52 protein-coding genes (2 of these 52 running past the window's edge) are annotated in these 55,085 nt (G+C 72.9%); 24 read left to right on the forward strand and 28 right to left on the reverse strand.

Features of this window, described 5'->3' with window-relative positions:
* Window positions 1-40, reverse strand: partial view of an LLM class flavin-dependent oxidoreductase gene (locus tag ACFYVL_RS26655; protein WP_389249016.1) — the start only. 995 nt of this gene lie to the left of the window's left edge; 40 of the gene's 1,035 nt are visible here — the first part of the coding sequence; its start codon is at window positions 38-40; its stop codon lies beyond the left edge, outside the window.
* Window positions 41-258: 218 nt separating this feature from the next.
* Between ACFYVL_RS26655 and ACFYVL_RS26660 the strand changes: the two genes are divergently transcribed.
* The gene (locus ACFYVL_RS26660; RefSeq protein WP_389249018.1) at window positions 259-591 is read left to right on the forward strand and encodes an ATP/GTP-binding protein; all 333 of its coding nucleotides are present in this window, start codon (window positions 259-261) and stop codon (window positions 589-591) included.
* Between the two features lie 41 nt (window positions 592-632).
* Here ACFYVL_RS26660 and ACFYVL_RS26665 read toward each other — a convergent pair whose 3' ends face one another.
* The 7 genes from ACFYVL_RS26665 to mce form a co-directional block, all read right to left on the reverse strand.
* Window positions 633-1,499 carry an ABC transporter permease subunit gene (locus ACFYVL_RS26665; RefSeq protein WP_389249020.1) on the reverse strand — a complete coding sequence of 289 codons (867 nt, stop codon included), beginning with the start codon at window positions 1,497-1,499 and terminating at the stop codon, window positions 633-635.
* A complete protein-coding gene (locus ACFYVL_RS26670) occupies window positions 1,496-2,716 on the reverse strand; it encodes an ABC transporter ATP-binding protein (protein ID WP_389249022.1) in 1,221 nt (406 codons plus the stop codon). Before ACFYVL_RS26670 ends, ACFYVL_RS26665 begins: the two co-directional genes overlap by 4 nt.
* 182 nt (window positions 2,717-2,898) lie before the next feature.
* The gene (locus tag ACFYVL_RS26675) at window positions 2,899-3,669 is read right to left on the reverse strand and encodes an ABC transporter permease (RefSeq protein ID WP_389249024.1); all 771 of its coding nucleotides are present in this window, start codon (window positions 3,667-3,669) and stop codon (window positions 2,899-2,901) included.
* 1 nt (window position 3,670) lies between these two features.
* Complete coding sequence (locus ACFYVL_RS26680) at window positions 3,671-4,597, reverse strand: ABC transporter ATP-binding protein (RefSeq protein WP_389249026.1); 927 nt, start codon at window positions 4,595-4,597, stop codon at window positions 3,671-3,673.
* Window positions 4,598-4,683: 86 nt separating this feature from the next.
* The gene (locus ACFYVL_RS26685; protein WP_189826712.1) at window positions 4,684-5,625 is read right to left on the reverse strand and encodes a cellulose-binding protein; all 942 of its coding nucleotides are present in this window, start codon (window positions 5,623-5,625) and stop codon (window positions 4,684-4,686) included.
* 224 nt (window positions 5,626-5,849) lie between these two features.
* Window positions 5,850-9,980, reverse strand: a complete 4,131-nt coding sequence (scy, locus tag ACFYVL_RS26690) for a polarized growth protein Scy (RefSeq protein WP_389249028.1) — start codon at window positions 9,978-9,980, stop codon at window positions 5,850-5,852.
* Between the two features lie 273 nt (window positions 9,981-10,253).
* The gene (gene mce, locus ACFYVL_RS26695; protein ID WP_389249030.1) at window positions 10,254-10,703 is read right to left on the reverse strand and encodes a methylmalonyl-CoA epimerase; all 450 of its coding nucleotides are present in this window, start codon (window positions 10,701-10,703) and stop codon (window positions 10,254-10,256) included.
* 138 nt (window positions 10,704-10,841) lie between these two features.
* Here mce and ACFYVL_RS26700 point away from each other — a divergent pair, with 138 nt between their 5' ends.
* The 3 genes from ACFYVL_RS26700 (at window position 10,842) to ACFYVL_RS26710 (ending at window position 14,686) form a co-directional block, all read left to right on the forward strand.
* Window positions 10,842-12,053, forward strand: coding sequence for an acetyl-CoA C-acetyltransferase (locus tag ACFYVL_RS26700; RefSeq protein ID WP_389249032.1), 1,212 nt, complete (start codon window positions 10,842-10,844; stop codon window positions 12,051-12,053).
* A 100-nt stretch (window positions 12,054-12,153) separates the two neighbouring features.
* Complete coding sequence (meaB, locus tag ACFYVL_RS26705) at window positions 12,154-13,110, forward strand: methylmalonyl Co-A mutase-associated GTPase MeaB (protein WP_389249034.1); 957 nt, start codon at window positions 12,154-12,156, stop codon at window positions 13,108-13,110.
* 211 nt (window positions 13,111-13,321) lie between these two features.
* Complete coding sequence (locus ACFYVL_RS26710) at window positions 13,322-14,686, forward strand: MFS transporter (protein ID WP_389249035.1); 1,365 nt, start codon at window positions 13,322-13,324, stop codon at window positions 14,684-14,686.
* Here ACFYVL_RS26710 and ACFYVL_RS26715 read toward each other — a convergent pair.
* Window positions 14,572-15,231, reverse strand: coding sequence for a PepSY domain-containing protein (locus ACFYVL_RS26715; RefSeq protein WP_389249037.1), 660 nt, complete (start codon window positions 15,229-15,231; stop codon window positions 14,572-14,574). The genes ACFYVL_RS26710 and ACFYVL_RS26715 overlap by 115 nt on opposite strands.
* Window positions 15,232-15,350: 119 nt before the next feature.
* On the opposite strand from ACFYVL_RS26715, the gene ACFYVL_RS26720 reads away from it, so the two are divergent.
* Window positions 15,351-16,034: a response regulator transcription factor gene (locus ACFYVL_RS26720; protein ID WP_389249039.1), complete on the forward strand. Its 684-nt coding sequence runs from the start codon at window positions 15,351-15,353 to the stop codon at window positions 16,032-16,034.
* Entirely contained in the window at window positions 16,034-17,455 is a 1,422-nt protein-coding gene (locus ACFYVL_RS26725; RefSeq protein WP_389249040.1) for an ATP-binding protein, read from the forward strand. The genes ACFYVL_RS26720 and ACFYVL_RS26725 overlap by 1 nt, the downstream gene beginning before the upstream one ends.
* 60 nt (window positions 17,456-17,515) lie before the next feature.
* On the opposite strand, the gene ACFYVL_RS26730 is transcribed toward ACFYVL_RS26725, so the two are convergent.
* The 4 genes from ACFYVL_RS26730 to ACFYVL_RS26745 all read right to left on the reverse strand — a co-directional run bounded on the left by ACFYVL_RS26730 (window position 17,516) and on the right by ACFYVL_RS26745 (window position 20,152).
* Window positions 17,516-17,995, reverse strand: a complete 480-nt coding sequence (locus tag ACFYVL_RS26730) for a MarR family winged helix-turn-helix transcriptional regulator (RefSeq protein ID WP_389249226.1) — start codon at window positions 17,993-17,995, stop codon at window positions 17,516-17,518.
* Window positions 17,996-18,111: 116 nt separating this feature from the next.
* Window positions 18,112-18,900 carry an AIM24 family protein gene (locus ACFYVL_RS26735; RefSeq protein ID WP_389249228.1) on the reverse strand — a complete coding sequence of 263 codons (789 nt, stop codon included), beginning with the start codon at window positions 18,898-18,900 and terminating at the stop codon, window positions 18,112-18,114.
* A gap of 8 nt (window positions 18,901-18,908) precedes the next feature.
* Window positions 18,909-19,559 (reverse strand): AIM24 family protein, encoded by a 651-nt coding sequence (locus ACFYVL_RS26740; protein WP_389249042.1) that lies wholly within the window; start codon window positions 19,557-19,559, stop codon window positions 18,909-18,911.
* Entirely contained in the window at window positions 19,559-20,152 is a 594-nt protein-coding gene (locus ACFYVL_RS26745) for an AIM24 family protein (protein WP_389249230.1), read from the reverse strand. The genes ACFYVL_RS26740 and ACFYVL_RS26745 overlap by 1 nt, the downstream gene beginning before the upstream one ends.
* Before the next feature lie 281 nt (window positions 20,153-20,433).
* Between ACFYVL_RS26745 and ACFYVL_RS26750 the strand changes: the two genes are divergently transcribed.
* The 7 genes from ACFYVL_RS26750 (at window position 20,434) to ACFYVL_RS26780 (ending at window position 27,403) form a co-directional block, all read left to right on the forward strand.
* A complete protein-coding gene (locus ACFYVL_RS26750; protein ID WP_389249044.1) occupies window positions 20,434-20,781 on the forward strand; it encodes a DUF3817 domain-containing protein in 348 nt (115 codons plus the stop codon).
* The gene (locus ACFYVL_RS26755; RefSeq protein ID WP_389249046.1) at window positions 20,778-21,071 is read left to right on the forward strand and encodes an MTH1187 family thiamine-binding protein; all 294 of its coding nucleotides are present in this window, start codon (window positions 20,778-20,780) and stop codon (window positions 21,069-21,071) included. Before ACFYVL_RS26750 ends, ACFYVL_RS26755 begins: the two co-directional genes overlap by 4 nt.
* Window positions 21,072-21,280: 209 nt before the next feature.
* A complete protein-coding gene (locus ACFYVL_RS26760) occupies window positions 21,281-22,054 on the forward strand; it encodes a hypothetical protein (protein WP_389249049.1) in 774 nt (257 codons plus the stop codon).
* Window positions 22,051-22,773 carry a DUF4166 domain-containing protein gene (locus ACFYVL_RS26765; RefSeq protein ID WP_389249051.1) on the forward strand — a complete coding sequence of 241 codons (723 nt, stop codon included), beginning with the start codon at window positions 22,051-22,053 and terminating at the stop codon, window positions 22,771-22,773. The genes ACFYVL_RS26760 and ACFYVL_RS26765 overlap by 4 nt, the downstream gene beginning before the upstream one ends.
* A complete protein-coding gene (locus ACFYVL_RS26770) occupies window positions 22,770-23,408 on the forward strand; it encodes a TetR/AcrR family transcriptional regulator (RefSeq protein WP_389249052.1) in 639 nt (212 codons plus the stop codon). The genes ACFYVL_RS26765 and ACFYVL_RS26770 overlap by 4 nt, the downstream gene beginning before the upstream one ends.
* Before the next feature lie 181 nt (window positions 23,409-23,589).
* The gene (locus tag ACFYVL_RS26775) at window positions 23,590-25,374 is read left to right on the forward strand and encodes a glycosyltransferase family 2 protein (RefSeq protein ID WP_389249054.1); all 1,785 of its coding nucleotides are present in this window, start codon (window positions 23,590-23,592) and stop codon (window positions 25,372-25,374) included.
* A 97-nt stretch (window positions 25,375-25,471) separates the two neighbouring features.
* Window positions 25,472-27,403 (forward strand): galactose oxidase-like domain-containing protein, encoded by a 1,932-nt coding sequence (locus ACFYVL_RS26780; RefSeq protein ID WP_389249232.1) that lies wholly within the window; start codon window positions 25,472-25,474, stop codon window positions 27,401-27,403.
* Between the two features lie 7 nt (window positions 27,404-27,410).
* On the opposite strand, the gene ACFYVL_RS26785 is transcribed toward ACFYVL_RS26780, so the two are convergent.
* Both ACFYVL_RS26785 and ACFYVL_RS26790 read right to left on the reverse strand, forming a co-directional pair.
* Window positions 27,411-28,436 (reverse strand): glycoside hydrolase family 6 protein, encoded by a 1,026-nt coding sequence (locus tag ACFYVL_RS26785; RefSeq protein WP_389249056.1) that lies wholly within the window; start codon window positions 28,434-28,436, stop codon window positions 27,411-27,413.
* Between the two features lie 74 nt (window positions 28,437-28,510).
* On the reverse strand, window positions 28,511-29,380 hold the full coding sequence (locus ACFYVL_RS26790; RefSeq protein ID WP_389249058.1) for a DUF5937 family protein: 870 nt from the start codon (window positions 29,378-29,380) through the stop codon (window positions 28,511-28,513).
* A gap of 393 nt (window positions 29,381-29,773) precedes the next feature.
* Between ACFYVL_RS26790 and ACFYVL_RS26795 the strand changes: the two genes are divergently transcribed.
* Entirely contained in the window at window positions 29,774-31,039 is a 1,266-nt protein-coding gene (locus ACFYVL_RS26795) for an MFS transporter (RefSeq protein ID WP_389249061.1), read from the forward strand.
* Window positions 31,040-31,049: 10 nt separating this feature from the next.
* Window positions 31,050-31,559: a MarR family winged helix-turn-helix transcriptional regulator gene (locus ACFYVL_RS26800; protein ID WP_389249063.1), complete on the forward strand. Its 510-nt coding sequence runs from the start codon at window positions 31,050-31,052 to the stop codon at window positions 31,557-31,559.
* Between the two features lie 66 nt (window positions 31,560-31,625).
* On the opposite strand, the gene ACFYVL_RS26805 is transcribed toward ACFYVL_RS26800, so the two are convergent.
* From ACFYVL_RS26805 to ACFYVL_RS26835, 7 genes are all read right to left on the reverse strand, one after another.
* Window positions 31,626-32,759, reverse strand: coding sequence for a zinc-binding dehydrogenase (locus tag ACFYVL_RS26805; protein ID WP_389249065.1), 1,134 nt, complete (start codon window positions 32,757-32,759; stop codon window positions 31,626-31,628).
* The gene (locus ACFYVL_RS26810; protein ID WP_389249067.1) at window positions 32,756-33,058 is read right to left on the reverse strand and encodes a putative quinol monooxygenase; all 303 of its coding nucleotides are present in this window, start codon (window positions 33,056-33,058) and stop codon (window positions 32,756-32,758) included. Before ACFYVL_RS26810 ends, ACFYVL_RS26805 begins: the two co-directional genes overlap by 4 nt.
* A gap of 4 nt (window positions 33,059-33,062) precedes the next feature.
* Window positions 33,063-33,719 (reverse strand): glycerol-3-phosphate responsive antiterminator, encoded by a 657-nt coding sequence (locus ACFYVL_RS26815; protein ID WP_389249069.1) that lies wholly within the window; start codon window positions 33,717-33,719, stop codon window positions 33,063-33,065.
* Window positions 33,720-33,861: 142 nt separating this feature from the next.
* On the reverse strand, window positions 33,862-35,415 hold the full coding sequence (locus ACFYVL_RS26820) for an FAD-binding oxidoreductase (RefSeq protein ID WP_389249071.1): 1,554 nt from the start codon (window positions 35,413-35,415) through the stop codon (window positions 33,862-33,864).
* Window positions 35,412-37,085, reverse strand: a complete 1,674-nt coding sequence (locus ACFYVL_RS26825; protein WP_389249073.1) for an FAD-dependent oxidoreductase — start codon at window positions 37,083-37,085, stop codon at window positions 35,412-35,414. The genes ACFYVL_RS26820 and ACFYVL_RS26825 overlap by 4 nt, the downstream gene beginning before the upstream one ends.
* Window positions 37,086-37,166: 81 nt before the next feature.
* Window positions 37,167-38,735 carry an FGGY family carbohydrate kinase gene (locus ACFYVL_RS26830; protein WP_389249075.1) on the reverse strand — a complete coding sequence of 523 codons (1,569 nt, stop codon included), beginning with the start codon at window positions 38,733-38,735 and terminating at the stop codon, window positions 37,167-37,169.
* A gap of 98 nt (window positions 38,736-38,833) precedes the next feature.
* Complete coding sequence (locus ACFYVL_RS26835; protein ID WP_389249077.1) at window positions 38,834-40,267, reverse strand: MFS transporter; 1,434 nt, start codon at window positions 40,265-40,267, stop codon at window positions 38,834-38,836.
* 266 nt (window positions 40,268-40,533) lie between these two features.
* On the opposite strand from ACFYVL_RS26835, the gene ACFYVL_RS26840 reads away from it, so the two are divergent.
* The 3 genes from ACFYVL_RS26840 to ACFYVL_RS26850 all read left to right on the forward strand — a co-directional run bounded on the left by ACFYVL_RS26840 (window position 40,534) and on the right by ACFYVL_RS26850 (window position 43,245).
* On the forward strand, window positions 40,534-40,872 hold the full coding sequence (locus tag ACFYVL_RS26840) for a DUF3817 domain-containing protein (RefSeq protein ID WP_389249079.1): 339 nt from the start codon (window positions 40,534-40,536) through the stop codon (window positions 40,870-40,872).
* 93 nt (window positions 40,873-40,965) lie between these two features.
* The gene (locus ACFYVL_RS26845; RefSeq protein ID WP_389249081.1) at window positions 40,966-42,666 is read left to right on the forward strand and encodes a methylmalonyl-CoA mutase; all 1,701 of its coding nucleotides are present in this window, start codon (window positions 40,966-40,968) and stop codon (window positions 42,664-42,666) included.
* Between the two features lie 66 nt (window positions 42,667-42,732).
* Window positions 42,733-43,245: a MarR family winged helix-turn-helix transcriptional regulator gene (locus ACFYVL_RS26850; protein ID WP_389249083.1), complete on the forward strand. Its 513-nt coding sequence runs from the start codon at window positions 42,733-42,735 to the stop codon at window positions 43,243-43,245.
* A gap of 21 nt (window positions 43,246-43,266) precedes the next feature.
* Here the strand turns inward: ACFYVL_RS26850 and ACFYVL_RS26855 are convergent, their stop codons facing one another.
* Window positions 43,267-43,881 (reverse strand): maleylpyruvate isomerase N-terminal domain-containing protein, encoded by a 615-nt coding sequence (locus ACFYVL_RS26855; RefSeq protein ID WP_389249085.1) that lies wholly within the window; start codon window positions 43,879-43,881, stop codon window positions 43,267-43,269.
* A complete protein-coding gene (locus tag ACFYVL_RS26860) occupies window positions 43,878-44,762 on the reverse strand; it encodes an NAD(P)-dependent oxidoreductase (protein WP_389249087.1) in 885 nt (294 codons plus the stop codon). Before ACFYVL_RS26860 ends, ACFYVL_RS26855 begins: the two co-directional genes overlap by 4 nt.
* Window positions 44,763-44,893: 131 nt before the next feature.
* Here ACFYVL_RS26860 and ACFYVL_RS26865 point away from each other — a divergent pair, with 131 nt between their 5' ends.
* Window positions 44,894-45,928, forward strand: a complete 1,035-nt coding sequence (locus ACFYVL_RS26865) for a GlxA family transcriptional regulator (protein WP_389249089.1) — start codon at window positions 44,894-44,896, stop codon at window positions 45,926-45,928.
* Here the strand turns inward: ACFYVL_RS26865 and ACFYVL_RS26870 are convergent.
* Window positions 45,891-46,766, reverse strand: a complete 876-nt coding sequence (locus ACFYVL_RS26870) for an alpha/beta fold hydrolase (protein ID WP_389249091.1) — start codon at window positions 46,764-46,766, stop codon at window positions 45,891-45,893. The two genes, ACFYVL_RS26865 and ACFYVL_RS26870, sit on opposite strands and share 38 nt — an antisense overlap.
* A 57-nt stretch (window positions 46,767-46,823) precedes the next feature.
* Between ACFYVL_RS26870 and ACFYVL_RS26875 the strand changes: the two genes are divergently transcribed.
* Window positions 46,824-47,330 carry a MarR family winged helix-turn-helix transcriptional regulator gene (locus ACFYVL_RS26875; protein ID WP_389249093.1) on the forward strand — a complete coding sequence of 169 codons (507 nt, stop codon included), beginning with the start codon at window positions 46,824-46,826 and terminating at the stop codon, window positions 47,328-47,330.
* A gap of 109 nt (window positions 47,331-47,439) precedes the next feature.
* Here the strand turns inward: ACFYVL_RS26875 and ACFYVL_RS26880 are convergent, their stop codons facing one another.
* Together ACFYVL_RS26880 and ACFYVL_RS26885 are read right to left on the reverse strand one after the other, a co-directional pair.
* Window positions 47,440-48,867, reverse strand: a complete 1,428-nt coding sequence (locus ACFYVL_RS26880) for an ATP-binding protein (RefSeq protein WP_389249095.1) — start codon at window positions 48,865-48,867, stop codon at window positions 47,440-47,442.
* Between the two features lie 64 nt (window positions 48,868-48,931).
* Window positions 48,932-49,612 (reverse strand): response regulator transcription factor, encoded by a 681-nt coding sequence (locus tag ACFYVL_RS26885; protein WP_389249097.1) that lies wholly within the window; start codon window positions 49,610-49,612, stop codon window positions 48,932-48,934.
* Between the two features lie 64 nt (window positions 49,613-49,676).
* Here ACFYVL_RS26885 and ACFYVL_RS26890 point away from each other — a divergent pair, with 64 nt between their 5' ends.
* Together ACFYVL_RS26890 and ACFYVL_RS26895 are read left to right on the forward strand one after the other, a co-directional pair.
* Window positions 49,677-50,843, forward strand: a complete 1,167-nt coding sequence (locus ACFYVL_RS26890; protein ID WP_389249099.1) for a glycosyltransferase — start codon at window positions 49,677-49,679, stop codon at window positions 50,841-50,843.
* Window positions 50,840-51,877, forward strand: coding sequence for a GDP-mannose 4,6-dehydratase (locus ACFYVL_RS26895; RefSeq protein WP_389249101.1), 1,038 nt, complete (start codon window positions 50,840-50,842; stop codon window positions 51,875-51,877). Before ACFYVL_RS26890 ends, ACFYVL_RS26895 begins: the two co-directional genes overlap by 4 nt.
* Window position 51,878: 1 nt before the next feature.
* On the opposite strand, the gene ACFYVL_RS26900 is transcribed toward ACFYVL_RS26895, so the two are convergent.
* Entirely contained in the window at window positions 51,879-52,544 is a 666-nt protein-coding gene (locus tag ACFYVL_RS26900; protein ID WP_389249103.1) for a TetR/AcrR family transcriptional regulator, read from the reverse strand.
* A 329-nt stretch (window positions 52,545-52,873) separates the two neighbouring features.
* Here ACFYVL_RS26900 and ACFYVL_RS26905 point away from each other — a divergent pair, with 329 nt between their 5' ends.
* Both ACFYVL_RS26905 and ACFYVL_RS26910 read left to right on the forward strand, forming a co-directional pair.
* A complete protein-coding gene (locus tag ACFYVL_RS26905; RefSeq protein ID WP_389249105.1) occupies window positions 52,874-53,839 on the forward strand; it encodes a tetratricopeptide repeat protein in 966 nt (321 codons plus the stop codon).
* 704 nt (window positions 53,840-54,543) lie between these two features.
* Window positions 54,544-55,085: the 5' portion of a DUF6230 family protein gene (locus ACFYVL_RS26910; RefSeq protein WP_389249108.1), read on the forward strand. 91 nt of this gene lie beyond the right edge of the window; 542 of the gene's 633 nt are visible here — the first part of the coding sequence; it begins with the start codon at window positions 54,544-54,546; its stop codon lies beyond the right edge, outside the window.

Genomic DNA, 55,085 nt, shown 5'->3' on the forward strand with positions numbered 1-55,085 from the left:
CCGGGAACTGGGCCGCCAGTACAAAAGCTCCAATGTGCATCGCCCTCTGCTCCTTCTTCCAGGCTCCGAATCGGCGATCCCCCACTGGCATTAACGGCTGACAAGTGCCAAAGGCACGGCCACGGGCAAAGTTCTTGTGATTTTCCGGCTACTGGTGCCCCGGGGGTACCGGAGTACCTCCCTCAGTGGTACGCCCACCCCTGCCCGATGGGCCTAGGCTGTGGGAAAACCGTCCGTACCTGCCCCAAGAGGTGCTACGTGTCCCCGCGCCACAACCGCCCCCGAGGCGGCGCCAGTCCGACCCCGAGCACCGGCGGTGGTGACTCGCCGGACCGCTACGGGCTCCAGCGCACGGAGTCCTGGCAGGGGGAGGAGTGGCTGGTGCGGCAGGTGAGCGGCGCCAGTGCCCAGGGCAAGCGCTACCGCTGCCCCGGCTGCGACCAGGAGATTCCCTCCGGCGTCCCGCACGTGGTGGCCTGGCCGGACTACGGCGGCGTGGACGACCGCAGGCACTGGCACAAGGCCTGCTGGAACGCGAAGGACCGCCGCACCACACAGGTGCAGCGGTCCCGCAACGCGCCCCGGCACTAGCGCGTCCTTCCGGCTCCGGCCGCCGGTGGCCGGTCCCCGGATCAGACGTCGCGCCGCTCCTGGACGACGAACGCCAGCGCCAGGAACACCGCCGCCAGCGCGCCCATGATGCCCAGCGGCTCCCAGCCGGTCGGCCCGCCGTCGCCCATCTCGGTGCCGTACAGGACGCCGAGCTGACTGGGGATCGAGTACTCCAGCAGGAACATCTGGATGTCGCGCAGCGACTCCGCCATCATGAACAGCGCCATCACCAGCGGCATCAGCACGGCGCCGATCATCAGGGTGATCGCGCCCGCGGAGTGCCGGACCAGCGAGCCGACGGCGAGCGAGAGCAGACCGGTCAGGGCGGTGTACGCACTGGCCCCGACGGTCGCCCGCAGCCAGAGGTCCGTGCTCGCGCCGCCGCCGAGCACCGCCGTCATCAGGGCCGAGACCAGCGTGGTGACGATCAGCGTGATGACGAACGTCAGCAGGGCGAAGACCAGCGACTTCGCGGCCAGCACCCGGCCCCGGCTGGGGCAGGCGGTCAGGGTCGTGCGGATCATGCCCGTGCCGTACTCCGAGGAGATGGTCATCACCCCGAGCGTGATCACCGGGATGAGGCCCAGGAGCAGTCCGACGAAGCCGACCGGGATCGGCGACTCGTTCTTCGGGGTCTCGGCCACGGAGGAGAGCACGAGGGTGATCATCACGCCGACGCCGAGCACCAGGACGACCATCATGCCGAGCGTCCAGAGCGTCGAGCGCACCGAGCGGATCTTGGTCCACTCCGAGGCGATCGCGTCCATCAGCGTCGCGCGGCGCAGCGGCACGGGGGAGACGTAGCCGGGCGGCGGGCCGCCCGCCCGCTCCTGCTGCGGCGCGGAGACCGGGCCGGGCTGCGGGTACGGGGTCGAGGGGGTCGTCATCGGGCGTCCTCGGGGGTGTCGCTGCGGGTGGTGTCGCTCTTGGCCGGGCCCGGTGCCGCGCCGGGCGCGGGGGGAGCGGGGGGAGCGGCCGGGGTCGCGTACGGGTTCTGCTCCGCCGGTACGGGGGCGGCGGCCGGCGCTCCGGCGGGCACCCCGGGGTGCGGATGTCCCGGCCGGGGCGGCGGCGGGGCGTACCAGCCCTGCTGCGGCGGCGCCTCGGGCACCACCGGCTGACCGGGCAGCGGCTGCCCCGGCAGCAGGCCGGGCGGCGGTGCCTGCTCGAAGCCGGCGAGCTGGTCGTCGGTGGAGCGGTAGTCGACGGCGGCCTGCGTCATCCGCATGTACGCCTCCTCCAGCGACGCCTGGTGCGGCGCCAGCTCCCACAGCCGTACGTCCGACTCGTGCGCCAGGTCGGAGATCCTGGGCAGGGCCAGGCCGGTGACCCGCAGGGCGCCGTCCGGCTCGGGCAGCACCTGGCCGCCCGCCTCGGTCAGCACCGTGGTGAGCTTCTCGCGCTGGGCCGGGTCGGTCTGCGGGGTGCGCACCCGGGCGAACCCGGCGGAGTTGGCGGCGATGAAGTCCCGCACGCTCATGTCCGCCAGCAGCTGCCCGCGCCCGATCACGATCAGGTGCTCGGCGGTGAGGGCCATCTCGCTCATCAGGTGCGAGGAGACGAAGACCGTACGGCCCTCGGCGGCCAGCATCTTCATCAGGTTGCGGACCCAGAGGATGCCCTCGGGGTCGAGGCCGTTGACCGGCTCGTCGAACAGCAGCACCTGCGGGTCGCCGAGCAGCGCCGCCGCGATGCCCAGGCGCTGGCCCATGCCCAGGGAGAAGCCCTTGGACCGCTGACGGGCGACGTCCTGGAGGCCGACGACGCCGAGCACCTCGTCGACCCGGCTCGCCGGGATGCCGGAGAGCTGGGCCAGCGAGAGGAGGTGGTTGCGGGCGCTGCGCCCGCCGTGCACGGACTTGGCGTCGAGCAGTGCGCCGACCTGGCGCGCGGCGTTGGGCAGCTTGCGGAAGTGGTGGCCGCCGATGGTCACATGGCCCGAGGTCGGCCGGTCGAGGCCCAGGATCATGCGCATGGTGGTGGACTTGCCCGAGCCGTTGGGCCCCAGGAAGCCGGTCACCGTACCCGGCCTCACCTGGAAGGAAAGGTTGTACACGGCCGTCTTGGCGCCGTAGCGCTTCGTCAGGCCGACTGCCTCGATCATTCTCCAGAGCCCCATCGACAGGTCGTCGGGGCCACGATCACGTGCGGTACAGCGATCCGATTCGCCCCCGTAAGCACTAGGAGCTTAACCAGGAGTGAGCGGTTCCGGCCAAGAACGGCTGTTTGCGGACGCTGGGTGCGCGGGCCTGCCGCCGGTGCGGCCGGCCCGCCCCGCCGGGCCGCTCAGGCGTCCCGCTTCTTGAGCACCAGATATCCCACCAGCAGCGCGACGGCCACCCAGACCAGCATGATCGCGAGCCCGCCCCAGGGGCCGTAGGGCACGGTGTCGTTCTCCGGCGCGACCACTTCCATGATCTTGCTGCCGGCCTGGTCGGGCAGGAACCGGCCGATCTTGCGGGTCGCCTCCACGTTGCCCAGGATCGGCGCGAGCAGGAAGAAGATCGGCATCAGGATGCCGAGCGAGAGCATCGGGGAGCGCAGGATCGTGGTGACCCCCATCGCGAACACCGCGATCAGCGTCATGTACAGCGCACAGCCGATGACCGCCCGCAGCACGCCGGGCTCGCTCAGCGAGACCTTGTAGTCGCCCAGCGCGGCCTGTCCGAGGAAGAACGTCACGAAGCTGGTGACCAGCGCGACCAGGAATGCGAGCAGCGCCGCAATTCCGATCTTGCTGAACAGGAAAGTGCCCCGGCGCGGCACCGCCGCCAGCGAGGTGCGGATCATTCCGGTGCTGTATTCGTTGCCGACCACCATCACACCGAAAACGATCATTGCGAGTTGGCCGAGACTCGTCCCCGCGAAACTGGTGAACGTCGGATCCGCGAACCGCAGATCCGCCGCGGACATCTTCGCGAACTCGTTCTTCGACAGCAGGCTGATCAGGAAACCGAGCCCGATGGTGAACACCGCGGCAAGCGCGAGCGTCGTCCCGGTGGACCGGACCGACCTGATCTTGGTCCATTCCGACTTCAGTACGTAACCGGCATGCATCTCAGACCCGCCATCCCGTCGGTTCCGCGTGCGCGTGGTACTCGACCGACTCCGCGGTGAGCTGCATGAACGCCTCCTCCAGCGAAGCCTGCTGCGGGCTCAGCTCGTGCAGCACCAGCTGGTTGCGGGCAGCCAGCTCACCGAGCTGCTCGGAGGTGGCGCCGTCCACCTCCAGCGTCCCGTTGCCGGCGCTGACCGCCGTGATCCCGGCCTCGTGCAGCACGTCGAGCAGCCGCTCCTGCTGCGGGCTGCGCAGCCGTACGTAGGAGCGCGAGTTGGTCCGGATGAACTCGGCCATCGAGGTGTCCGCCAGCAGCCGGCCCTGCCCGATCACCACCAGGTGGTCCGCGGTCAGCGCCATCTCGCTCATCAGGTGCGAGGAGACGAAGACCGTACGGCCCTGGGCGGCGAGCGACTTCATCAGATTGCGGATCCAGTGGATGCCCTCGGGGTCGAGCCCGTTGACCGGCTCGTCGAACATCAGGATCTCCGGGTCGCCCAGCAGCGCCCCCGCGATGCCCAGCCGCTGGCCCATGCCGAGCGAGAACCCCTTGGACCGCTTCCTGGCCACCGCGGTCAGTCCGACGGTGTCCAGCACCTCGTCGACCCGGGCGGCCGGGATGCCGTTGCTCTGCGCCAGGCACAGCAGGTGGTTGTACGCGCTCCTGCCGCCGTGCAGGGCCTTGGCGTCCAGCAGCGCCCCCACGTACTTCAGGGGCTCCCTGAGGTCCGTGTAGCGCTTGCCGTCGATCCGTACGTGACCCGCGGTCGGGCGGTCCAGGTCCAGCATCATCCGCATCGTGGTGGACTTGCCCGCCCCGTTGGGGCCGAGGAAGCCCGTCACGATCCCCGGGCTCACGTGGAAGTCGAGGCCGTCCACCGCGACCTTCTCGCCGTACCGCTTCGTCAGGCCAGAAACCTCGATCATGCGGCCACGCTAAGCGCGCACGGAGCCCCCCGCCACCGGGGGAGTGACGGGGGGCTCCGAGGCCGTACGCGAGGTACGGAGGGGTACTAGCGGGACTGCTGGGCCGGGACTCCGCGGGAGATCGGCTCGTCGTCCACCGGGGCACCGGCGGCGGCCACGGCCGCACCGGTCAGCGTCGCCAGCATCTCGCGGACGTTGGTCAGCTGGGCGTTGATCGAGTCGCGGCGGTTGGTGAGCGCCGCCAGCTCGCGCTCGGACTCGCTGCGGATCCGGTCGGCCTTGGCGTTCGCGTCGGCCACGATGTCCTCGGCCTGGCGCTGCGCCGTCTCCACCGTCTGACGGGCCCGGCGCTCCGCGTCCGTGCGCAGCTTCTCGGCCTCCAGGCGCAGCTGCTCCGCCCGGTGCTCGATCTCGGCGAGACGCTTCTCCGCCTTCGCCTGACGCGACGCCAGGTCGCGCTCGGACTGCTCGCGGCGCTTGGCCAGGTTGGTCTCGAAGTCCGCGGCGGCCTGGGCGGCCTTGGCGCGGGTCTCCTCGAAGAGCGCGTCCGCCTCCTCGCGCTTGGACTGCGCGTCCTTCTGCGCCTCGGAGCGGAGCTGGGCGGAGTCGCCCTTCGCCTTCTCGACGATCCGGACGCCCTCGTCCTCGGCCTTCGCCTTGCGCTCCGCGGCGAACGACTCGGCGTCGTTGCGCACCTGCTGGGCGGCCGACTCGGCCAGCTCGCGGTGCTGCTCGGCGGCGCGACGTGCCTCCTCACGCAGGTCCTTCGCCTCCTCCTCGGCCAGCCGGAGGATCTTCTCGACGCGGGCACCGAGACCGGCGTACGACGGCTCGGCGTCGTTGACCTGGGCCTGGGCGTTCTGCGTTTCGAGGTGGAGCTCCTCGATGCGCTTTTCCAGCGAGGTGATTCGGGCGAGAGCACTGTCACGATCGGCGAGCAGCTTGGCAATGCGGTCGTCCACCTGACCGCGGTCGTAACCACGCCGCACCTGCTCGAAGCCGTATGGGGAGGCGGAAGTGTCGCTCATGAGGTTCCTGTCGAATGAGACCGGTGAGGTGATAAGGGGAATCCTAGGGGCCGAAGCGGCGTGTCATCGAGCCAATGCCGGTTTGATCTGGAGAATGACCCTCCTTTTGAGTGGCAACCCGTCGGACTGCTTGCCACCCGCACGGATGAACACCTCGTCAAACCTCGCTGGAATCACAGCTCAATCACAGAATCCTGAATCACGTGAGTCTTCATGCGTTCCGGCTAGTTGTCCGAGGACTTGCCACCCGATCGAGTCCCGCCCGCCGCCGCCCCGGCCTTGACGCCGCTCGCTGACGAGCCGCCGGCCGGCTTGCCGCCCCCGGACGGTGCCTCGAATGATTCCAACGCCTCAAGCACGTCCTGGACACGGGAGATCTCGGCCTGGATGTCCTCGCGCCTGCGCACCAGGACGTCCAGCTCGCGCTGACCCTCGGCGACCGTGCGCTCCGCCTCGGCCTTCGCCTCGTCCCGCAACTTGGTTGCCTCGCGGACCAGTTCGGCCTTCTTCTGCTCGGCCTCCTTGAGCAGCTGCTCGGCCTTCTTGACCGCGGCGATACGGACCTTTCCGGCCTCCGAACTCGCCTCCGACACCATCGACTTGGCTTTCGCCTCGGCCTCCGCCTGCTGCTCGGTGGCCGCCTTCATCAGCTTGTCGACGCGCTCGCCGGTGGTCTTCATCTGCTCGGCGGTCTCGCGCCGCGCCCGCTCGTGCAGCTCCTCGATCTCGCCCTCCAGGCGGGCCCGCAGCTCCTCCGCCCGCTCCCTTATGGCGGTGGCGTCCCGGCGGGCGCCGACCAGCAGCTCGTCCGCGTCCGTACGGGCCCGCTCCACCAGGGAGTTGCCCTCGACCTTGGACTCCGAGACCAGCCGCTCGGCCTCCTTGCGGGCCGCGCCGACCATCGTGTCCGCCTGCTCCTCGGCCTGGGTGGCCGCCCGCAGCGCCTCCTCCTGGGCCTTCGCGACCAGCGTGTCGGCCTGCTCGGCGGCGTCCGCGCGGCGCTTCGACGCCGCCTCGCGCGCCTCGTCCCGCAGCCGGTCCGCCTCCGCGCGCGCCTCGCCCAGCAGCTGCTCCGCGGCCGAGTCCGAGTCCTCGCGGTGCTTGGCAGCCTCGGTCCGGATCCGCTCGGCGGCCTGCTGGGCCGAGCCCACCGTGTCCGCCGCCTCCGCGCGCAGCCGCTCGGCCTCGCCGGTGGCCTCCGAGACCAGCCGGTCGGCCTGCGTGGTCGCCTCGGCGACCAGCTTGTCCGCCTCGCCCACGGCCTCCGTGATCAGGGTGTCGGCCTGCTCGGCGGCGTCCGTGCGCCGCTTGTCGGCGGCCTTGCGGGCCTCGTCGAGCACCTGCTCGCCGTCGGCACGGGCCGCCGCCCGCAGCCGCTCGGCCTCCGCCTCGCCCTCGTCGCGCACCTGCTGGGCCTCGCCGCGCAGCCGCTCGGAGTCCTGCTCCGCCGAGCTGAGCGTGGCGGCGGCCTGCGCGGTGATCCGCTCGGCCTCCCCGGTCGCCTCGGCGAGCTGCCGCGCCACCTCCTGGTCGGCGGCCGTACGCGCCTCGGCGGCCTCCTCCCGGACCCGCTCGGCCTCCGTACGGGCCTCACCGATCAGCAGGTCGGCCTGGGCGGCGGCGTCGTTGCGGATGCGGTTGGCGTCCTCGCGGGCCTCCGCCCGGGACTTCGACGCCGCCTCCTCGGCCGCCGCGAGCGCGTCCGACGCCTCGGTACGCAGCTGCTGGGCGCGCTCCTGCGCGTCCGACCTGAGCCGCTCCGCCTCGGCGATGGCGTCGCCCACGGTGCGCTCGGCGAGCGCCTTGGCCGCCTCGGACTCCTCCTGGGACCTGGCGCGGACCCGGCTCGCGTCCTCGCCGGCCCGCTCCCGCTCGGCGTGCGCGTCGGAGCGGACCCGGTCCGCCTCCTCCTGCGCCTCCGTCGTGGTGCGCTCCGCCGCGTGCTCGGCGGCACTGCGCAGTCCGGCGATCTCCTCCTCGGCCTGCTCCTGGAGCCCGGCCACCGCGTCCCGCACCTGCTGGGCGGTCTGCTCGGCGGCCGACACCAGCTCGGAGGCCCGCCGCTCGGCGTCCTCCACCAGACGCTGCGCCTCGGTCTGCGCCTCCTCGACCCGCTTGCGGGCGGAGGCCAGCAGCTCCTCGCTCTGCTCGCGGGCCTGGGTGCGCTCGCGCTCGGCCTCGGTGCGGGCCCCCTCCAGGGTCTCCGCGGCCTCCCGGCGGCGCCGTACGGCCTCCTCCTGCGCGGCGGCCAGCGCCTCGGCGGCCTCGCCGGACACCCGCTCCGCCGCGGCGGCGGCCTCCGCGCGCACCCGGTCCGCGCTCTCCTGCGCCTCCGCCTTCAGCCGCTCCGCCTCCGCGGCGGCCTCGGTGCGCAGCCGCACGGCCGCGTTCTCGCCCTCGGCACGGGACTGCGAGGCGTCGGCGGCGGCCTCGGTGCGCAGCCGCTCCGCCTCCTCCTCGGCCTGCGCCTGGAGGGTACGGACCCGCTCGGCGGCCTCCGCGCGCAGCCGGTCGCTCTCCTCGCCGGCCTCCCGGCGGATACCCTCGGCCTCCGCGCGGGCGCCGATCAGCGCCTCCTCGGAGGCGGTCACCCGCTGCTCGGCCTCGGCGCGCAGCCGCTCCAGCTCCTCGGTGGCCTCGGTGCGGCGCGCCTCGATGGCCCGGTCGGCCTCCTCGCGCAGCGACCGCACCGACTCCTCGGCCTCCGCCTTCGCGAGCCCGGCGTGCTCCTCGGCCTCGGTGCGCAGCTCCTCGGCCTCGGCGCGGGTGCGCTCCAGCAGTTCCTCGGCCTGCTTGCGCAGGGCGTTCGCCCGCTCGGTGGCCTCGGACCTGACCCGCTCGCCGTCGGCGCCCGCGGTCGCCCGCAGCTCCTCGGCGTCCGTACGGGCCTTGGTCAGCAGCTCCTCGGCGGTACGGGCCGCCTCCTCGATCTGCTGGACGGCCTCCCGGCGGGCCTCGCCCCGGATCCGCTCGCCCTCGGCGACGGCCTCGGCACGCAGCTGCTCGGCCTCGCCGCGCAGCCGGCGGGCCTCCTCCTGGAGCTCGACCGTCTTGGCCCGGTACTCCTTGGTGTCGTCCTTGGCGGCGCCCTTGAGCTCGTCGGCCTGCTCGGCGGCGTCGCCGCGCAGCCGCTCCGCCTCGGCCTCCGCCTCGCGACGGATCCGCTCCGCCTCCTCGGCGGCCTTGCGGGTGGTCTCCTGGGCGTTCTCCGACGCCTTGGTGAGGACCTCCTCGGCCGTCCTGGCGGCCTTCGCGAGCTGGGCGGCGGAGTCCTCGGCGGCGACGGTGCGGGCCTTGTCGGCGGCCTCGGTCACCAGCCGCTCGGCCTCCGCGCGGGCGTCCGCGAGGGCCTGCTCGGCCTCCGCCTTCAGTGCCTCGGAGTCCTTGGTGGCCTCGCCGACCAGCCGGGCGATCTCCGACTTGGCGGTACGGGTGCGCTGCTCGTTGACCGACTCGGCGCCGGCCAGCTGCTTGGCGGCGGCGTCCTTCGCCTCGGAGAGGACCTTCTCCGCCTCCAGCCGGGCCTCGCGCAGCGCCGTCTCGGCCTCCTGCATCCGCGTCTCGGCGGCCCGGCCCAGCTCGGCGGCCTGCTTGCGGGCCTGGTCGGACTCGGTGGTGGTGGAGGTGCGCAGCTGCTCGGCGTGCGCGGTGGCCTCCTGCGCCTGCGTGGACGCGGCGGTCAGCAGCCGCTCGGCGTCCTTGCGGGCCCGCAGCAGCGTCGCCTCGGCCTCGGTGCGGGCGGACTCCGCGTCGGCGCTCAGCCGCTGCCGGGCCTCCTCGGCGACCCGGGTCGCCTCGGCGCGGGCGGCGGTCAGGGCCTGCTCGGCCTCGGCGCGGGACTCCTCCATGAGCCGGCGGGCCTGCGCCTCGGTCCGGGCGCGCAGCTGCTCGGCCCACGCCACGTTCTCGTTGACGTGCGACTCGACGGTCTGCCGGCGCTCGGCCAGCTCCTGGTCCAGGCGCTGGCGGCGGGTCACCGCCTCCTGGTGCAACTCCGCCTGCAGCCGCGCCTGGTGCTCGGCGTGCTCCTGGAGGATGCGCTGGGTCTGCGCGCGGGCGTCGCGCAGCTCCCGCTCGGCGTCGGTGCGCAGTTGGTCCGCCTGCACCTGCGCGTTGCGGAGCAACTGCTCGGCCTGGTAGCCGATGTCCGCCGCGTCGTAGGCAGGCCGGGACGCGAGGTTGCGGCGCGCCTCGTGCAGCTTGGCGCGCAGCACCTCGACCTGGTAGCCGAGGTCCTCGGCATGCTGGACCGCCTTCTCCCGCTCGGTCTTCAGCCGGTCCATCTCGGCCTCGAACCGCGAGAGATGGTCGGACTCAGCCCGCTGAGGGCTCTCCTGGCGTTCGTAGCCCCGCACTGCGCGGTCCCATCCGTCCCCTGGTCGCAACTGTCTGTCGTGACTCTGTTTGTGGTGAGTCACTCCGTGACGCCGTCGCGCCGCCACCTCGTGAACCCACCTGCCGTACGGTCCCACCCTGTCAGCGGGCGGGCCTCCGGGGAATGGTGTCAGATCAACAGCGGGCCACAAGTCGCAGGCCCTGATCCCGGCCCCGGCCCGGAACGGCCCACTCTACCGGCCGGGTCGGGCGGGGGTCAGCGGTCCTCCTCAGTACTCCGGTCCCGGTTGCGCTCAGTGCTCGTCGGGGGTACCGGGGGCGGGCGGGGCGGCGGTGACGAGTTCGGTCAGTACGCCGTGGCAGTCCTTGGGGTGCAGGAAGGTGATCCGGGAGCCCATCGAGCCGGTGCGGGGCTCGTCGTACAGGACGCGAACCCCCTTGCCGCGGATGTCGTCCGCGTCCCCGTCCACGTCCTCGGTGCCGAAGGCGATGTGGTGCACGCCCTCGCCGTTCTTCGCCAGCCACTTGCCCACCGCCGAGTCCGGGCGGGTGGGCTCCAGGAGCTGGAGGTAGGAGGCGCCGCCGTCCGAGGTGCCGTTGATCCTGATCATGGCCTCCCGGACGCCCTGCTCCTCGTTGACCTCGGAGTGGAAGACTTCGAAGCCGTAGGTGGCCCGGTAGAACTCGACCGTCCGGTCGAGGTCGTGGCAGGCGATTCCGATGTGGTCGATTCGCGTCAGCATGCGTCCAGTGCAGCGCGGTTGACGGTGGTTACGCAACGTGCGCGCGATCACACTCGATGGCCGATGACGGGCGCGGACCGCGTCAGTACATTCAAGTAAACCCTCGTTCACTCACAACCTCCCAAGGGGCCGAGCCTCATGCCTGGAACTCCCGGAACGACTCCCAACACCTCCGTCATCGTGGCGGGCGCCCGTACTCCCATGGGCCGTCTGCTGGGATCCCTCAAGTCCTTCTCCGGAGCCGACCTCGGCGGCTTCGCGATCAAGGCGGCCGTCGAGCGTGCGGGCATCGGCGGCGACCAGGTCCAGTACGTGATCATGGGCCAGGTGCTCACCGCGGGCGCGGGCCAGATCCCCGCCCGCCAGGCCGCCGTCAAGGCCGGCATCCCGATGAACGTCCCGGCACTCACCGTGAACAAGGTCTGCCTCTCCGGCCTGGACTCCATCGCGCTGGCCGACCAGCTGATCCGCGCGGGCGAGTTCGACATCGTGGTCGCGGGCGGCCAGGAGTCCATGACCAACGCCCCGCACCTGCTGCCCAAGTCCCGCGAGGGCCACAAGTACGGCGCCATCGAGATGCTCGACGCCATGGCGTACGACGGTCTCACCGACTCCTTCGATAACATCCCCATGGGCGAGTCGACCGAGCGGCACAACGGCCGCCTCGGCCTGGAGCGCGGCCCCCAGGACGCCTTCGCCGCCCAGTCCCACCAGCGGGCCGCCGCCGCGCAGAAGAACGGCCTCTTCGCGGCGGAGATCACCCCCGTCGAGGTCCCGCAGCGCAAGGGCGACCCGGTACTGGTCTCCCAGGACGAGGGCGTCCGCCCGGAGACCACCGTCGAGACGCTCGGCAAGCTGCGTCCCGCCTTCACCAAGGACGGCACGATCACCGCGGGCACGGCCTCGCAGATCTCCGACGGCGCCGCCGCCGTGGTCGTCATGAGCCGGGCGAAGGCGGAGGAGCTCGGCCTGGAGTGGATCGCCGAGATCGGCGCGCACGGCAACGTGGCGGGCCCGGACAACTCGCTCCAGTCGCAGCCCTCCAACGCCATCGCGCACGCGCTGAAGAAGGAGGGCCTGGGCGTCGAGGACCTCGACCTGATCGAGATCAACGAGGCCTTCGCCGCCGTCGCCGTCCAGTCAATGAAGGACCTGGGCGTCTCCCCGGAAAAGGTGAACGTGAACGGCGGCGCCATCGCCCTCGGCCACCCCATCGGCATGTCCGGCGCCCGCCTCGTCCTGCACCTCGCCCTGGAGCTGAAGCGGCGCGGCGGCGGTGTCGGCGCGGCGGCCCTGTGCGGTGGCGGCGGCCAGGGCGACGCGCTCATCGTGCGGGTGCCCGGGAAGTAATTGCCCGCAGGACGGGGGAGGTGGTGCGTGCGCGGTGTGCGCACGCACCTGCGGAACGTACGCGCGGGACCCCCGCGCGTCGACGGAGCGGAGCCAACTGATGCAGGACGTCCCCACGCTGGTCGAGCAGGCCCGGGAGGGCCGGCCCCGGGCCGTGGCCCGGCTGATCTCGCTGGTCGAGGGGGCGTCCCCGCAGCTCCGCGAGGTGATGGCGGCACTGGCGCCGCTGGCGGGCAACGCGTACGTGGTCGGGCTGACCGGCTCCCCGGGCGTCGGCAAGTCGACCTCGACGTCGGCGCTGGTCGCCACCTACCGGCGGGCGGGCAAGCGGGTCGCCGTCCTGGCCGTCGACCCGTCCTCCCCCTTCTCCGGCGGAGCGCTGCTCGGGGACCGGATCCGGATGGCCGACCACGCCTCGGACCCCGGCGTCTACATCCGCTCCATGGCCACCCGGGGCCACCTGGGCGGCCTCGCCTGGGCCGCCCCGCAGGCGATCCGCGTCCTGGACGCCTCGGGCTTCGACGTGATCCTGGTCGAGACGGTCGGCGTCGGCCAGTCCGAGGTGGAGATCGCCGCCCAGGCCGACACGTCGATGGTGCTGCTCGCCCCCGGGATGGGCGACGGCATCCAGGCGGCCAAGGCCGGAATCCTGGAGATCGGCGACGTGTACGTCGTGAACAAGGCGGACCGCGACGGCGCCGACGCGACGGTCCGCGAGCTGAACCACATGCTCGGCCTCGGCGAGTCCCGGGGCCCCGGCGACTGGCGCCCGCCGATCGTCAAGACGGTCGCCGCGCGCGGCGAGGGCGTCGAGGAGGTCGTCGAGGCGCTGGAGAAGCACCGCGCCTGGATGGAGGAGCGCGGCGTGCTCGCGGAGCGGCGCGCCGCCCGCGCCGCGCACGAGGTGGAGACGATCGCGGTCACCGCGCTGCGGGAGCGGATCGGTGACCTGCGCGGCGACCGGAGACTGGGCGCCCTGGCCGAACGCATCGTGGCGGGAGAACTGGACCCCTACGCGGCGGCGGACGAACTGGTCGCGGGCGTCACGGAGGGGTGAACGAGGGGGAGCCACGGCAGCGCGGGCACCTGCCCGCGCTCCGGCGGTGCTCCCGCGCCCCGGTGGGTTCCCCGGGCCCCGGGGGGCCTGTAGGTTGCTGGCTGTGTTTCTCGTCCGGGTATAGGAGCCGCTCCGAAATCTGATTCCCGTCCGCCGCTGTGCGCGGCCGACGTGGTCGTTCGGTGTGCCCGCTCCAGCCCGAGGAACATTCATGTCCGACAAGGCTTCCTACGCCGCTGTCCTCCGTACCCCGCAAGCCTCCCGCACCTTCGCCGCCGCCCTGCTCGGGCGGCTCTCCTACGGGGTGCTGCCGCTCTCGCTCGTCCTGTCCGTCAAGGGCGCCACCGGGTCCTACGCCGTCTCCGGTGCCGTCTCCGCCGTCTTCGGCGCCTGCAGCGTGCTGCTCTCGCCCGCGCGGGCCGCGCTCGTCGACCGGTTCGGTCCGCGGCGCGCGCTCGTGCCGATCTCGGCCGTCTACGCCCTCCTGCTCTGCGTGCTCGCCCTCGTCTGCTGGACGCCCGGCACCCCGGCCCTGCTCATCGGGGTGACCGCCGCCGCCACCGGGTGCTGCTGTCCGCCGCTCGGGCCGACCATGCGGATGCTCTGGTCGCGGCTGATGCCCGACCGGGCGATGCTCCAACGGGCCTACAGCCTGGACGGGGTCGCCGAGGAACTCCTCTTCATGGCCGGCCCGTTGATCGTCGGCGCTCTGGTGGTGGCCGCCTCGCCCCCGGCGGGGCTGCTGCTCGCGGCGGGGCTCGTCCTGGTCGGGCCCGCCGCGATGGTGGCCTCGCCGGTCGCCGCGTACACCGACCGCGACACCTCCGGCGCGGGCGGCGCCACGAAAGGGCGCGGGCGGATTCCCGGGCTCGCCCTGCCGGTCGCCGTGGCCTTCGGGGCCGGCATCGTGCTCGGCGGCGCCGAACTGCTGAGCGTGGCCTTCACCGAGGGCCGTGGCAGGCCCGAGGCCGTCGCCTGGGTGCTTGCCGGGCTCTCCGTCGGCAGTGCCGTCGGCGGCCTCGCCAACGGGGCCGTCAACTGGCGCTCGCGGGCCCGGCCGCGGCTCGCGTTCACCGGCCTCGCGCTCGGGCTCGCCCTGAGCGCCGCCGGGCTCTCCCCGGGGGTGCCCGTCCTGGTCGCGGCGGCCGTCGTCACCGGGCTGTTCATCGCCCCGGTGATCACCGGGGCCTATCTGATCGCCGACGAGGCCGCCGGTGCGGGCTCCCGCACCCGGGCCGGCGCCTGGGTCAACGCCGGTATGAACGGCGGGAGTTCGATCGGGACGGCGGCCGTCGGGCTGCTGGTGGGACGACTGCCGCTGCCCCTGTGCTTCGTACTCGTCGCCGTCCCCGTGCTCTGCTCGGCGGCAGTGGGGCTCCTCGCGCGGAGCCAGGGGAGCAAGGGGAGCAGGAGGAGCGAGGGGAGACAGGGGCAGGGTGAGCGGGGTGCCGCGCAGGGGGGTCAGTCGTCCGCGTCGGTGTCCGAGGCGGACGACGGGTCCGTGCCGGCCGTGCCCCGGCCGTCGTCCCCGGCGGACCCGGACGTCCCGGCGGCCCGGTCGTCGTCGGAGTCCTGATCCTTGACCACCTTCGCCCCGCCGGTGCGCGCGTCCACGTTCACATCGCTGTGCCGGCCGTCGGCGCCGCGCACCTCGACCTCCCAGTGGCCGCGCTCCAGGTCCACCTCGGTCACCCGGCCGGGAACCGCCTTCAGCGCGGCGTCCATGGCCTGCCGGACGGTGACCGGGGCGCCGCGCGGGGCGTTCCTGTCGCGGCCCTCGTTGTCGTCGTCGAGGCGGTCGCCGACCGCCCTGGTGCCGGCCGCGTCCACCGTCACGTCGTGCCACTTGTGGTCCTTGCCGAACACGTCGACGTCCCACTCCCGGCCGTCGTCCTCCAGGTCCACGCCGGTCACCGTGCCGGGGACGGCGGAGACGGCGGTGGCGACGGCCTTCGCCGCGTTGCCGTTCGCGTGCCCGGCGGCTCCCGCGGCTCCCGCGGCCCCGGCGGACGTCGTGGCCGCCGGGCCGTCGTCGCCGGACACGGTCAGTGCCGTCGCCGTGCCCGCCCCGGCCAGCACCACCACGGCCGCGGCGGCGATGACGTACTTGCGCTTCAGCATGGGATTCCTCCGTCGTACGGGTTTCGCTCGCTTGCCCCACCAATCTGGACCGGTGAGGCTGAACGCCACCTGAAGCCGCCTGAAGCGTCCTTCAGCTTCCGCCTGCGACCCTGGTCCCCATGCGCCTGTTGATCGTGGAGGACGAGAAGCGGCTCGCGGTGTCCCTGGCCAAGGGGCTGACCGCCGAGGGCTTCGCCGTGGACGTCGTGCACGACGGGAGCGAGGGGCTGTACCTGGCGAGCGAGCGGCCCTACGACCTGGTCGTCCTCGACATCATGCTGCCCGGCATGAACGGCTACCGGGTCTGCGCCACCCTGCGCGCCGCCGGGAACGACGTGCCGATCCTGATGCTCACCGCCAAGGACGGCGAGTACGACGAGGCCGAGGGGCTCGACACCGGGGCCGACGACTACCTCACCAAGCCCTTCTCCTACGTCGTCCTGCTCGCCCGCGTCCGCGCCCTGCTGCGCCGCCGGGGCAGCGCCGGATCGTCCTCCCTGCTGCTCACCGTCGGCGCCCTCAGCCTCGACACGGCGACCCGGCGGGTGCACCGCGACGGAGTGGAAGTCACCCTCACGGCCAAGGAGTTCGCGGTGCTGGAGCAGCTCGCGCTGCGCCCCGGGGCCGTCGTCAGCAAGGCCGAGATGCTGGAGCACGTCTGGGACTTCGCCTACGACGGCGACCCCAACATCGTCGAGGTCTACATCTCCACCCTGCGCCGCAAGCTCGGCGCCGCCCGCATCCAGACCGTGCGCGGCGCCGGGTACCGGCTGGTCGCGGTGGACGGCGGGGCGGGGGCGTGATGCGTTCGGTACGGGCCAGGGCGGCGCTCGGCGCCACCGCGGTCGTCGCGGTCGCGCTGATCGGGGCCGGGCTCGCGGTGCTGCTGGTGCTGGTCGCCAAGCTCACCGACCAGACCGACCTCCAGGCCGAGGTGGCGGCGCAGGAGGTCGCCTCGCAGGTGGCGCTGGACGTGCCGTTCGACAGGCTGGAACTGCCGGACAAGGAGGACAACCCGGTCCAGGTCGTCACCGAGGACGGGCGGCTGGTGGCCGTCAGCGAGAAGCTGGAGGCGATCTCGGGCGCGGGCAGCGACCGGACCAGGCCGGACGCCCCCGGGGCACCCCCGGCGGACGGCGACGGCGACGACGACGCGGACGAGCGCCGGGACCCCGGCCGCGGCGAGGTCTCCCGTGACGAGCCCCGGTTCACCTCCGGCGCTGCCACCGTCGACGGGGACGGCGCCGACTACCGGTTCGCCGCCGTCGAGGCCACGACGAGCGCCGGTGCCACCGTCACCGTCTACGCGGGCGCCCCGCTCGCCGCCGAGCAGGACGCGGTCGGCACCGTCAGGTCCGCGATGCTGGTGGGGCTGCCGGTGCTGCTGGTGGTCGTGGCCGGGGTGACCTGGCTGGTCACCCGGCGGGCGCTGCGGCCCGTGGAGGGGATCCGGCGGGAGATGGCGGCCATCACCGCCTCCGAAGACCTGTCCCGGCGGGTCCCGGTGCCGGGCACCCGCGACGAGGTGGACCGGCTCGCGGTGACCACCAACGAGACCCTGGCCGCCCTGGAGTCCTCCGTCGAGCGCCAGCGCCGCTTCGTCGCCGACGCCTCGCACGAGCTGCGCAGCCCCATCGCCTCGCTGCGCACCCAGCTCGAAGTGGCCTGTGCGCACCCGGAGCTGCTCGACCTGGACGGGGCGGTCGAGGACACCGTACGGCTCCAGGACCTGGCGGCGGACCTGCTGCTGCTCGCCCGGCTGGACGCGGGGGAGCGGCCGGGGGCGGCCCGGGTCGACCTCTCCGCGCTCGTACGGTCGCAGGTCGCGCAGCGCGCCGGGCACGACCGGCACCCGGTCGTGGCCGACGTGGGCGAGGGGATCGAGGTGACCGGATCGCGCGGTCAGCTGGCGCGGGTGCTCGGCAATCTGCTCGACAACGCGCAGCGCCACGCGGAGAGTTCGGTCGCGGTGACGCTGCGCGGCGCGGACGGCCGGGTGAGCCTGGAGGTCGCCGACGACGGGGCCGGGGTCCCGGAGGCCGAGCGGGAGCGGATCTTCGAGCGGTTCGTACGGCTCGACGACGCGCGCAGCCGGGACGACGGCGGGGCCGGACTGGGCCTCGCCATCGCCCGGGACGTCGCGCAGCGGCACGGCGGCTCGCTCGCGGTGGGGCGGGCGCCGGGCGGAGGAGCGCTCTTCACGCTCGTACTGCCGCGGGCGTGAGCGCGCCGGCCCGAGGCCGGGGCGACCGGCGCGGGGGCCGGACGGCGTCCGGCGCCGGGGTCAGAGCCGGCCGCGCTTGCCGCGCAGCTCCTGGGTCATCGGGGTCAGCGAGGCGCGCAGCTGGAGCAGCTGCTCCGTCGACATGGTGTCCACGAAGTGGCGGCGGACGGAGGCCACGTGGTGCGGGGCGACCTGCTGCATGACCTTGTCGCCCTCCTCGGTGAGGACGGCGTACAGGCCGCGCCGGTCGGACTCGCAGTTCTCCCGGCGGACCAGGCCCGCGTTCTCCATGCGGGTGATCTGGTGGGAGAGGCGGCTCTTCGACTGGAGGGTGGCCGTCGCGAGATCGCTCATCCGCAGCCGCTTGTCGTCGGACTCGGAGAGGTTGACCAGGATCTCGTAGTCGTTGTTGGTCAGGCCGAACGGCTGGAGATCCTTCTCCAGCTGGTGCATCAGCAGTTTGCTGGATTCCAGATAGGTGCGCCAGGCGCACTGCTCGGCATCGCTGAGCCAGCGGGGGGCGGCCGTTTCGCTGTCCAAGGGAGGCATACCCGCATTCTACCTAAGAAGTTGAATGCTGGACAAAAATTTACCTTCTCCGTGAGTGTGACGCCGGGCACCACGGGGCCCGCGCGTCACACTCCGCAGGATACCCGTTACAGTCCGAAGCGCCGTTGCAGGTCCCCGAGTTGGCCGGGAAGGCGCGGAGTGGAACCGCTCTGTCCGGTCTGTCCGCCGCCCGGCACCCCGGCGTTCTGGCCGCCCGCCCCGGTCCCGACCGCGCCCACCGTCTGCTCGGCCATCAGCTGCTCGGTCGACTGGAGCAGGACCGTGCCCGCCCCGACGAACTCGAACTGGTGCTCCTCGCCGGAGGCCCCGCCGATGCCGGTCATCGCGCGCAGGCCGCCCATCACGCCGGTCATGTAGCCGTGGTCGTAGTGGTGGCAGGGGGAGGGGCAGTCGGCCCAGCCGACCAGGGCCTGCGGGTCGACGCGGATCGGCGGCTCCATGAAGACCACCGGGCCGTTGGAGGCCGCGACGAACTTGCCCGTGCCGATCAGGGTGAGGAAGCCCGGCACGATCGACTGCTTCAGGGCCAGCGACGGCTGGTAGGCGAGCAGGTTCCCGGCCCGGATGGTCAGATTGCCCTCCTCCAGGTCGAAGGAGTTCACGTCGAAGGCGCGGTCGGCGAGCAGCATCTTGCCGCTGCCCTCGGCGACCACCCAGTCACTGGCGTGCAGCGGCGAGTGGAAGCTGGTGCGCAGCAGCCGCTCGAAGCGGCCGTGACCGATGCCGTTGAAATCGATCTGCCCGTAGTAGGCGATCATCTTGCCCTTCTGCAGGAACCACTGGCTCCCCTTGAGCTCCACGCAGAAGGTGTACGGATTGACGTTGTCGTCGCTCGGCAGCGTGTGCGGGTCCAGCACCGCGGGGCCACCGGCCATGGGGACGGTCACAGCTTCTCCTCCGAGGCCTGTACGTACACCGCGCCGTTGCCCGACAGCTCCAGCTGGAAGGCCTCGCCGGAGCCGCGGCCCACCATGTCGCGCCAGCCGAGCGCGGTCGACAGCTTGTTGCGCACGTCCCCGTGGTGGGCGACGTACGCCTGCGGGTCGACGTGCACCGGGCGCTGCGGGGTGATCGGCAGCTCGATCACGCCGCCGTGCGCCATCACCGCGACCGCGCCGTGGCCCTTGAGGGTCGTGGTGAACAGGCCCTGGCCGCTGACCTGGCCGCGCACCATGCCCATCACACCGCCCTGCGAGCCCATGAACATGGTGCCCTGGGTGAGGGTGCCGTCGAAGGCGAGCAGCCGGTCGGCCTCCACGTACAGGGTGTCGCCGGCCAGGTTGATCACCTGGATGTGGTGGCCGCCGTGGCCGAACATCACCGTGCCGCTGCCCTCGACGGTCATCAGCGGGGTCTGCTCGTTCGCCACCCGGCGGCCGATCATCGACATGACGCCGCCCTGGCCGCCGGTGATGCTCGGGGTGAAGGAGACCTCGCCCTTGTAGGCGAGCATCGCGCCGCGCTGGCTGTACATCTTCTGGCCGGGCGCCACCTGCGCCTCGACCATCCTGGAATTGATCTCGCGGAACGGCATCAGACGTCGCCCCCGATGGTGTTGCGCTCGCTGGGCTGGACGTACACCAGGCCCTCGCCCTCGAAGCGGATCTGGAAGGCCTCGCCGGAGCCCTCGCCGATGAAGGTGCGGAAGTTCACCCCGGACTGGAAGGACTGGCGGAGCTTGCCGGTGTGCGCGATGTACGCGCCGGGGTCGACCATCAGCGGGTACTGGGCGCTGACCCGCAGCACCACCGCCTGGCCGTCGGAGAGGATGGCCGCCTGGCCGGTGCCCTCGACGGTCGTGGTGAACAGGCCGTTGCCGGTCGCCCCGCCGCGCAGCCCGGTGAAGGTCGTTCCGGTGCGCAGGCCCGCGTCGGTGCACAGCAGGTTGCTGGACTCGACGTAGAGCTTGTCGCCGGTGAGGTTCACCAGATTGATCTCGCTGGCGCGGTCGGCGAAGTAGCACGTGCCGTGCCCCTTCGCCTCCATCACCGTCATCTGTTCGCCGGTGAGGCGGCGGGTCACCATGCCGCGCACGCCCTCGCCGCCGCCGGTCATCTTCTTGAAGGCGATCTGGCCGTCGTACGCCACCATGGAGCCGTTTTTCGCCTTCACGGCGTCCCCGGACATGTCGACGGCGAGCACCTTGCTGCCTTGGAGTCGGAACTGAGCCACGTGGTCGAAGGTATCGGGCGCGTGCCGTGGCGACCAGGGCCTTCCGGTGGAGCGCGCCCCTGAGAGGACCCTGAGCCAAGTGCTGGTAAAGCCGGATGCCACAATGGGCGGAGCTTGTGCGCGCGTTCACAAGATCAGCCGTTCTCCCGTGCCCGCGCAGGCGCGGGAGCCCCACCGGCCTCCCGACCCACAGACCCGCGGACCCCGCAGATCCGCAGACCCGAAGGTGCCTCCCCGTGGACATCAAGACCGCCGCTGCCATTCACCGGCTCCGCCTCGTCTCCATCCCGGAGGCGATCTCCTTCCCGCTGCTGCTGATCTTCGGCTCGCTGCTCAGCCGCATCTCCGACATCAACCTGGTGATGCCGCTGGGCATCCTGCATGCGGTGCTGTTCCTGCTGTACCTGGTGATGCTCGCCGACGTGTGGGTCAAGGCGAAGTGGTCGCTGGGGCGGGTGGCGTTCTTCGTGGCGCTCGCGGTGGTGCCGTTCGGCGGTCTGTACGGCGACAAGAAGCTCAAGCGCGAGGAGCAGGACGGCGTGATCGCCGCCCGCGCGCGCAAGGAGAGCGGGGCCGTCGCATGATCGTCGCCTTCTCCGTGACGCCGCTGGGCGTGGGTGAGGACGTCGGGGAGTACGTCGCCGACGCCGTGCGCGTGGTCCGCGAGTCGGGCCTGCCGAACCGCACCGACGCGATGTTCACCTCCGTCGAGGGTGAGTGGGACGAAGTGATGGACGTGGTGAAGCGTGCTGTCGCCGCGGTCGAGGCGCGGGCGCCGCGCGTCTCCGTCGTCATGAAGGCCGACATCCGTCCCGGTGTCAGCGACGGTCTGACCTCCAAGGTCGCGACGGTGGAGCGCCATCTGTCCGCCTGAACCCATGCGCGAAGTCCGCTGACCGAACCCTGTGCGAGGTCGCCGAAACCCCTGGTCCCCCGGGCCAGGGGTTTTTTGCCGTCCCGGTTTTGAGCGGGTGCTCAAAGAAGTCTTGAGCGACCGCTCAAAAAGTCGTACGGTTCTTTTGAGCGAGTGCTCAAACCTTGCGGGAGCCGCGAGGGGCCGAAGGCATCAGTGGGGGCAGGGACATGAGGCAGCTGTACGTCGAGGCGCTGATCCGCGCCGACCAGGACGTCCTGTGGGAACGCACCCAGGAGCCGGACCAGCACCGGCGCTGGGACCTCCGCTTCACCGAGATCGACTACCTCCCGCCCGTCGAGGGGCAGCCGCAGCGCTTCCGGTACGCGACCCGGGTGCTGCCCTGGCTGACCGTCTCCGGCATCGGCATCGCCGCGGGGGAGCGGCACCGGCCCGACGGCACCCGCACCTCCGCCCTCCGCTTCTCCTCCGCGCACCCGCTCTCGCTGCTCGCCGAGGGCAGCGGCTACTGGCGGTACGTGCCCACCCGCGAAGGCGTCCGGTTCCTCACCGGGTACGACTACCGGCCCCGCTGGGGCAGGGCGGGGGCCCTCGCCGACCACGTCCTGTTCCGCCCGCTGATGGGCTGGGCCACCGCCTGGTCCTTCGACCGGCTGCGGCTGTGGCTGGAGCGCGGCAGCACGCCCGCGCGCACCCTTGGGCACGCGCTGGCCGAGCTGGTGGTCCGTACCGCCGTCGTCGCCCTCGCCGTCGCCCTCGCGGGCAGCGCGCCCCTGGTCGCCGCCGCACTGCCCGCGGTCGTGCCCGCCCTGGTGGTCGCGGCCGGTGCGCCCCTGGTCGGCGCCCTGCTGCTCGCGGCGGCGCTCTTCCTGCCGCCGCTGCCCGGCACCCCCGCCGCCCGGCGCTGTCTGCGCCGCCCGCCCGCCTCCGTACGCACCCCGTCCCTGCTCACCGACCTCACCCGTAAGGAGCTGCGCGCATGACCGCCCACGGCCCGACCGCCGCCACCCCGTCCGACCGGCCGTCGATCTTCCGCACCGCGATGGGCGACGACGTCTTCGGCCGGCTGCACCCCCAGCTCCAGCGCCGCTTCTCCGTCGGGCTCGGCAGCGGCGAGGCGTGCACCGGGCGGGGCGTCATGGAGCAGATCTGGCACGGCGGACGCTGGGTGCGCCCGTTCCTCGCGCTCGGCGCGACCCGCAACATCCTGCTGCCGCGCGAGGGCCGCCGGATCCCCTTCGTCATCGAGAACGTGCCCTACCGCGACGCGTACGGCCGCGAGACCGTCACCTTCGTGCGCACCTTCGACTTCCCCGACGGGCCGCGCCGCTTCGACGCCACGATGGTGCACAGCCCCGCACGCGACTGCGTCCTGGACTACCTCGGCACCCACCAGCACCTCGCCAGCGACCTGTACTTCTCCGCCGACCCGGCGGGCGGACTGGTCGTACGCTCCGGCGAGCACCGCTTCCGCGAGGGCCCCGTCGACGTCCGGGTGCCGCGGTGGATCGGCGGCGACGCCGAGGTGCGCGAGAGCTTCGACGAGCGGTCCGGGCGCTTCCGGATCCGTGTCAGGGTGACCCACAGACGGTTCGGCCCGCTGTTCGGGTACGAAGGCTCCTTCCGGGCCGAGTACCGGGACGTCCGGGGCCTCGAACCGCGCCCGGGGCTGCGGCCGATCAGAGAGGAAGCACGCGCATGAGTTCGGCTGACACCAAGGAGAAGCTGCTGGCCGGGGCGTTGGCGACGCTCACCGAGCAGGGCATCGCGAAGACCTCCGCCCGTTCCGTCGCAGCCGCCGCCGGGGTCAACCAGGCCCTGGTCTTCTACCACTTCGGCTCGGTCGACGAACTCCTCGCCGCCGCCTGCCGGTACGGCGCCCAGCAGCGCGTCGACGAGTACCGCCCCCGGCTCGAAGCGGTCACCACCCTCGCCGAACTGCTCGCCCTCGGCCGGACGCTGCACGCCGAGGAGAAGACCCGCGGCCACGTCGCCTTCCTCGGCCAGCTGCTGGCCGGGGCGCAGACCCAGCCGGCACTGGCCCCGGCCACCGCCGCCGGGCTCGACCTCTGGATCGAGGAGATCGAGAAGGTGCTCGGCCGGGTGCTGGCGCAGAGCCCGGTCGGCGAGTTCACCGACCCGGCCGGGCTCGCCCGCGCCGTGGCCGCCTCCTTCGTCGGCCTGGAGCTGTACGAGGGCGTGGACGCGCTCGGCGCGGACGCCGCGTTCGGCGCGCTGGAGCAGCTGGCCGGGCTGGTCGCCGTACTGGAGGACCTCGGTCCGGTCGCGCAGCGCGCGGTCCGCCACCAGCTGCGCCGCAGGACCCAGCGGGGCTGAGAGCGCGGGACCCGGCGGGGCTGAGGCAGGAGCGTGCGGTTCTGTTTTCCGCGGGAGGGGGCGTAACCCTTATGCCGTCCCCGGGCTCCCCTTTGGCCCTGTCCGAGTCGACACGCCCCGGTATCTGACCTTTCGTTGATCCCGTGAGGTACGGGCCTCACGGGATCCGCTGGGAGGCAGTGTGTTGCCGGAGGGGTACGACTACGAGAAGCACAGCCGCCTCGCGGGGCCGCTGACGGACCCGGGGAACGGCCCCTACACGGTCCAGTACACGAGCCTGCTCTCGAAGGAGCCCCACCGAATACGAGCCGTCCTGCTGATGGCGCTCGCACCCGTGCTCTCGGCGGTGCTGCTCGCGTACCTGATCTGGCCCACGCACTGGACCGAGCGGGAGAACGCCGACCCCTGGCTGGTCCGCGCCGACTACGTGATGCTCGGCGCCATCGCCTTCATCATGTTCTTCATGCTGGTCAACGTGGCGTCGATCGCGCACGCCACGCTGGTCGCCCGCGACCCGGTGCCGGTGACGGCCCAGAAGGGGACGCGGGTCGCGTTCCTGACGACGTACGTCCCGGGCAAGGAACCCCTCGCGATGGTCCGCGCCACCCTGGAGGGCGCCGTCAAGGTGCGCCACGACGGCCCGCTGGACGTGTGGCTGCTCGACGAGGGCGACGACGAGGGTGCCAAGGCGCTCTGCGCCGAACTCGGCGTACGGCACTTCACCCGCAAGGGCATCGCCGACTGGAACCAGAAGAAGGGACCGCACCGCGCGAAGACCAAGCACGGCAACTACAACGCCTGGCTGGCCATGCACGGCGGCTCCTACGACTACTTCGCCTCCGTCGACACCGACCACATCCCGCTGCCCAACTACCTGGAGCGGATGCTCGGTTACTTCCGCGACCCGGACGTCGCCTTCGTCGTCGGGCCGCAGGTCTACGGCAACTACACCGCCGCCGTCACCAAGGCCGCCGAGTCGCAGCAGTACCTCTTCCACGCCCTCATCCAGCGGGCCGGGAACCGCTACCGGGCGCCGATGTTCGTCGGCACCAACAACGTCGTGCGGATCAGCGCGCTGACCCAGATCGGCGGCCTGTACGACTCGATCACCGAGGACATGGCCACCGGTTTCGAACTGCACCGCAGGCGCAACCCGCTCACCAGCCGCTTCTGGCGCTCGGTCTACACCCCCGACGTGCTCGCGGTCGGCGAGGGCCCGGCCTCCTGGACGGACTTCTTCACCCAGCAGATGCGCTGGTCCAGGGGCACGTACGAGACGGTGTTCAAGCAGCTGTGGAAGGCTCCCTTCCGGGTGCCGCCGGGCCGGCTCCTCAACTACGGCCTGATGCTCGTGTACTACCCCATGACGGCCGTGAACTGGCTGCTCGGCATCCTCAGCTGCGTGCTGTTCCTGTGGTTCGGGGCGTCCGGCACCCAGGTCTCCACCTCGGTCTGGCTGATGCTCTACAGCGACGCCGTCGCGCTCCAGATCTGCCTCTACCTGTGGAACCGCCGCCACAACGTCTCCCCGCACGAGCCCGAGGGCTCCGGCGGACTGGCCGGCATGGCGATGTCCGCGATCTGCGCACCGGTCTACCTCAAGTCCCTGGGAGCGGCCCTGGTCGGACGGCGCGGCAGGTTCGTCGTCACCCCCAAGGGCGGCGAGGCCAGCCCCGACCGGCTGCTGACCTTCCGCATCCATTTCTTCTGGGCGGCGGTGCTGATCGCCTCGCTGTGGGCGTCCGCGCACTACGGGCACACCCACGCCGCGATGCGCACCTGGGCCGTACTGGCCCTGATCATCACGCTCGCCCCGGTGACGATCTGGATCTGGAGCAGGTACGCCGAGCGCGGCGCGGGCGCGCAGGCGGCGCAGCCCGTCCGCTCCCACGTCGACGTGGGCCCGGAGACCGCCGTCCGCAAGGCCCCCGCCACCGCGAGCGCCACCACCACCGGAGGGAAGTGACATGGGGTTCCGCCCGACCAGCAGGCCGAAGCAGCCGAAGCCCGGCCCGCCGGAACAGCCGAACGGCCGGACGCGGCCGGGCAGGCCGCCCAGGAAGATGAGGAACGCGCTGCTCGGCGGCGGCGCGGTCGTCCTCCTCGTCGGCCTCAACGCGCCCGCCGCACTGGACTTCGCGCAGGACAAGTACCACGCGTACAAGATCGACCAGCCGGACTACAAGGCCGAGTTCGGCTCCTGGGACGTGCTGGACGTGCCCGGCGAGTACAAGCTCAACGCCATCCACGCGGCCCTGCTGCACACCGGCAAGGTGCTGCTGATCGCGGGCTCCGGCAACGACCAGAAGAAGTTCGACTCGGGGACCTTCGACACCGTCCTGTGGGACCCGGGGAAGAACACCTTCAAGAAGATCCCCACCCCGGAGGACTTCTTCTGCGCCGGGCATGCCCAACTGCCCGACGGGCAGCTGCTGGTGGCCGGCGGCACCGCCCGCTACGAGGTGCTCGACGACAAGATCACCCGGGCCGGCGGCGGCATGCGGGTCAAGAACGAGTCGCCGGACAAGGCCGTCACCCTCAAGAAGGGCACCCGCTTCCGGTCGCCCTCGGGTGTCGAGTACGTGTCGAAGTTCGACGTCACGGTGCCCAGGGCGAAGCGCGAGTTCAAGATCGGCTACTTCGCCTCGGGGCAGATGAAGCCCTGGGAGACCAAGGTGACGGCGGCCGAGTCGCGGGTCTTCGTCGAGGCGGTCAAGGAGGGCGCGGGCGCGCTGACCACCCAGGCAGCGCAGTACGAGGTGGTCGGGCTCTCCGAGGAGGACGCCGACAACGTCTACGGCCTCGCCCAGAAGATCACCACCGAGAAGCAGGACTTCCAGGGGATCAAGGCCGCCTACGAGTTCGATCCCAAGGCCGAGAAGTACGTCCCGGTCCAGCCGATGAAGGACGCCCGCTGGTACCCGACGCTGACCACCCTGGACGACGGCCGGGTACTGGCCGCCTCCGGTCTCAACGACGTCGGCGACGTGGTCCCCGGCGACAACGAGATCTACGACCCGAAGACCAAGAAGTGGGGGAAGGGACCCTTCCGCTACTTCCCGACCTATCCCGCCCTCTTCCTCACCAAGGGCGGCAAGCTCTTCTACTCCGGTTCCAACGCGGGCTACGGTCCCGCCCTGAAGGGCCGCGAGCCGGGCATCTGGAACGTGGAGGACAACACGTTCGCGAAGGTCGGCGGCCTGACCGACAAGGACCAGCTGGAGACCTCCGCCTCCGTGCTGCTGCCGCCCGCGCAGGACCAGAAGGTGATGGTGCTCGGCGGCGGCGGCGTGGGCGAGTCCGAGAAGGCCACCACCCGCACCGCCATCGCCGACCTCAAGGCCGACAACCCCGCCTTCCGGACCGGCCCGCAGCTCGCCCAGGGCACCCGCTACCTCTCCAGCGTGCTGATGCCCGACGACTCCGTCTTCACCAGCGGCGGCTCCCGGGACTACCGGGGCCGGGGCGCCAGCGACATCCTCAAGGCGCAGTTCTACGACCCGAAGGCGAACGCCTTCAAGGACGCCGCCGAGCCGACGGTGGGCCGCAACTACCACTCCGAGGCCCTGCTGCTGCCCGACGGCCGGGTCGCCACCTTCGGCTCTGACCCGCTCTACGGCGACGAGGACAACACCAAGCTCGGCACCTTCGAGCAGCGGGTGGAGATCTTCACCCCGCCCTACCTGCACAAGGGCGGCAACCGTCCGGTCCTCCAGGACGGCCCGGACTCCTTCGACGACGAGAGGGCCACGTACCGGACCAAGGACGCGGACCGGATCGTCAAGGCGCGGCTGATGCGCCCCAGCGCGGTCACCCACACCACGGACGTCGAGCAGCGCTCGATCGAACTGGGCCTGAAGAAGGACAAGGACGGCATCACGGTGACCGTGCCGGACGACCGCACGCTGGTCCCGGCCGGCTGGTACATGCTCTTCGTCACGGACAAGGACGGCGTGCCGTCCGAGGCGAAGTGGATCCAGGTGGAAGGCAAGTGACGCGCCATCAGCGGGACTTGCGGGCCAGACCCAGCGCGTAGTCCGGCCACCAGGTGCCCGCCGAGGGGCCGCCCCGGCACTCGCCGTCCGAGTCGCCGGGGCGCTTGATCCACAGGTACGCGTCGAGCAGCGGGTCGCCGGTCCGGTCGGTGGGCGGGGTGCCCAGTGCCCGGCCGGACGGGTTGCACCAGGCCTTGTCGCGGGCGCCGGGCAGCGGGCCCGCGCCGTTCCTGCTGGAGTCCACGACGAAGTGGGCGCCGCCCAGCAGGCCGGCCAGCCTGGCGCCGTACTCCTTGACCGCGTCGTCGCGCTGGAAGTTCGAGACGTTCAGCGAGAACCCGTCGGCCCGGTCGACGCCCGCCCGCTTCAGCGGGTCCACCAGCTTGCCCGGGTCGTCGATCCAGGCCGGGTTCCCGGCGTCCAGGTACACCTTGGTGCGCGGCTGCCGCTTCAGCCGTTCGACGGCCTCCGTGAGCAGGGTGTTGCGCTCGTCGTGCGCCTCGGCGGGGGTGCAGCCGTCGACGATGTGCGGCACGGCATCCGGCTCCAGCACGACGGTGGCGGACGCGTTACCGATGGCGGTGGCGAAGGAGTCGAGCCAGTTCCGGTAGGCGGCGGCGTCGGCGGCCCCGCCCGCGCTGTGCTGGCCGCAGTCGCGGTGCGGGATGTTGTACGCGACCAGGACGGCGGTCCGGCCCTCCTTCGCGGCGCCCGAGGTGACCCGGCGGACGTCCGGCACCGGGTCGTCCCCGGCGGGCCAGTTGGCGACCGGCCGCTCCGAGATCTTCCGGATCTCGGCCGCGTCCTCGGTGCGCCCCTGGGCGGTCCACTCCTTGACCTGCCGTGCGGCACTGGAGTCGGGGTCGACCCAGAAGGCGGAGGTGTTGGCGGGCGGCCCGGCGGGGGACCGGACGCCGGTGCCGGGGGAGTCGGTGGCGTCGGTGGAGTCGGGGGACGAGCATGCGGCGGCGCCGAGCAGAGCGCTCGCCAGCAGGATCGACGTCTGCGTACGGAAGGACCTGCGGCCGGACATCCAGCCCCCTCGGGGCAGCTTCGGGCGGGCAAAGCGGACGCCCAATCGTGACATAACGCCCAGTTCGTACGGCGTTACGACCCGGCACCCGCGGCGAGGGCGATACCGAGCGGCGTCCGCTCGTACAGCACCTGGTGCCCGTAGCGCCGCGACACCAGCAGGCCCGCGTCGCGCAGCGCGGACAGGTGCCCCGACACGGACGAAGCGGCCAGACCCAGGCGCACCGCGAGGGCGGACGTGGCGGCGGGGTCGTCCAGCGCATGCAGGACCGCGGCCCGGTTGCGGCCCAGCAGCCGGGCGAGGGACTCGGGGACGCCCCGGCCGGACTCCGCCGCCGAGGTCCACAGGGCGCCGATGCCCCGGGCCGGATAGGCGAGGACGGGCTGCCAGGGCGCCTCCACCCCCGACACCAGGTCCGGCCAGCAGAACACGCTGGGCACCAGCACCAGGCCCCGCCCGTCCAGCGGCCTGCGCTCCTCCCAGCCTGCCCGGGTGGTGAGGGTCAGCGTGGGCGGAGCCCAGGTCAGCCGGGGGTGCAGCTCGGCGAAGAGGGCCTCCAGGCCGCCCTGGGCGAGCCGCCGCGTGTGGAAGAGGATGTCGGCCTCCAGCAGCGCCCGCAGCCGCGGCCAGTACGGCTCGACCAGCCGGTGCCAGACGGCTTCCAGCAGGTCGGCCAGGTCCCGTACGGCGTCGGCGGGCCGGTCGAGCATCGCCCGCCCGGCGGGGGAGCCGGCCGCGCCCGGCGTGCAGTCGAGGGCACGGGCCAGCTCGACGCGCGCGGCGGTCGGGCAGGTGGCGCGCAGCGCGGCGATCTCCGCGGCGAAGGACGCGGCGGGGCCCAGTGGGGGGCGGCCCAGGAAGGTGGGCGTGTAACCGCGCTCCGGCATCAGCAGCCAGAGCGGGCGGAGGTCGAGCAGCTCCGCCTCGCCGCGGATGCGTCGCAACCAGGGCAGGTGGCGTCCCTGCCGTGCGGGGCGCTTGAGTGTGCGGACGGCCTCCTGGGTCTCCCACAGGGGGGAGAGGGCGAAGCGGCAGCGGGTGAGGTCGGGGCTGCGGAAGTCGAAGTGGTAGGCCGTCGTGCTCAGCTCCTTTGGGTGGGGTGGGGGGTGGCGTGTGGGGTGCGGCGTGCGGCATGTGGGCGGGGCGGGGGTGCGTTGTGCGGCTCCGCCGGGGGCCGCCCCCTTGCCCGCCCGTTCCGCCCCCGGGGGGCGGCCCCGCCGCCCAAGGGGGCTCGGGTGGGAGGGTTCGGGCCCGCCGCCCGAGGGGGCTCGGGTGGGGGACATTCGGGGTGAGGCGAAAGAGTATCTCCGGTCGGGGGGGCCTGCCACGCTCCGGCCATGGCCGACATCCCCTCAACACCTCCCACCAAGAAGGAACTTGGCTACTCGTCCCTCTTCCGCGTGCCCGAATTCCGTCCCCTCTTCCTCGCCCACCTCCTCTCCCTCCTCGGTGTCGTCGTCAGCGAGATCTCCCTCACCGTCCTCGTCTACGACCTCACCTCCTCCCCCTTCCTCTCCGCCCTGACCTTCGCCCTCGGCCTCCTCCCGTACCTCGTCGGCGGCACCCTCCTCTCCGGGGTCGCCGACCGGTACCCGGCCCGCCGGGTGCTCGTCGTCTGCGACCTCTTCTGCGCCCTGTGCGTCGCCGGGATGGTGTGGCCGGGCACCCCCGTTGCCGGGCTCCTCGCCCTGCGGTGCCTGGTCGCGGCCGTCGCGCCGGTCTTCGCGGGCACCCGCACGGCGACGCTCGGCGACATCCTGGGCGAGGGCGAGCTGTACCTCCTCGGGCGCTCCCTCCTGCGGATCGTCTCGCAGAGCGCCACCCTCGCCGGGTTCGGCGCCGGCGGGGTGCTCCTCGGCTTCGTCGCCCCGCGCGGGGCGATCACGATCACCGCCGGTACGTTCCTCTGCTCGGCGCTGCTGCTGCGGTTCGGCACCGCGCGGCGGCCCGCCCGCCTGCGGTCCGCCCGGGGCGGCCCCTCGCTGCTGCGGGACTCCCTCGACGGCGCCCGGCTCGTCCTCCGCGACCGGCGGCTGCGGGCGCTGATGCTGCTGTTCTGGGTGCCCGCCTTCTTCGTCGTCGCCCCGGAGGCGCTGGCCGCCGCGTACACGGACCGCATCGGCGCCGGGTCCCTCGGCCTCGGGCTGATCATGTGCGCGCTGCCCGTCGGGCACATCGGCGCCGAGCTGTACGTGGGGTCCAGGCTCTCCGCGCGGGCCCGCTCCCGGCTGGTGCTCCCGGCCGCCTCCCTCGGGCTGCTGCCGCTCGTCGGGTACGCCGCCGCACCCTCGCTGGCCTGGGCGGTTGCCCTGGGGGTCCTGGTGGGTTTCAGCGGGTCGTACATCATCGGGCTCGACCAGTGGTTCGTCGACGCGCTGCCCGAGGAACTGCGCGGGCGGGCCATGACCCTCCAGACGGCGGGGCTGATGACCGTGCAGGGCGTGGGGATGGCGCTGGCCGGACTGGTGGCGGAGTTCGTCCCGGTGCGCCTCGCCGTGGCGGGCGCCGGAGCGGTCGGGACGCTCTGCACCCTGCTGCTGGTCCGGGAGATCCGCCGGACCGAAGTGCGAGACAAAGCTGACCAGCATATGACTGACCGGTAGGGTCGGGGCTGTGCCGAAGCCGCTCAGCCTCCCCTTCGATCCGATCTCCCGCGCCGACGAACTCTGGCAGCAGCGCTGGGGGCCCGTGCCCGCGATGGCCGCGATCACCTCGATCATGCGCGCCCAGCAGATCCTCCTCGCGGAGGTCGACGCCGTCGTCAAGCCGTACGGGCTCACCTTCGCCCGCTACGAGGCGCTGGTGCTGCTCACCTTCTCCAAGGCCGGCGAGCTGCCCATGTCGAAGATCGGCGAGCGGCTGATGGTCCACCCGACCTCGGTGACCAACACCGTCGACCGGCTGGTCAGGTCCGGCCTCGTCGACAAGCGGCCGAACCCCAACGACGGCCGCGGCACCCTCGCCTCCATCACCGACAAGGGCCGCGAGGTCGTCGAGAGCGCCACCCGCGACCTGATGGCCATGGAATTCGGGCTCGGGGCGTACGACGCGGAGGAGTGCGCGGAGATCTTCGCGATGCTGCGCCCGCTGCGGGTGGCGGCCAAGGACTTCGACGAGGCGTAGCGCCCCTCGTCCGGTCCGGGAGCCCGGACCGGACGAGAGGCCCCGGCGCTCCGGCCGGGCCCCTCCTCAGACGAGGCCGTGGGGATCGAGGACCTGACGGACCGCGCGGCCCGACGCCAGCTCCTCCAGGGCGTCGTTGACGCCGGTCAGCGGCAGGGTGCCGGTGTGCAGCAGTTCCACCGGCATCGCACCGGCCCGCCACAGGTCCAGGAAGCGCGGGATGTCGCGGCTGGGCACCGCGTCACCCATGTACGAACCGAGCAGCGACTTGCCCTCGCCGGCGAAGGCCAGCGCGGGCACCTCCAGCGTGCGGCCGGGGGCGGGCAGCCCCACCGAGACCACCTTGCCGCCGCGGCCGACCACCTCCAGACAGTCCGCCATCACCGCGGGCGAGCCGACCGCCTCGACGGCGATCTCCGCCCCGCCGGAGGTCAGTTCACGGATCGCGGCCGGGGCCTCGTCGGGTGCGTACGCGTGCGAGGCGCCGAGCCGCAGGGCCAGTTCGCGCTTCTCGGCCACCGGGTCGACGGCGACGACCGGGTACGCCCCGGCGGCACGGGCGCCGAGCACCGCGGACAGGCCCACCCCGCCCAGCCCGTACACCACGGCGGACTGGCCGGGGCGCAGCGCCGCGGTGTTGATGACGGCACCGGCCCCGGTCAGGACCGCGCAGCCGAACATCGACGCCACGGCGAACGGCACGTCGCGCGGGATCACCACGAGCGACTCCTGCGCCACCACGGCGTGCTCGGCGAACGCGGAGACGCCCAGCTGGTGGTTGACCCGCGCGCCCGCGGCGTCGGTGAGCAGCGAGGGACCGTACAGCAGACCGCCGGAGCCGTTGGCCCGCGCGGCGGCGGCGCAGAGCGCGGGGCGGCCCTGCGCGCAGTCGGCGCAGCCGCCGCAGCTGGGCACGAAGACCAGCGCGACATGGTCGCCGGGGGAGACCCGGCGGACGCCGGGGCCGGTCTCCTCGACGACGCCGACCGCCTCGTGACCGAGCGCCATGGGCAGCGGGCGGACCCGGTCGCCGTTGACGACGGACAGGTCGGAGTGGCACAGCGAGGCCGCGGCGATCCGCACCAGGACCTCGCCCGCCCGGGGCGCCCCGAGTTCCAGCTCCTCGACGGTCACCGGGGCGGTCGCGGAGTAGGGGCGGGCGGTGGACACGTCCCGCAGGACGGCGGCGCGGGTCTTCACGCGGACACCTCCCCGCGCGGCGCGCAGCGCAGCACCTCGCGGCTCTCCAGCAGCGGTACGACCTTGCCGAGCACGAGGTCGCGGAAGTGGTCGGAGGCGCAGTGCGCGGTGAAGTCGGCCTCCGAGCGGTACTCCTCGTACAGCGCGAGGGCGCGGGGGTCCTCGGTGCCCTGGTGGACGCGGTAGCCCAGGCAGCCCTCCTCGGCGCGGGAGGCGGCGGCCACGGTGTCGAGGTGCGCGAGCACGGTGTCCTGGGCACCCGGCAGGGTGCGGTAGCGGGCGATGACCACGTAAGTCATGGGTTCACTCCTGGGAAGGGGCGGGCCTGATCGGCGCGAGCGGCGGGGCCGGCGGGAGCTGGTCGCGGCGCAGCTGCCACAGGCGGGGGTCGGAGGTGGCGGCGGCGACCGCTCCCTGGGCGAGCGCGAGCGCCACGTCCGCGGGGGTCTCCACGAAGCCCGCGGCGACCGTCGGCGACAGGGCGCGCCGCGACGGCGCGGTCATCCGGCCGATGATCGGTGCGGGCATGACCTCGACGAGGTCGGGGGCGCCGCGCGTGACGGCGTCCAGGGAACGGCGCAGGTTGGAACGGTCGGTGACGAAGACCTTCATGGCGGTCAGCAGGCCGAGCGGGCGGCCCTTCTCGATGAGGGAGAGCCGGGTGCTCACCACACCGTGGGCGCCGAGGTCCTTGAGGAACTCCAGCGCACCCCGGTCCTGCGCCAGACCGGGGCTGGAGTCCACGTTCACGAACACGGTCTTCCCGGCCCGTCCCAGCGCCGGCACCACCTTGGGCAGCTGCCCCACGGAGAACGACGCGAGGATGCACATCCGGGCCGGTGCGGTCAGGAACTGCCGCAACGGCTGGCTGCCGACGACCGACGCGACGATCGGGGCCTCGGCGAAGACCGAGACGAGCCGGGGGTCGAGCGGGGCGCCGGACCGGGAAGAGGGAGCCATGGCGGAGCCTTCCGGTGAAGGGGGGCCTCCCCGGGCGGAGGGGGAGGACGGTGCCGGGAGTCCGGCGGCGGGAGGGGCGCCGGGCGCCCCGGCGGGCCGGTGCTCCTGGCCCGCCGGGGCATTCGGGGTCAGCGCCTGAAGCTCAGCTCAGCGGAGACGTCCCGAAGCGGCTGGGAAGGCCCAGTTTGCCAGGGTTGAGGATCCCCGCCGGGTCCAGGGCCTGCTTCACGGCGACGAACGTCGCGAAGCCCGCGCCGAGCGATTCCTCCAGGTAGGGGCCGCGCAGCAGCCCGCAGCCGTGGTGGTGGCTGAGCGCCGCGCGGTGCTTGATCAGGACGGCGTTCGCGGCGTCCCACACCGAGCGGTACCAGTCGCGGCGCCGCTCGGGCGCCACCTCGCCGCGCAGCGAGAAGTAGACGCAGGCGCCGTCGGTGTAGGCGTGCGACTGGTGGGCCGAGACCGCGAGGGTGCCCTCGACGGCCTGGACGGCGGCGACCACCTCGCCGTAGATGACCGGCAGGTCCTTCCAGGAGGCGGCCATCTCCAGGGTGTCGGCGACGAAGCCGGGGCCGGGGGTGAAGCCGTCCGCGGACTTGCCGACCAGCATCCGCTCGTCCAGCCAGCGCGCGAACACCGCCTCGCTGTCCAGCTCGGGGCCGTACGCGGCGCACACCTCGGCGGCCACCCCGACCGACGCGTCGACCACGGCCGGGTCGCCCTCGTCGGCCACGAGCAGCAGGTGGGTGTCCGGGTGACCGAAGTGGGTGCCCGACTCCAGGGCGTCGTACAGGCGCAGCACGGCGGGGGTGGCGCCGCGCTGCATGATCCTGCGGCAGGCGTCCAGTCCCTCGGCGAAGGTGGCGAAGCCGAAGGCGACCGCCTTGGCGTACTCGGGCAGCGGGTGGACGCGCAGCCGGGCGCCGACGACGACACCGAGCGTGCCCTCGGAGCCGATGAACAGCTGGCGCAGGTCGGGGCCGACGGCGGCGCGGGCGTAGTCGCCGTAGGTGGCGCGGGTGCCGTCGGCGTGGATCACGTCGAGGCCGACGACCATGTCCTCGATCTTGCCGTACCGGGTGGAGAGCTGACCGGCGCCGCGGCAGGCGATCCAGCCGCCGACGGTGGAGACGGCGAACGCCGACGGCCAGTGGCCGGTGGTGACCCCGTACTCCTCCTGGAGCTGCTTCTCGAAGAGGTCGCCGAACATGCCGGCCTGGACGTCGACGATGTTCGACTCGGCGTCGAAGCCAGTGATGGCGTCGAGTCCGCAGACGTCCAGGACGACGCCGCCGAAGACGGGCAGCGCGGCGCCGGTGACGTTGGAGCGCCCGGCGGACGGGGTGACCGGGATGCCGGCCTGGTGGCAGATGCGCAGGACGGCGGCTATCTGGTCGGCGTCCGCCGCCTCCACGACGACCGCGTGCGGGGTGGCCGGGCGGCCCTCGGTCTCGCCGATCATCGAGCCGGCCCACCAGTCGCGGGTGCGGACGACGACCTCGTCGCGGGCCGTGTGCACGGCGTGTGCGGCCTCGCGCAGCGCCCCGACGACGGACTCGGGGACCTCGACGGGGTCGTGCTGGAGCGCGGCCGGCCCGTCGCCGACCGGCCGGTCCTTGGCCCACTTGGCGAAGCTGGGGGCGCCGACCGTGTAGTTGCCCCGGTTGAACGGGTGGGTGATGGTCTGACGGCTGATCATGCTGCTGCTCCTTCGAGGAGGACGGTCTTTTCGTGGCGGACGGAGTCGAGGTACGCGGCGACCGAGCGGTCCACCTCGTCCTGCGTGAGGCCGAGTTCCTGCCCGAGCAGGGCGCCCACGGCGGGCGCCGCGGCGGCGGAGGCGTCGCGGGCGAAGAGCCGGGCGCGGGTGCGGCGGGAGAGGACGTCGTCGACGGAGCGGGCCAGTTCGGCACGGGCCGCGTAGACGACCTCGGCCCGGGTGTAGGGAAGCCCGGCGACGACGGGTTCGGCGAGCGTGGGGTCGTCCTGGATCAGATCCCCGACGAACCGCGCCTCGGTGCCGTACCGCTCGCCGAGGTGGGCGGCGAGACCGCCGGACGCGGCGACCGCCTCGGCGTCGTACCCGGCGCCGCCGAGCAGCGGGAGCCTGACGGTGCGGCTGGGCGCCCGGTGGCCGAGCACGGTCATCACCTTGTCGATGACCAGCTCGCCCATGTGCCTGCTGGTGGTGAGCTTGCCGCCGGTGACGGTGACCATGCCGCCGGTACCGATGCCGATGTGGTGGTCGCGGCGCATGTCGAGGGTGGCGCCCTCCTTGCCGCCGACCAGGGGGCGCAGCCCGCCGATGGAGCCGACGACGTCGTCGGGGGTGAGGTGGCCCTCGAAGGCGGTGTTGGCGCCCTCCAGCAGGAAGTCCATCTCCTGCCGGGTGCAGTGCACGTCGTCGGGCGACCCCCGGTAGTCCTCGTCGGTGGTGCCCAGGACGACGCTGTTGCCCCAGCGGGTGCAGGTGGCGCGGCGCGCGCGGCCGGGGATCGGCACGGTGACGGTGCAGTTGATGCGCACCTTCTCCCACGGCACCACGATGTGCACGCCCTTGGCGGGGCGGACCTGCGGCCGGTGGTGCTCGTCGGCCATGGCGTCGACCTGGTCGGCCCAGACGCCGGTGGCGTTGACGACGGCGCTCGCGCGTATGTCGAACGCGTCGCCGTCCGCGGTGACCCGGGCGCCGGACGCCCTGCCGCCCCGCATGAGCAGCGCCGTCGCGGCGGCGCCGTTGAGGACCTTGGCGCCGAGCGCGGCGGCGGTCCGCACCAGGGTGAGGACGAGACGGGCGTCGTCGGTGCGGGCGTCGAAGTACATCAGCCCGCCCTTGAGGTCGTCCGCGCGCAGCGTCGGGGCCTGCGCGAGGACCTCGGGGACGGTGAGCCGCTGGTGGAGCTTGCCGATGCGCCAGCCGCCGACCAGGTCGTAGGTCCACAGCAGACCTTCGAAGCCCTTGGCGAGGCGGGCGTCGAAGACCCCTTCCTTCTCCAGGATCGGGAAGAGGAACGGCAGCCGGTGCACCAGGTGCGGGGCGTTCCTGCGGAAGCGGTGGCGTTCCAGCAGGGAGTGGCGGACGAGGTTGACGTTGCCCTGCTCGATGTAGCGCAGACCGCCGTGGATCATCTTGGAGGACTTCGACGAGGTGCCGGAGGCGAAGTCGTCCTTCTCGACCAGGGCGGCGCGCAGCCCGCGCGAGGCCGCGTCGAGCACGGCGTACGCCCCGGTGACGCCGCCGCCGATGACGAGGACGTCGTACGTCTCGTCGGCGAGGTCGCGCTTGATGGCTGCCCGGTCGAGCAGCAGGGCCGTGCGGCGGGTCGCCGCGGCGCTGCGCCGCGGCTTCCGGGCGGGCATGGTGATCACAACATCAACTCCTGGTGGTTCCGGGTGACGGCTCGGGGGCCGTCGGGCCTCGTGGGCCGTCCGGGGACGGCGCGCGGGCCGTCAGTGGGGGGTTCGGGGGTACCCGCCGTGTGCGGGCAGGGACTTCTCGTGCAGGTGGGCGGCGAGCGCGTCGTACCAGTCGGCGCGGTGGCGGGCGCGTTCGGACGGGTCGAGGGACGGGGTGAAGACCCGGCCGCGCGGCTGCGCCTCGACGACCTCGTCCAGCGAGGACCACAGCCCCTGGGCGACGCCCGCGAGGTAGGCGGTGCCGCGCAGGCTGGCGGTGGCGGAGTCGGCGGCGCGCTCCAGGGGCAGTCCGGTCAGGTCGGCCTGGATCTGCATCAGCGGGTCGCTGCCGGATACCCCGCCGCCGACCCGCAGCCGGGTGAAGGGGGCGCCCATGGTGGCGGCAACCCCGTCGACGAGGTCGCACACGGAGTGGGCGATGCCTTCGAGGACGGCGCGGGCGACGTCGGCGCGGGTGGTGGCGAGGGTGAGCCCGGTGAGGGCCGCGGTGGCCTCCGGGCGCCACACGGGCGTACGGATCCCGGCGAGCGAGGGGATGAAGCGAGGGGTGCGGCCGGGCCGGGAGGGCGCCCGCCGGGCCTCCTCGCCGAGTTCCTTCGGCGAGGCGAAGAGGCCGAGGTCGTCGCAGAGCCAGCGCAGCGCGGACCCGGCGGTCGAGGTGTACGCCTCCAGGCTGAAGTGGCTGGTGTCGCCCTGCCGCCGGCCCGGCTGGGCGAGCACTCCGGCGATGTCGGGCCTGGGCAGGGCGGGCTCTGTGCCGGTCGCGGCGTCGACGAAGGCGCCGGTTCCGTACATGCACATGCCCTGGCCCGCGGCGAGGCCGCCGAGGGCGATGAGGGCGGCGTGCTGGTCGCCGAGGGACGCGGCCACGGGGACGGCGACGCCGAGGACCTCCGGGTCGGTGGTGCCGAACCCGGCGTCGTCGGAGCGCAGTTCGGGCAGCAGGTCGAGGGGGAAGCCGAGGGCGCCGATCCACTCCTCGTCCCAGGCGTGGGCGCCGAGCAGGTAGCCGCCGGTGGAGGCGGCGTTCGTCGGGGTGGTGGCGTGTACGGCGCCGCCGGTCAGGCACCAGATCAGCCAGGTGTCGACGGTGCCGAACAGGAGCCGTCCGGCGCGGTGGGCCGCGGCGACCCCGGGATGCGCGGCGAGCTGCCGGGCGGCCCAGAGGAAGGGGGAGCGGGCGCCGACCGGCCGGCCCTGCCGGGCGAGCAGGACGGCGTCCCACTTTGCCTCGTAGCCGGTCAGCTCCTGCGCGTACCGGCGGTCCTGCCAGACCACGGCGGGCAGCAGCGGTTCGCCGGTGATCCGGTCCCACAGGAGTGCGGTGGCCCGCTGGGTGGCGAGGGCGACCGCGGTGATCCCGATGCCGTCGTCGTGGGCGCGGGCGACGGCGCGCCGCGCCACGTCGAGGGTGGCGGTCCGGATCTCGGCGGGGTCCTGCTCGACGGCCAGGTCGTCCGGGTGGCCGACGGTGATCGGGCGGTAGAACTCCTGGTGGGCGGCGCCGGAGTCGAGGACGACTCCGGCCCGGGTGCCCGTGGTGCCTTCGTCGATGGCCAGCACACCGCGCCGGGAAGCGGCACCGGTGAACGTCTGCGTCATTGCGGCCCTTTCACTTACGAGCGTGCGGTACGGGAGATGCGGGGGTACGGGGCGGGGCCGGGCGGCACCGTCCTGTGCCGGGGCGGGGCGAGGAGGGGTCAGCGCGCGGCGGGGGCGGGCGCCGGTGCGGCGTCCGGGGCGTGGGCGGCGGCCTCGTCGGGGGAGACCTCGGCCCTGGTCGGGTCCCACTTGATCACCAGGCAGGTGACCAGGCCGAGCAGCGGCACGACGGACAGCACGAGGAATGTGCCGGCGAGGCCGAGGGAGTCCTTGATCTGCGGGAAGACGTAGAGCCCGACGACACTGCCGAAGCTGCCGACCATGCCGGTGACACCGGTGCCCAGGGCCCGTACGTCGCTGCTGTACGAGAGGGCCGCGATGGACTTGCCGTTGGCGCCGGGGCCCGCCGCGTGGCACAGGATGAACACCACGGGCAGCAGGAACGCCACGACCAGCGGGACCTTTCCGAAGGTCAGTCCCATCGCGAGGAGCGCGACGAAGACCCCGGCGAAGCCCGCGGCGGAGCTGAGCCGCAGGCCCAGGCGGCGTCCGGCGTAGGCGGAGAGGAGGCCGCCGACGATGCCGAAGGCGTTGAAGACCATGGAGCCGACGGTCGCCCGCTCGAAGCTCTCGCCGAAGATCGACAGGCTGATCAGCGGCAGGTACCAGCCGACCGCGAAGTACTGCATCGACTGCCCGAGGGAGATCACCGAGGCGAGCACGGTGCGCGGCAGGTAGTCGCCCTTGAAGAGGAGTCCGGCCTGCCGGAAGCCGATGGCGGGTGCGGCGACGGCGGCCCGGGTGGCCTCGTCGGGCTGTCCGGCGACGGCCTTGACGCCGTAGAGCGCGTCGAGGTTGGCGACGGCGTCGTCCAGCCGGCCCTTGCCGGCGAGCCAGCTCGGGCTCTCCTTGAGCATCGCCCACTGGCCGATCAGCAGGACGACGGCGACGACCGCGGCGGAGCCCACCGACCAGCGCCAGATGTCCGCGCCGACGTCGAGGTGGAAGAAGACCAGGGCGAGAGCGAGGTTGCTGGTGGTGGCGACGTACCAGACGGCCTGCCAGAGGTTGAGCCGGCCGCGCAGCTTCGCGGGCGTGTACTCGGCGAGCAGCGCCATCGCCACCGCGAAGTCGATCCCGTAGGCGACGCCGACCAGGACCCGGCCCAGCCAGACGACGGTGAAGTCCCCGGCGGACGCGGCGAGCAGGGCGCCCGCGATGGCGAAGACCTTGGCGAGCAGCAGCGGGGGGACGCGGCCGATACGGGTGGCGAGCCAGCCGCCGATGGGGTTGAACAGGATCGCCAGCGCCGGGGCGGTGGCGGTCAGGATCGAGACCTGGGTGCTCGACAGCTCCATCTGCGTCGTCATCGGGCCCAGCCCGGCGCTGAGCGCGGCATTGGAGTAGGCGTCGAGGAACAGCCCGCCGAAGACGAGGAACCAGACGATCTGCGCACGGCCGGTGATCTTGCCCAGGCCGTCGATGAGGCCGACGACGTCGGCGACGCCGTTGACGCTCGGACGTTGTGCCATGAATCCGCCTCTGAAGGAAGGACCCATCGGTGGCGGGAAAACACGGAAGGCAGGCATGACTCGACCACCGACAGGTGGTCTGTTGTCTGTGCCTGCCCAAAAATCTGCGGAAAGCGCCGCAGCACGTTTACTGCTGAGTGAAGATCTACCGGCGACAGTATGAACGGATCAGGGACCCGTCAAGGGTTTTCCCGGGGCGAGGTGGGCCCCATGTCACACCCGGGCCGCCGCAGGATCGCCCCGTACGTCCGGTTAGGCTCGACGGCATGAAACGAAGCGTGCTGACCCGCTACCGCGTGATGGCCTACGTCACCGGCGTCCTGCTGATCCTGCTGACCGGTGGTTTCATCGCCAAGCGTCTTCTCGGCATGGACGGCGCCGCGGGCTTCACCACGTTCGTCGGCATCGCCCACGGCTGGCTGTACGTCCTCTACCTGGTCTTCGCCTTCGACCTGGGCTCCAAGGCGAAGTGGCCGGTGAAGAAGCAGCTCTGGGTGCTGATCGCCGGCACCATCCCGACCGCCGCCTTCTTCGTCGAGCGCAAGGTCGTCCGCGAGGTCGAGCCGCTGGTCAAGGACTCGGGACCGGTCACCGCCGGGGCCTGAGCGGCACCCGCGCCAAGGGCACCCCCCGCCGTACGGATTCGTACGGCGGTTGTCCATCGACATTTACTAGGACGTCCTAGTAAATTGAGAGGCATGGACGCCGATCGGATCGAAGAGGGCCGCCAGCGCTGGCAGGCCAGGTACGACAAGGCCCGCAAGCGCGACGCCGACTTCAGCACGCTCTCCGGGGACGAGGTGGAGCCGGTCTACGGCCCGCGCCCGGGTGACCGGTACGAGGGCTTCGAGCGCATCGGCTGGCCGGGGGAGTACCCCTTCACCCGCGGACTGCACGCCACCGGCTACCGCGGCCGGACCTGGACCATCCGCCAGTTCGCCGGGTTCGGCAACGCCGAGCAGACCAACGAGCGCTACAAGATGATCCTGGCGGCGGGCGGCGGCGGGCTCTCCGTCGCCTTCGACATGCCGACCCTGATGGGCCGCGACTCCGACGAGCCGCGCTCGCTCGGCGAGGTCGGGCACTGCGGCGTCGCCATCGACTCGGCCGCCGACATGGAGGTCCTGTTCAAGGACATCCCGCTCGGTGACGTCACCACGTCGATGACGATCAGCGGACCCGCCGTCCCGGTCTTCTGCATGTACCTGGTCGCCGCCGAGCGGCAGGGCGTGGACCCCGCCGTCCTCAACGGCACGCTCCAGACCGACATCTTCAAGGAGTACATCGCCCAGAAGGAGTGGCTCTTCCAGCCCGAGCCGCACCTGCGCCTGATCGGCGACCTGATGGAGCACTGCGCGGCGGGCATCCCCGCGTACAAGCCGCTCTCGGTCTCCGGTTACCACATCCGCGAGGCCGGGGCGACGGCCGCGCAGGAACTGGCGTACACCCTCGCCGACGGCTTCGGCTACGTCGAACTCGGGCTCTCCCGCGGCCTGGACGTCGACGTGTTCGCCCCCGGCCTCTCCTTCTTCTTCGACGCGCACCTCGACTTCTTCGAGGAGATCGCCAAGTTCCGAGCCGCGCGCCGGATCTGGGCCCGCTGGATGAAGGAGGTGTACGGGGCGAAGACCGACAAGGCGCAGTGGCTCCGCTTCCACACCCAGACCGCCGGTGTCTCGCTCACCGCCCAGCAGCCGTACAACAACGTCGTGCGCACGGCCGTGGAGGCCCTCTCCGCGGTCCTCGGCGGCACCAACTCCCTGCACACCAACGCCCTCGACGAGACCCTCGCGCTGCCCTCCGAGCAGGCCGCGGAGATCGCGCTGCGCACCCAGCAGGTGCTGATGGAGGAGACCGGCGTCGCCAACGTCGCCGACCCGCTGGGCGGCTCCTGGTACGTCGAGCAGCTCACCGACCGCATCGAGGCCGACGCCGAGAAGATCTTCGAGCAGATCAAGGAGCGCGGACTGCGCGCCCACCCGGACGGGCAGCACCCGATCGGCCCGATCACCTCCGGCATCCTGCGCGGCATCGAGGACGGCTGGTTCACCGGCGAGATCGCCGAATCGGCCTTCCAGTACCAGCGGGCCCTGGAGAAGGGCGACAAGAAGGTCGTCGGCGTGAACACCGCGACCGGCTCGGTCACCGGCGACCTGGAGATCCTGCGGGTCAGCCACGAGGTCGAGATCGAGCAGGTGCGGGTGCTCACCGAGCGCAAGGCGCGCCGCGACGACGCGAAGGTGCGGGCCGCGCTGGAGGCGATGCTGGTCGCCGCCCGGGACGGCTCCAACATGATCGCGCCGATGCTGGACGCCGTCCGGGCCGAGGCGTCGCTGGGCGAGATCTGCGGAGTGCTGCGCGACGAGTGGGGCGTCTACACCGAGCCGCCGGGGTTCTGAGACCCAACCTCCTCTGTGCGGGCGGCGGTTGACCTCAACAGCGGTTGAGGTCCTAGCGTCGCCCGCATGACGAACACAGCGACTCCCTCCCTCCCCGCCTCCCCCACCGCTCCGGCCAGCGCCGACCCGCGGGCCTCCGACGCCGACCTCGCCACCCAGCCCGTCGCCTACTGGACGGGACTGGCGAGCACCGCCGTGAAGAACCTGCTGCGCGACGAGATGGCGCGCCTCGACGTCACCCAGCCCCAGTGGTGGGTGCTCAACCGGGTCGATGCGGCCCCCCTCACCCGCGCCGAGGTGGTCGCGGCCCTCGCGGACGTGGCCGACGGCCCGCACGACATCTCCCGGGTCGTCGACCAACTCCTGCACCGCGGCTGGCTCGCCCTCGACGGCGGGGCCGATGCGCCGCTCGTCCTCACCGAGGAGGGACGGGCGGGCAAGGCGCGCGTCAAGCACCTGGTGACCGGGTTGCGGGCACGGGTCCACGCGGGCGTGAGCGACGCGGAGTACGTGGCCGCGCTGAAGGTGCTGCGGCGGATGATCACCAACGCGGGCGGGCCCGGCCCCTGGCAGTCCTGACGGCCGCACTCCGGCGGCGGCTCACCGCACGGTGCCGTCCCACTGCCACTGGGTGCGCCGCCCCAGGCCCGCGAGCGCGGCGCGCCCGGTGCACCACAGCAGCACGTCGGCCGGGCGGTGGCCGCCACCGGAGGGGGCGTCGGGGAACAGCCGGCCGAGCACCGCGGCGCTCGGGCCGTCCGGCGGGGTCCACGCCAGGCCCAGGGCGCGGGTGATGTCGTAGGTGTGGAGCAGCAGTTCGGTGACGCCCATGGCGGCGAAGCCGGTGGCGTCGGAGTGCCCCCAGGGATGCCAGGCGCGCACGTCGGGCGGGGTGTCGCGGACGGTGGAGCGCAGCAGGGCCACGGCGATCCCCAGCCCGTCGAGGCAGTCGGCGACGGGGGCCTCGGGGTCGAGCGAGGCGAACAGGGTGATGTAGCGGTCGGCCGGGCGGGCGACGAGCAGCCCCGCGTAGCCGGTCAGGCCGAGCGCGAGGTGGTCGAGCGTCGCCCGGCAGCTCCAGCCGACGGAGCGGGCCGGACGCGACCAGTCCCGGCCGGCCCCCTCACCGAGCACCGCCAGACACTCGTCGCCGACGGCCGCCAGCAGGTCGGGCCAGGAGTCGGGGGCGGCGAACACCCCCGGCGCGCCCGTCACTTCGCGTCCCCCGCGCCCCGCAGCAGCTCGATCACGCTCGCGTAGCTGTCCGCGCCGTGGCCCGCCGCACTGGTGCGCGCCATGAGGGACTTCAGGAGCTCGGGCAGCGCGTTGTCCACACCGCGGGCCGCCGCCGCGTGGATGAGGTGGTCGACCGCGGCGAGCTGCACGTCGACGGTGGCGTCGTCGCCCGGGTAGCGGCCCGCGTCCACCTGGGGCGCGTACGTGGTCAGGAAATCGGCCACGGTGGTCAGCCAGCGGGTCGCGATCCGGGTGAAGTCCGTGGCAGGCGTCCGCTCGGCGCCGGTCAGCGCGGTGCCGTGCAGCCACCCGGTCAGGGTGGCCCACATCAGGCCGAGCAGGGCGGCGTCGTAGAGGGAGGCCAGGCCGGGGTCGGTGCCCAGGTGCAGGGGGTCGCCCAGGGCCGCGAGCAGCGGCCGGTGGGCTTCGAGCGCGGCGGGCGAACCGCTGTAGAGGAACATCCTTCCCGGGTCGCCGACCCCGGGCGGAGTGGTCATGATCGCGCCGTCGAGGTAGTCCGCGCCGAGCGACCGGGCCCACTCGGAGGCCGCCCGCGCCTGCTCCGGCGAACCCGAGGTGAGGTTGACCAGCACCTTGCCCGCGAGGGAGTCCGCGACCGGGTCGAGGACCGTGTGCAGGGCGTCGTGGTCCAGTACGCAGACGATCACCAGTCCGCTCGCCGCGACGGCCTCGCCGGGGGTCGCGGCGGTCCGGGCGCCCAGCTCCGCCAGGGGCCCGGCCCGGTGCGCCGAGCGGTTCCACACGGTGGTCGGGTGGCCCGCCGCCAGCAGTGCCGCGGCCAGTGCCGAACCCATGGAACCCAGTCCGATGACGGTCGCAGCCGTCCGGTCGTCACGCATGTCGCCGCTCCTTGTCCGTCCGTCCGCCGGTCGGCGGTCGGTCACGTATCCACAAGATCGCAGCGCGCGCGGGCCGGTCCCAGTGACAGGGATGACGGCGACCACCAAATTCCTGCCATACGCTGCGCCGTATGAATCCTGGTTCCGTGGCCGTCGTGGTGTCCGAGGAGATCGGCGCCCCCTCCTGGGGTCTGTACGAACTGAGCATCCCCTGCACGGTGTTCGGCAGGGCCCAGTCCGATCTGGCGGACCCCTGGTACGACCTGCGGCTGTGCGACGCGGGGCAGCGGTCCGGGGAAGCCCCGGCGGCCGGGGCCGCGTTCTCGCTGCGCACCGGGTACGGGCTCGAAGGCCTCGTCGGCGCCGGTACGGTCGTCGTGCCCTCGGTGCCCGACGCCTGCGTCGAGGAGGGCATGCCGGTGCCGCCCGAACTCGTCGGCGCCCTGCGCGAGGCCCACGCGGCGGGTGCCCGCATGGTCTCGCTGTGCACCGGCGCCTTCGCCCTCGCCGAGGCGGGGCTGCTCGACGGGCGGCGCGCCACCGCCCACTGGATGCACACCGCCCAACTGGCCGCGCGCTACCCGAAGGTGCGGGTCGACGACTCGGTGCTGTACGTCGACGAGGGCGACGTGCTCACCAGCGCCGGGCTGTCCGCGGGGCTGGACCTGTGCCTGCATCTGGTCCGCCGCGACCTGGGCGCGCACGTCGCCAACCAGCTGGCCAGACGGATGGTGGTGCCCGCCCACCGGCCCGGCGGCCAGGCGCAGTTCGTCGACCTGTCGGTGCCCGCCACCGACGAGGGGAGCCTGGGGCCGGTCCTCGACTGGGCCCGCGCCCACCTGGACGAGCCGCTGACCGTCGAGGGGCTGGCCAGGCGCGCCGCGGTCAGCCCGCGCACCCTGCACCGCAGGATCCGGGCGGCCACCGGCACGACCCCGCTGCAGTGGCTCCTCAACCAGCGGCTGGCCCGCGCCCAGAGCCTGCTGGAGTCGACGGACCTGCCCGTGGAGAAGGTCGGCGAGCTGAGCGGGCTCGGTACGGCGAACAACCTCCGCCACCACTTCCTGCGGCAGCTCGGCGTCTCGCCCGGCGCCTACCGGCGGGCCTTCCCCCGGGCCGCGCCGCGGGTCACAGCGAGCGCAGGAAGTCCTCCAGCAGGACGTTGAAGACCTCCGGGCGCTCCATGTTCGGGTAGTGGCCGGTGCCGGCCACCTCCGCGGTGCTGCCGTCCGCCACCGAGTCCGCGAGGCGCTGGGCCATGCCCTGGTGGTCCGTCGAGTCCAGGGCGCCGTTCAGCGCGAACACCGGGACCGCCAGTGCGGCCGCGCGCGCCCAGGTGTCGGTCACCGGGACGAGCTGCGGGACCTCGTCGGCGGAGTGCCGCGAGACCGTACGGACCGTCATCTCGCGCACCCGGCGCACCACTTCCGGGTCCACCTCGTAGAGCGAGCGGTGCGGGCCGGGCAGGAACTGCAGGAACGCCTCGATCCACGCCCCGGGGTCGCCCGCGCCCATCGCCCGCATCTGCTCGGCCTGGATGTCCAGGATCCACGGGTCCCGCCACACGGGTTCGCTCGTACCGACCCCGCTGACCACCAATCCCCTTACCAGGTCCGGGTGTTCGAGGGCCGTGTCGACCGCGGTGGCGCCGCCCATGGACACCCCGACGAGGGCCGCCGGGCCGGTGCCGAGGTGGCGCAGCAGGGCGGCGACGTCGTCGGCGGGGCGGTAGGGGCCGTGGGCGAGCGCGGAGCCGCCGTGCCCGCGCGCGTCCGGGGCGATCACCCGGTGGTGCCGGGCGAGGGCCGGTACCTGGTCGTCCCACATGCGGTGGTCGAGGAAGCCGCCGTGCAGCAGGACCACCGGCGGGCGTCCGCAGGACTGCTCCGGGTCCCCGGTGTCGCGGTAGACGAGCGGTCCGCCGTCCGCCTCGAAGGTGAACAGGTCGGGCGCGGTGGCAGGGTCCGCCGAGGAGCCCGGACGGCGGCCGGAGGTCTCATTCATGACAACCAAGGTGTCATGTGTGACGGATCTTGGCAACCGGGGTGTCATTCTGGTGCGGTGAACGACAGCAAAAGCAAGCACTTGGCCCACGGCACGCCGTTGGACCCCGACACCCTCGCCCACCGGCTCACCGAGGTCTTCGACCTGGTCGGCCCGCTCTACCGGCGGGTCCACCGCAAGGTGGAGCAGACCGCACCCGAGGAGGGCCTGTCGGTCGGCGTGCGCGCGGTGCTCGACCTGCTGCGTGCGCACGGTCCGCTGACCGTCCCTCAGCTGGGCCGCGCACAGTCGCTGAGCAGGCAGTTCGTCCAGCGGATGGTCAACGAGGCGGTGGCCGACGGCTTCGCGGAGACCGTACCCAACCCGGCCCACCAGCGCTCCTCGCTGGTACGGCTCACCGACAGCGGCCGGACCGCCATCGAGGCCGTCGCGGCCCGCGAACGAGAGGTGCTGCGCGGCGTGGGCGGCGACCTCACCGGCGCGGAGGTCGACGCCTGCGTACACGTACTGACCCGGATGCTCGCGCTCTTCGACGACGTCGACGTCAACACGCGGGTCGGCTGAGGCGGACCGTTCCGGCGGCGGTCCGGCCCTCGCGGGGTGGCTGAGGGGGAAGCCCCGCCGGTGCTCCGGCCCCCGCGGGGCGGCGGGGAGGGGCCGCCCCGCCGGTGCTTCAGTCCCGGCCCGGCTCCCGGTCCGTGACCTCGACCCGCAGCCGGAACAGCGCCCCGCCCCCCGCTGCCCGCTCCGCCGTCAGCTCCGCGCCGTGCGCACGGGCGATCTGCCGGGCCATCGCCAGACCGAGCCCCGAGCCGGGCAGGGCGCGGGCCGCCTCGGCGCGGTAGAACCGGTCGAAGACGTACGGCAGGTCCTCGGGCGCGATGCCGGGCCCGTGGTCCCGCACGGTCAGCTCCAGGAAGGAGCCGGCGCGCAGCAGTTCGGTCTCCACCGGAGCGCCCTCGGGGCTGAACTTCGCCGCGTTGTCGAGCAGGTTCGTCAGCAGCCGGGTCAGCCGGGCCGGAACACCGGGCAGGGCGGCCCGCACCGCGTCGGGGGCCACCCGCAGCGGGAAGGGCGTGGCGGGCCAGTGGGCCGCCGCCGTCGCCACCGCGTGCTCGACCAGCGCGGCCGGCCCGACCACCTCCAGCAGCGGCTGCGGCTCCTCGTCCCTGGCCAGCTCGATCAGGTCGTTGACCAGCCCGGTCACCTCGCGGAGCTGGCGGGAGAGCGCGCCGGAGGCCCGGTCGCGCTGGGCGGGGGAGAGGCGGTCCGCCCTGGCGAGGAGCTCGGCGTTGGTGCGCAGCGCGGTGAGCGGGGTGCGCAGCTCGTGGGAGGCGTCGGCGACCAGCCGGCGTTGGGCGGACACCGACTGCTCCAGCTCGCCCAGCATGGTGTTGAAGCTGGCGGCGAGCCTGGTGACCTCGTCCTCGCGGCCCGGCGGGCCGCTGGGGATCTCGATGCGGTGGCGGGGGTCGCGGGTGGCCGCGATGCGCTCCGCCGTCGCGGTCAGCCGGGCGACCGGGGCCAGCGCGGTGCGCGACACCCCGTAGCCGAGCACGGCGGCCAGCAGCACCCCGGCCGCGCCCGCCGCCGACAACAGCAGCGCCGCCTGCCGGACGCCGCGCTCCACCGAGTCGGCGCGCAGGGCGAGCTGCAGCGCACGGCCGCCGCCGAGCGGGGTGACCGCCATCCGGGCCGGATGCCCCTCGTAGGTGAAGTTGGAGAAGTACGGGGGGCGCTGCCCCGAAGCCACCTCCCGGACCGGCGGTGCGACCGGCAGGAGGTACCCCGCGGCCGGGTCCTTCGCCGCGTCCGACGGCACGACCTGGGCGCACGCGGGCGCCGACAGATAGCGGCACTCGCCCGCCAGCACCCCGGTCGCCGGGTGCCGGTCGGCCTGGACGATACGGGTCCCCGACTGGGTGAGGTTCAGGTCGAGCTGGTGGTACATCTCGTAGCGGATCACGAAGTACGCCGCCGCGCACACCCCGAGCGCGACCAGGGCGACGGCGGCGGCCGTGGCGACCGCGAGGCGGGTGCGCAGCGGCCGGTGGCGGCGCCAGCGGGCACCGAGGGCGCGGCGCCGCCGCCCCCCGCTCACCGGGCCCCCGGCGCGCGGTCGGCGCAGGCACCGGCACTCTCGGCGCGGGCCCCGCGGCGCCCGTTCACGCGCTCTCCAGGCGGTAGCCGACACCGTGCACGGTGTGCACCAGCCGGGACTCGCCCGCCGCCTCCAGCTTGCGCCGCAGGTAACCCACGTACACGGCCAGGGAGTTGGAGTCCGGGCCGAAGTCGCGCCCCCAGACGAGTTCCAGGATGGTCTCGCGCGGGAGCACCTGGCCGGGGTGGCGCAGCAGCAGCTCCAGGAGGGCGAACTCCGTCCGGCTGAATTCGAGCGGGCGGCCGGAGCGGTGCCCCGTGCGGGTCGCCGGATCGACGGTCAGGTCCGCGTAGGAGAGGGAGCCGTCCTCCTCGGGAAGGGGGGCGGCGCGCCGGATGAGGGCCCGCACCCGGGCGACCAGTTCGTCCAGGGCGAAGGGCTTCACGAGGTAGTCGTCGGCGCCCGCGTCCAGCCCGTCGACCCGGTCGCTCACCGAGTCCAGGGCGGTGAGGACGAGGATGGGGGTGCGGTCGCCCGCGCCGCGCAGCCGGCGGCAGACCGCGAGACCGTCCAGCACCGGCATCATCACGTCCAGCACGAGGACGTCCGGCTGCCAGGCGGCGACCGAGGAGAGTGCGGCCAGCCCGTCCGGGGCGCCCCGCACCTCGTACCCCTCGATCGTGAGGCCGTCCTCGACGGCGGCCCGCACCTCCGGCTCGTCGTCGACCACCAGGATCTTCGTCATGTGACGAATCCTGCCAAACCCCGCTCTTAGAACCCTCTTAGGGCGCCTCGTGAGTGTGGCGGCCATGCGCACTCCACTCTCAGTCGTGATCGGAGCCGGCGGCACCGGGGGCCACATCTACCCGGGTCTCGCGCTCGCCGAAGCCCTCCGCCGGGCGGTGCCCGACGCCGTCATCTCCTTCGTCGGGACCACGCGCGGCCTGGAGGGGGACCTCATACCGGCCGCCGGGCACCGGCTGCACACCGTCGACATGATCCCCTTCGACCCCTCCCTCGGGGCGAAGCGGTTCCTGCTGCCCGCCGCCCTGCTCAAGTCGGGTGCGCAGGCCCGCGCGATCCTCAAGGAGCAGGGCGCGCACGTCGCCGTCGGCATGGGCGGCTACCCGTCCGCGCCGGTGATCGTCGGCGCGCGGATGGCGGGACTGCCCAGCCTCATCCACGAGTCCAACGCGGTACCCGGCCGGGCCAACCAGTTCGCCGCCCGGCTGACCCCGCACATCGCCGTCGCCTTCGACCGCAGCCGCGCCCACCTGTCCGGCGGGCAGGACGCGCTCACCGTCGGCATGCCGATCGCCGCCTCCCTCGCCCGGCTCGACCGGCCCGCCCTGCGCGCCGAGGCCCGCCGGGTGCTGGGGGTGCCGGACGGGGCGCGGCTGGTGCTCTTCAACGGGGGCTCCCTCGGCGCGGTCCGGCTGACCGAGGCGGCCGTCGGGCTCGCCGCCCGGTGGCGCGGGCGCACCGACGTACACCTGCTGATCAAGACCGGTCCGGCGAAGCTGGCCGAGACCCGGCAGCGGATCGCCGAGGCCGGGGCAGGTCCGGTGGCGGCCGTCGTCCCCTACCTCGACCGGATGGACCTCGCGTACGCCGCCGCCGACCTGGTGGTCTGCCGGGCCGGGTCCGCGACCGTCGCCGAACTGGAGACCGTCGGCGTGCCGGCCGTCCTGGTGCCCTACCCGCACGCCCCCGGCGACCACCAGACCCACAACGCCCGGGTGCTCTCCGACGCGGGCGCGGCCCAGCTGCTGCCCGACGAGGAGACCACCACCGAGCGGCTCGCCGCCCTGGTGGAGCCGCTGCTCGCGGACCCCGCACGGCTGCACGCCATGGGCCGGGCCGCGGGACCCAGCACCCACGCCCGCGCCGCCGCCCTCCTCGCCGCACAGGTGCTGCGGCTCTCCGGGCTTCCCGAACTCACCCCCGCACAGCACGAACTGGAGTACACGGCATGAACACCACCTGGAACACCGACCCGAACACGGCGCAGGACGCCGGCCGCGTCGACTGGAAGGGCCGCAAGGTCCTGGTCACCGGCGCCGAGGGCTTCATCGGCTCCACCCTCGTCGACCTCCTGGTCGGCCTCGGGGCCGAGGTGCGGGCCTTCGTGCACTACAAGCCGTACGCCGAGAAGGGCTTCCTCAAGCACCATCTGACGAACCCGCGGGTGGAGATGTTCACCGGCGACGTGCGCGACGCCGGGCGGGTGTCGGACGCCGTCGCGGGCATGGACACCGTCTTCCACCTCGCCGCGCTGATCGGCATCCCGTACAGCTACTCCTCGCCCGGCGCGTACGTGCAGACCAACGTCGTCGGCACCGAGAACGTCGCCGAGGCCTGCCGCCGCCACCAGGTGCGCCGCCTCGTCCACACCTCCACCAGCGAGGTGTACGGGACCGCCCTCACCGCGCCGATCGGCGAACGGCACCCGCTCCAGCCGCAGTCGCCCTACTCCGCGTCCAAGATCGGCGCCGACATGATGGCGCTCAGCTTCCACCACGCCTTCGAGCTGCCGGTGACGGTGGTCCGCCCCTTCAACACCTACGGCCCCCGCCAGTCCGCGCGCGCCGTCATCCCCACCATCCTGGCCCAACTGCACTCCGGCGCCCGGCAGATCAGGCTCGGCTCGCTCACCCCCACCCGCGACTTCACCTACGTCACCGACACCGCGCGCGGCTTTCTGGCCGTGGCGGACTGCGACCGGGCGCTCGGCGAGACCGTCAACCTGGGCACCGGCCGGGAGATCTCGATCGGCGACCTGGCCACCGCGCTGATCGCCGCGTCCGGCCGGGACGCGGAGGTCGTCGTCGACCCGGCGCGGCTGCGGCCGGCCGGCAGCGAGGTCGAGCGGCTGCTCTCGGACAACGCGCGGGCCCGCGAATGGGCGGGCTGGGAGCCGGAGATGCCGCTGGCGGAGGGCCTGAAGCGGACCAGCGAGTGGGTCGCGGAGAACGTCCACCTCTTCGCCCCGGACCGCTACCAGGTCTGACTCAGGGCTGCTGCGGAATTCCGCCGAGCCCGCTCACCAGCAGCAGGGTGAAGCTGTGCGCCCACGCCTCGTCCACCGGTTCCGCGCTCACCAGCGCCCGGTGGACGACGGCACCGGCGATCACGTCGAAGATCAGGTCCGCGTTGCGGGCCGCCTGCGCGGGGGACTCCTCGTAGGGCAGCTCGCCGCGGGCCTGCGCGCGCTCCCGGCCCAGCAGCACCAGCCGCTTCTGCCGGTCCACGATCGCCGAGCGGATCCGCTCCCGCAGCGCCACGTCCCGGGTCGACTCCGCGACCACCGCCATCAGCGCCGTCTTCGTCTCCGGCCGCTCCAGCAGCGCCGCGAACTGCAGGACCACCCCCTGCACGTCCTCCAGCAGGCTGCCCCGGTCCGGGAGTTCGAGCTCGTCGAACAGGACCGCCACCGCGTCGACCACCAGCTCGTTCTTGTGCGCCCAGCGCCGGTAGAGCGTCGTCTTGGCCACCCCGGCCCGCTGCGCCACGTCGCTCATCGTCAGCTTCGACCAGCCCAGCTCCACCAGCGCGTCCCGGGTCGCCGCCAGGATCGCCGCGTCGGCGGCCACGCTGCGTGGGCGGCCGGGACGGGGCTGCTGGGCGGCCGTGGCGGTGGTGACGGCAGGGGTGGAAGGGGTGGCGGGGTTGGACATGCCGGAGACCATACCGGCGAGTAGGTCGGGTTCGGCACGCGTCTGGCAAGAGATCGTGAGGGAGATCACCGTGCGCTCGCGGCGCCGTTCGAGTTACGCTACGACCCGTAGCGAAAGCCCGTCCGGAACCGCGGCCGGGCCGAGCGACAACCACTGGCGCCAGGTGGGGACCCGGCGCACCCAATGAATACCGCAACACCACCGTGCAGCAGTAGGGCTTTGCCGTTCGTCCGGACCGGCACCCGCGTCCGCACCGGGGCCCGGGGGGCTTCCCCCGGGATATGGCGGCGGCTTTTCTGAACGGGCCGCCGAGGGGGGAGGATGTACGCATGCAGCCTAGGAACATGTCCATGAGCGGCGTCGTAGACCTCGCCGCGGTGAAAGCGGCCGGCGAGGCCCGGCAGAAGGCGGAGCAGGCGCGCGCCGAGGCCGCCCGGCAGGGCGGCACCGCAGCCGTGCCCGCCTCCCACCTCGTCTTCGACGTCGACGAGGCCGGGTTCGAACGAGACGTCCTCCAGCGTTCTTCCGAGGTCCCGGTCGTCATCGACTTCTGGGCCGAGTGGTGCGAGCCGTGCAAGCAGCTCGGCCCGCTGCTGGAGCGCCTCGCCCAGGAGTACAAGGGCCGGTTCGTCCTGGCCAAGGTCGACGTCGACGCCAACCAGATGCTGATGCAGCAGTTCGGCATCCAGGGCATCCCGGCCGTCTTCGCCGTCGTGGCGGGACAGGCGCTGCCGCTCTTCCAGGGCGTGGCCCCCGAGGAGCAGATCCGCGGGACCCTCGACCAGCTGATCCAGGTCGGCGAGGAGCGCTTCGGCCTGACCGGCATCCAGGTCGCCGAGGGCGACGCCCCCGCCGAGACCGACGAGACGCCGGCCGGCCCGTACGACGCGCTGCTGGACGCGGCGATGGACGCGCTCAACGCCAATGACTTCGCCGGCGCCGTCCAGGCGTACCGGAACGTCCTCGCGGACGACCCGGCGAACCCGGACGCCAAGGCCGGTCTCGTCCAGGCCGAACTCCTGGCCCGGGTCACCGGGTTGGACCCGCAGCAGACCCGCAAGGACGCCGCCGAGCGCCCGGCCGACCCGGCCGCGCAGATCGCCGCCGCCGAGCTGGACCTCGCGGGCGGGCACGTCGAGGACGCGTTCGCACGGCTCGTCGACACGGTGCGCGTCACGGCCGGCGAGGACCGGAACGCGGCCCGGGTGCGGCTGCTGGAACTCTTCGAGGTCGTCGGCGCCGACGACCCGCGGGTCAGCTCGGCCCGCACCGCGCTCGCGCGCGTGCTGTTCTGACGGTCGGTCCTCCGGCGGCGGCGCCCGCCGCCGGTTGATCCTCCGGTACGAGGGTGGTACGGGGTGCGCCAGGTGCTCCTGGGTGTTCAAACCTCAACCACCGCTGCGGGACCCCGTGATGCCCCTCCGCATCGCGATGATTTGGCGACACAGTGACAAAACGCGGCCGCGCTTTACCAAAACTTGGTAATCGCGGCCGCTGTTACTCGCAGTAAAGCAATGTCGCCCTTCTGTCCGCCTTCTTGCGGCAATCACCCGGTTTTCCGTGTCACCCGGAGCAGTGGTCCGCGACCCTGCGAGACCGGTCGGCGGCGCTTCGGTTATCCGGCCGTTACTAGCGAGTAACGAACCCCCTTGTGCCGAGCCCGCCTATGGACCACGATCGGCCACGCTCGGTCCTTTACCCACGCCTGACAAGCCAGTCGGGTCGCGGGACGACACAAGGGTCCCCACCGGGCGGGCCGGCAGCAGTGGTGCCGGCTCTGGACAGGGGGGTCTCCGCCGCATCGGCGGAGCCTGTCCAGCAGGTTGCGCGAACGCGTGGCCAGTGGTTGTCGCTCGGGGGTGATCGCCGGTGATTCGGACGTGGCTCGCGCCTGATGCTCCGACGCGGGCGCTCGTACTCCGAGGACGTAGCACTTCTCCCATCCCAGGACGGGCCCCTGCCCGTACCGGAGATGTACGTCCGAGAAGGAGGAAAGTACATGAGCTCAGCAGTACGCGGTGGAACCAGATGGCGTCGCTTCGCTGTCGTCATGGTGCCGAGCGTCGCCGCGACCGCGGCGATAGGCGTGGCCATGGCCCAGGGTGCGCTGGCGGCCTCGTTCAGCGTCTCCGGCCAGGACTTCAAGGTCACGGCCGACCGGCTGGACGGCACCGGCTTCGTGCAGTACGGCTCCATCGCCGAGGGCACGGACCTGAAGGGGAACCCGGCCGCTCACCCGGTCGCGGTCTCCGGCTTCAAGACCGCCGACATCACCAACATGTGCCAGTCGGTCGTCACTCCTGACGTCCCGATCTTCGGCAGTGTCAGCCTGATGCTCAAGGCGGGTACGGGCGCCACGCCCGTCCACGCCGAGAACATCTACCTGGACGTCGCCGACCTGGACGCCGACGCCGAGTTCTCGAACATCGACATCGGTGTCGCGGCGGGCAAGGCCACCAAGGGTCCGGGCATCCAGAAGGGCACGAAGGCCAACCCCTTCGGCTTCGCCCAGCAGGCCGACAAGGCCGTGCTGACCAAGGT

The organism is Streptomyces sp. NPDC004111 (assembly GCF_042874215.1).
Classification (GTDB): domain Bacteria; phylum Actinomycetota; class Actinomycetes; order Streptomycetales; family Streptomycetaceae; genus Streptomyces.

What these genes read in the sequence shown, in the direction of transcription:
- ACFYVL_RS26665 (WP_389249020.1), bottom strand. Translation starts at nt 1,499, where the DNA reads ATGACGACCCCCTCGACCCCGTACCCGCAGCCCGGCCCGGTCTCCGCG.
- ACFYVL_RS26670 (WP_389249022.1), bottom strand. Translation starts at nt 2,716, where the DNA reads ATGATCGAGGCAGTCGGCCTGACGAAGCGCTACGGCGCCAAGACGGCC.
- ACFYVL_RS26675 (WP_389249024.1), bottom strand. Translation starts at nt 3,669, where the DNA reads ATGCATGCCGGTTACGTACTGAAGTCGGAATGGACCAAGATCAGGTCG.
- ACFYVL_RS26680 (WP_389249026.1), bottom strand. Translation starts at nt 4,597, where the DNA reads ATGATCGAGGTTTCTGGCCTGACGAAGCGGTACGGCGAGAAGGTCGCG.
- ACFYVL_RS26685 (WP_189826712.1), bottom strand. Translation starts at nt 5,625, where the DNA reads ATGAGCGACACTTCCGCCTCCCCATACGGCTTCGAGCAGGTGCGGCGT.
- mce (WP_389249030.1), bottom strand. Translation starts at nt 10,703, where the DNA reads ATGCTGACGCGAATCGACCACATCGGAATCGCCTGCCACGACCTCGAC.
- ACFYVL_RS26700 (WP_389249032.1), top strand. Translation starts at nt 10,842, where the DNA reads ATGCCTGGAACTCCCGGAACGACTCCCAACACCTCCGTCATCGTGGCG.
- meaB (WP_389249034.1), top strand. Translation starts at nt 12,154, where the DNA reads ATGCAGGACGTCCCCACGCTGGTCGAGCAGGCCCGGGAGGGCCGGCCC.
- ACFYVL_RS26710 (WP_389249035.1), top strand. Translation starts at nt 13,322, where the DNA reads ATGTCCGACAAGGCTTCCTACGCCGCTGTCCTCCGTACCCCGCAAGCC.
- ACFYVL_RS26715 (WP_389249037.1), bottom strand. Translation starts at nt 15,231, where the DNA reads ATGCTGAAGCGCAAGTACGTCATCGCCGCCGCGGCCGTGGTGGTGCTG.
- ACFYVL_RS26720 (WP_389249039.1), top strand. Translation starts at nt 15,351, where the DNA reads ATGCGCCTGTTGATCGTGGAGGACGAGAAGCGGCTCGCGGTGTCCCTG.
- ACFYVL_RS26725 (WP_389249040.1), top strand. Translation starts at nt 16,034, where the DNA reads ATGCGTTCGGTACGGGCCAGGGCGGCGCTCGGCGCCACCGCGGTCGTC.
- ACFYVL_RS26735 (WP_389249228.1), bottom strand. Translation starts at nt 18,900, where the DNA reads ATGGCCGGTGGCCCCGCGGTGCTGGACCCGCACACGCTGCCGAGCGAC.
- ACFYVL_RS26740 (WP_389249042.1), bottom strand. Translation starts at nt 19,559, where the DNA reads ATGCCGTTCCGCGAGATCAATTCCAGGATGGTCGAGGCGCAGGTGGCG.
- ACFYVL_RS26745 (WP_389249230.1), bottom strand. Translation starts at nt 20,152, where the DNA reads ATGTCCGGGGACGCCGTGAAGGCGAAAAACGGCTCCATGGTGGCGTAC.
- ACFYVL_RS26755 (WP_389249046.1), top strand. Translation starts at nt 20,778, where the DNA reads ATGATCGTCGCCTTCTCCGTGACGCCGCTGGGCGTGGGTGAGGACGTC.
- ACFYVL_RS26760 (WP_389249049.1), top strand. Translation starts at nt 21,281, where the DNA reads ATGAGGCAGCTGTACGTCGAGGCGCTGATCCGCGCCGACCAGGACGTC.
- ACFYVL_RS26765 (WP_389249051.1), top strand. Translation starts at nt 22,051, where the DNA reads ATGACCGCCCACGGCCCGACCGCCGCCACCCCGTCCGACCGGCCGTCG.
- ACFYVL_RS26770 (WP_389249052.1), top strand. Translation starts at nt 22,770, where the DNA reads ATGAGTTCGGCTGACACCAAGGAGAAGCTGCTGGCCGGGGCGTTGGCG.
- ACFYVL_RS26780 (WP_389249232.1), top strand. Translation starts at nt 25,472, where the DNA reads ATGAGGAACGCGCTGCTCGGCGGCGGCGCGGTCGTCCTCCTCGTCGGC.
- ACFYVL_RS26785 (WP_389249056.1), bottom strand. Translation starts at nt 28,436, where the DNA reads ATGTCCGGCCGCAGGTCCTTCCGTACGCAGACGTCGATCCTGCTGGCG.
- ACFYVL_RS26795 (WP_389249061.1), top strand. Translation starts at nt 29,774, where the DNA reads ATGGCCGACATCCCCTCAACACCTCCCACCAAGAAGGAACTTGGCTAC.
- ACFYVL_RS26810 (WP_389249067.1), bottom strand. Translation starts at nt 33,058, where the DNA reads ATGACTTACGTGGTCATCGCCCGCTACCGCACCCTGCCGGGTGCCCAG.
- ACFYVL_RS26815 (WP_389249069.1), bottom strand. Translation starts at nt 33,719, where the DNA reads ATGGCTCCCTCTTCCCGGTCCGGCGCCCCGCTCGACCCCCGGCTCGTC.
- ACFYVL_RS26820 (WP_389249071.1), bottom strand. Translation starts at nt 35,415, where the DNA reads ATGATCAGCCGTCAGACCATCACCCACCCGTTCAACCGGGGCAACTAC.
- ACFYVL_RS26830 (WP_389249075.1), bottom strand. Translation starts at nt 38,735, where the DNA reads ATGACGCAGACGTTCACCGGTGCCGCTTCCCGGCGCGGTGTGCTGGCC.
- ACFYVL_RS26835 (WP_389249077.1), bottom strand. Translation starts at nt 40,267, where the DNA reads ATGGCACAACGTCCGAGCGTCAACGGCGTCGCCGACGTCGTCGGCCTC.
- ACFYVL_RS26840 (WP_389249079.1), top strand. Translation starts at nt 40,534, where the DNA reads ATGAAACGAAGCGTGCTGACCCGCTACCGCGTGATGGCCTACGTCACC.
- ACFYVL_RS26845 (WP_389249081.1), top strand. Translation starts at nt 40,966, where the DNA reads ATGGACGCCGATCGGATCGAAGAGGGCCGCCAGCGCTGGCAGGCCAGG.
- ACFYVL_RS26850 (WP_389249083.1), top strand. Translation starts at nt 42,733, where the DNA reads ATGACGAACACAGCGACTCCCTCCCTCCCCGCCTCCCCCACCGCTCCG.
- ACFYVL_RS26860 (WP_389249087.1), bottom strand. Translation starts at nt 44,762, where the DNA reads ATGCGTGACGACCGGACGGCTGCGACCGTCATCGGACTGGGTTCCATG.
- ACFYVL_RS26865 (WP_389249089.1), top strand. Translation starts at nt 44,894, where the DNA reads ATGAATCCTGGTTCCGTGGCCGTCGTGGTGTCCGAGGAGATCGGCGCC.
- ACFYVL_RS26870 (WP_389249091.1), bottom strand. Translation starts at nt 46,766, where the DNA reads ATGAATGAGACCTCCGGCCGCCGTCCGGGCTCCTCGGCGGACCCTGCC.
- ACFYVL_RS26885 (WP_389249097.1), bottom strand. Translation starts at nt 49,612, where the DNA reads ATGACGAAGATCCTGGTGGTCGACGACGAGCCGGAGGTGCGGGCCGCC.
- ACFYVL_RS26890 (WP_389249099.1), top strand. Translation starts at nt 49,677, where the DNA reads ATGCGCACTCCACTCTCAGTCGTGATCGGAGCCGGCGGCACCGGGGGC.
- ACFYVL_RS26895 (WP_389249101.1), top strand. Translation starts at nt 50,840, where the DNA reads ATGAACACCACCTGGAACACCGACCCGAACACGGCGCAGGACGCCGGC.
- ACFYVL_RS26900 (WP_389249103.1), bottom strand. Translation starts at nt 52,544, where the DNA reads ATGTCCAACCCCGCCACCCCTTCCACCCCTGCCGTCACCACCGCCACG.
- ACFYVL_RS26905 (WP_389249105.1), top strand. Translation starts at nt 52,874, where the DNA reads ATGCAGCCTAGGAACATGTCCATGAGCGGCGTCGTAGACCTCGCCGCG.